This is a genomic window from Pelatocladus sp., from assembly GCF_059505505.1.
This window is the reverse complement of sequence record NZ_JCACKS010000218.1, coordinates 1-45,227: the sequence shown is the minus strand read 5'-3', so window position 1 is coordinate 45,227 and position 45,227 is coordinate 1. Positions and strand designations below refer to the sequence as shown.

Annotated in this window: 34 protein-coding genes and 1 tRNA gene; 25 read left to right on the top strand and 10 right to left on the bottom strand. The window is 41.1% G+C overall.

The features are described 5' to 3' along the window. Nucleotides 1–176: 176 nt before the first annotated feature. Both AC5JMK_RS19690 and AC5JMK_RS19685 read right to left on the bottom strand, forming a co-directional pair. Nucleotides 177–1,130, bottom strand: a complete 954-nt coding sequence (locus AC5JMK_RS19690) for a c-type heme family protein (protein WP_495910855.1) — start codon at nt 1,128–1,130, stop codon at nt 177–179. Nucleotides 1,131–1,278: 148 nt separating this feature from the next. Next, nucleotides 1,279–2,187, bottom strand: a complete 909-nt coding sequence (locus tag AC5JMK_RS19685; protein ID WP_096679085.1) for a c-type heme family protein — start codon at nt 2,185–2,187, stop codon at nt 1,279–1,281. A 356-nt stretch (nt 2,188–2,543) separates the two neighbouring features. On the opposite strand from AC5JMK_RS19685, the gene AC5JMK_RS19680 reads away from it, so the two are divergent. Both AC5JMK_RS19680 and AC5JMK_RS19675 read left to right on the top strand, forming a co-directional pair. Beyond that, nucleotides 2,544–4,346, top strand: a complete 1,803-nt coding sequence (locus AC5JMK_RS19680; protein ID WP_096676846.1) for a serine/threonine-protein kinase — start codon at nt 2,544–2,546, stop codon at nt 4,344–4,346. Between the two features lie 202 nt (nt 4,347–4,548). Continuing rightward, nucleotides 4,549–5,433, top strand: a complete 885-nt coding sequence (locus AC5JMK_RS19675) for an SDH family Clp fold serine proteinase (RefSeq protein ID WP_096676847.1) — start codon at nt 4,549–4,551, stop codon at nt 5,431–5,433. 259 nt (nt 5,434–5,692) lie between these two features. Here the strand turns inward: AC5JMK_RS19675 and AC5JMK_RS19670 are convergent, their stop codons facing one another. Next, nucleotides 5,693–6,529, bottom strand: coding sequence for a peptidoglycan-binding domain-containing protein (locus AC5JMK_RS19670; protein ID WP_096676848.1), 837 nt, complete (start codon nt 6,527–6,529; stop codon nt 5,693–5,695). A gap of 335 nt (nt 6,530–6,864) precedes the next feature. On the opposite strand from AC5JMK_RS19670, the gene AC5JMK_RS19665 reads away from it, so the two are divergent. From AC5JMK_RS19665 to AC5JMK_RS19600, 14 genes are all read left to right on the top strand, one after another. Then, nucleotides 6,865–8,268, top strand: coding sequence for a hypothetical protein (locus tag AC5JMK_RS19665; RefSeq protein ID WP_096676849.1), 1,404 nt, complete (start codon nt 6,865–6,867; stop codon nt 8,266–8,268). Between the two features lie 185 nt (nt 8,269–8,453). Next, nucleotides 8,454–8,912 (top strand): ribosome maturation factor RimP, encoded by a 459-nt coding sequence (rimP, locus tag AC5JMK_RS19660; protein WP_096676850.1) that lies wholly within the window; start codon nt 8,454–8,456, stop codon nt 8,910–8,912. Nucleotides 8,913–9,104: 192 nt separating this feature from the next. After that, nucleotides 9,105–10,457, top strand: coding sequence for a transcription termination factor NusA (gene nusA, locus AC5JMK_RS19655; protein WP_096676851.1), 1,353 nt, complete (start codon nt 9,105–9,107; stop codon nt 10,455–10,457). A 167-nt stretch (nt 10,458–10,624) separates the two neighbouring features. After that, nucleotides 10,625–10,888, top strand: coding sequence for a YlxR family protein (locus AC5JMK_RS19650; RefSeq protein ID WP_096676852.1), 264 nt, complete (start codon nt 10,625–10,627; stop codon nt 10,886–10,888). 432 nt (nt 10,889–11,320) lie between these two features. Further along, nucleotides 11,321–14,464: a translation initiation factor IF-2 gene (gene infB / locus AC5JMK_RS19645; protein WP_096676853.1), complete on the top strand. Its 3,144-nt coding sequence runs from the start codon at nt 11,321–11,323 to the stop codon at nt 14,462–14,464. A gap of 627 nt (nt 14,465–15,091) precedes the next feature. Next, a complete protein-coding gene (locus tag AC5JMK_RS19640; RefSeq protein WP_495910854.1) occupies nt 15,092–15,289 on the top strand; it encodes a hypothetical protein in 198 nt (65 codons plus the stop codon). Between the two features lie 352 nt (nt 15,290–15,641). Then, a complete protein-coding gene (locus tag AC5JMK_RS19635) occupies nt 15,642–16,406 on the top strand; it encodes a foldase protein PrsA (protein ID WP_096676855.1) in 765 nt (254 codons plus the stop codon). A 1,078-nt stretch (nt 16,407–17,484) separates the two neighbouring features. Then, a complete protein-coding gene (locus AC5JMK_RS19630; RefSeq protein WP_096679087.1) occupies nt 17,485–20,577 on the top strand; it encodes a peptidase domain-containing ABC transporter in 3,093 nt (1,030 codons plus the stop codon). Between the two features lie 140 nt (nt 20,578–20,717). Next, nucleotides 20,718–22,250, top strand: coding sequence for a beta-barrel domain-containing protein (locus AC5JMK_RS19625; protein WP_096676856.1), 1,533 nt, complete (start codon nt 20,718–20,720; stop codon nt 22,248–22,250). A 53-nt stretch (nt 22,251–22,303) separates the two neighbouring features. Further along, nucleotides 22,304–23,068 carry a peptidylprolyl isomerase gene (locus tag AC5JMK_RS19620; RefSeq protein ID WP_096676857.1) on the top strand — a complete coding sequence of 255 codons (765 nt, stop codon included), beginning with the start codon at nt 22,304–22,306 and terminating at the stop codon, nt 23,066–23,068. A 414-nt stretch (nt 23,069–23,482) separates the two neighbouring features. Next, the gene (locus tag AC5JMK_RS19615) at nt 23,483–23,644 is read left to right on the top strand and encodes a hypothetical protein (protein ID WP_495910853.1); all 162 of its coding nucleotides are present in this window, start codon (nt 23,483–23,485) and stop codon (nt 23,642–23,644) included. A gap of 165 nt (nt 23,645–23,809) precedes the next feature. After that, nucleotides 23,810–23,986 (top strand): hypothetical protein, encoded by a 177-nt coding sequence (locus AC5JMK_RS19610; RefSeq protein ID WP_495910852.1) that lies wholly within the window; start codon nt 23,810–23,812, stop codon nt 23,984–23,986. 165 nt (nt 23,987–24,151) lie between these two features. Next, nucleotides 24,152–24,328 (top strand): hypothetical protein, encoded by a 177-nt coding sequence (locus tag AC5JMK_RS19605; protein ID WP_495910852.1) that lies wholly within the window; start codon nt 24,152–24,154, stop codon nt 24,326–24,328. Between the two features lie 446 nt (nt 24,329–24,774). Further along, a complete protein-coding gene (locus tag AC5JMK_RS19600; RefSeq protein WP_495910851.1) occupies nt 24,775–25,164 on the top strand; it encodes a hypothetical protein in 390 nt (129 codons plus the stop codon). 350 nt (nt 25,165–25,514) lie between these two features. Here AC5JMK_RS19600 and AC5JMK_RS19595 read toward each other — a convergent pair whose 3' ends face one another. After that, nucleotides 25,515–25,706: a hypothetical protein gene (locus AC5JMK_RS19595; protein ID WP_096676858.1), complete on the bottom strand. Its 192-nt coding sequence runs from the start codon at nt 25,704–25,706 to the stop codon at nt 25,515–25,517. Nucleotides 25,707–25,747: 41 nt separating this feature from the next. Next, entirely contained in the window at nt 25,748–26,296 is a 549-nt protein-coding gene (locus AC5JMK_RS19590; protein ID WP_096679091.1) for a L,D-transpeptidase, read from the bottom strand. A gap of 520 nt (nt 26,297–26,816) precedes the next feature. Here AC5JMK_RS19590 and AC5JMK_RS19585 point away from each other — a divergent pair. Together AC5JMK_RS19585 and AC5JMK_RS19580 are read left to right on the top strand one after the other, a co-directional pair. Next, nucleotides 26,817–27,410 (top strand): DUF1802 family protein, encoded by a 594-nt coding sequence (locus AC5JMK_RS19585; RefSeq protein WP_096679093.1) that lies wholly within the window; start codon nt 26,817–26,819, stop codon nt 27,408–27,410. Nucleotides 27,411–28,048: 638 nt separating this feature from the next. Then, complete coding sequence (locus AC5JMK_RS19580; protein ID WP_096679095.1) at nt 28,049–28,288, top strand: hypothetical protein; 240 nt, start codon at nt 28,049–28,051, stop codon at nt 28,286–28,288. A 246-nt stretch (nt 28,289–28,534) separates the two neighbouring features. Here the strand turns inward: AC5JMK_RS19580 and AC5JMK_RS19575 are convergent, their stop codons facing one another. Continuing rightward, the gene (locus AC5JMK_RS19575; protein ID WP_096676859.1) at nt 28,535–30,592 is read right to left on the bottom strand and encodes a GAF domain-containing sensor histidine kinase; all 2,058 of its coding nucleotides are present in this window, start codon (nt 30,590–30,592) and stop codon (nt 28,535–28,537) included. A 93-nt stretch (nt 30,593–30,685) separates the two neighbouring features. Between AC5JMK_RS19575 and cobN the strand changes: the two genes are divergently transcribed. Next, nucleotides 30,686–34,660, top strand: a complete 3,975-nt coding sequence (gene cobN / locus AC5JMK_RS19570; protein ID WP_495910850.1) for a cobaltochelatase subunit CobN — start codon at nt 30,686–30,688, stop codon at nt 34,658–34,660. 25 nt (nt 34,661–34,685) lie between these two features. Next, the gene (locus tag AC5JMK_RS19565; protein WP_096676861.1) at nt 34,686–35,861 is read left to right on the top strand and encodes a peptidoglycan-binding domain-containing protein; all 1,176 of its coding nucleotides are present in this window, start codon (nt 34,686–34,688) and stop codon (nt 35,859–35,861) included. Between the two features lie 123 nt (nt 35,862–35,984). On the opposite strand, the gene AC5JMK_RS19560 is transcribed toward AC5JMK_RS19565, so the two are convergent. The 4 genes from AC5JMK_RS19560 to lipA form a co-directional block, all read right to left on the bottom strand. Beyond that, nucleotides 35,985–36,440: a Fur family transcriptional regulator gene (locus AC5JMK_RS19560; protein ID WP_096676862.1), complete on the bottom strand. Its 456-nt coding sequence runs from the start codon at nt 36,438–36,440 to the stop codon at nt 35,985–35,987. A gap of 321 nt (nt 36,441–36,761) precedes the next feature. After that, on the bottom strand, nt 36,762–38,012 hold the full coding sequence (gene sigC / locus AC5JMK_RS19555; protein ID WP_495910849.1) for an RNA polymerase sigma factor SigC: 1,251 nt from the start codon (nt 38,010–38,012) through the stop codon (nt 36,762–36,764). A 467-nt stretch (nt 38,013–38,479) separates the two neighbouring features. Next, entirely contained in the window at nt 38,480–39,403 is a 924-nt protein-coding gene (locus AC5JMK_RS19550; protein WP_495910848.1) for an NAD(P)H-dependent glycerol-3-phosphate dehydrogenase, read from the bottom strand. Nucleotides 39,404–39,427: 24 nt separating this feature from the next. Beyond that, nucleotides 39,428–40,381, bottom strand: a complete 954-nt coding sequence (gene lipA / locus AC5JMK_RS19545) for a lipoyl synthase (protein WP_495910847.1) — start codon at nt 40,379–40,381, stop codon at nt 39,428–39,430. A 181-nt stretch (nt 40,382–40,562) separates the two neighbouring features. Between lipA and AC5JMK_RS19540 the strand changes: the two genes are divergently transcribed. The 5 genes from AC5JMK_RS19540 to AC5JMK_RS19520 all read left to right on the top strand — a co-directional run. Then, nucleotides 40,563–40,636: transfer RNA gene (locus AC5JMK_RS19540), tRNA-Pro, on the top strand. 370 nt (nt 40,637–41,006) lie between these two features. Next, nucleotides 41,007–42,050: a type I restriction-modification system subunit M gene (locus tag AC5JMK_RS19535; RefSeq protein ID WP_495910846.1), complete on the top strand. Its 1,044-nt coding sequence runs from the start codon at nt 41,007–41,009 to the stop codon at nt 42,048–42,050. Continuing rightward, nucleotides 42,035–43,033, top strand: a complete 999-nt coding sequence (locus AC5JMK_RS19530; RefSeq protein WP_495910845.1) for an HsdM family class I SAM-dependent methyltransferase — start codon at nt 42,035–42,037, stop codon at nt 43,031–43,033. Before AC5JMK_RS19535 ends, AC5JMK_RS19530 begins: the two co-directional genes overlap by 16 nt. Continuing rightward, complete coding sequence (locus AC5JMK_RS19525) at nt 43,030–44,355, top strand: restriction endonuclease subunit S (protein WP_495910844.1); 1,326 nt, start codon at nt 43,030–43,032, stop codon at nt 44,353–44,355. Before AC5JMK_RS19530 ends, AC5JMK_RS19525 begins: the two co-directional genes overlap by 4 nt. After that, the coding region (locus tag AC5JMK_RS19520) for a type I restriction endonuclease (protein ID WP_495910843.1) at nt 44,356–45,227 on the top strand (872 nt) is incomplete at its 3' end.

The window sequence follows — 45,227 nt, the reverse complement described above, 5'->3', positions numbered from 1 at the left end:
ACATCATTTGAGAATCCCTGCGGCTTTAGTCCAGGGAGTACGTCAATAAAGTATTTTATATAAATAGCCTGCCTACGCAGGCTATGTTTGTGTAGCGTGACTTCTAGTCGCCAGGTATTTCTTGATTGTGGAGTCAATCAAAAATCAAAAATCAAAAATCAAAAATAGAATAACATTCACCTTTGAGGGTAGTCACTACTTCCAGTACTCCCCATACCTCCTGTACCATGTGTATTTCCAGGAGGACGTTTGAGCCGTTTCATCGCCATTTCTAAACTTAACTTCATGCGTTTAAAAGCTTTGGCGAGATTACCAATTTCATCATTAGATAACTGATCAAACTCAACCTCCATATGTCCTGTGCTGACTTCTTCCGCTACACGAGTGATGCGTTTGAGAGGAAGAACTACTTGTCGATTCAAAAAGATGTTAACTAAGACAATTACGATCACAAAAACAAGAGATACAAGCCCAACAATTAATACAGAAGATTGATTTGCTTTTTGAATTACTCTGCTAGCTGGTACAGAAATTATTTGCGCGCCCACAATTTCATCTAATTTCCAGTTAAAACCGTTAGCTGTACCATAGCGGTCTAGCATACTTTTTGGTGCTTGCTCTGGCGTACTGTGGCATTCTAGGCATTTTGGAGCAGAAACAGCAAGTGGACGAGCAATGTAAAAAATATCTCCACCAGGAAGCGATCGAAATCCACTTGCTTCTTTTAAATTTTTGTTACCCCGGAAACTATTGACAATTTGTGTCTCAAAACTATCAGCCTTATCCCGCAAATTAGTAGGGTTTAAGGTTGCTTCCTTGTAAAAGAACTCTCGATAATCTTGTTTTTGTCGCAAATTCTCAAAGACTTCCCGTGCTGAGTAACCAGGTACTGATTGCGGTAGAAACTCAGTTTCCAATTGATCAACAAGTTCTGGATTAACTTGATTGCTAGTGTACTGGCGGACAGCAATCATAGTTTCCATCAACATCAAAGCTGTAGAGGTAATTTCTTGTTTGGCATTTTGCCTTAAAACAGAAGATAAAGCCAAACCGCTCAAACTTAAGCCAAATGTCAGAATTACAAGTAATAAAATCGTAACTTTTTGTTTCAGTCGTAAATTTTTTAACATAGATTTAGGCGTATAATATCATGTTAGCTAACTTTTATATTTATATAGTTCGTAATGTCTGGCAAATAATTGTAGGTAGTTAATTATATTTGCCAATCTTGCCTCAATTGAGATATGTAACATATTTTTTATTCTTTATTTGTAAATATTAATTTTCTGTAGTACCAGTATTTCTTTTCAGTCGTTTCATCGCCATTTCTAAACTTAACTTCATGCGTTTAAAAGCCTTGGCGAGATTACCAATTTCATCATTAGTTATTTGTTTAAATTCAACATCCATGTGTCCTGTGCTAACTTCCTCAGCTACACGAGTTAGACGTTTTAAAGGGCGAATAACTTGACGTTCTAAGAAAATATTGACTAAAAGAACAACACAAATAAAAACAGCAGAGACAATTAGAATAATTACAAAAGAAGATTTATGTGCTTTTTCAATAACTTTGCTAGCTGGCAAAGAAATTATCTGTGCGCCAATGATACTGTTCAACTGCCATCCAAATCCATTTTCTGCGCCATAACGCTCAATCATCGTTTTCGGTGCAACATCAGGAGTACTGTGACACCTCAAGCAGGCTTGTTGAGTCAGTTTAAGTGGACGAGCAATATAGAAAATATCTCCACCAGGTAATGAACGAAAACCACTTAATTCTTTTAAATCTTTTTCATCAATAAAACGCTTGATAATATCCGACTCAAAAGTATCAGCTTTATCCCTTAAATTTGTAGGATTAAGTGCTGCTTCTTTATAGAAAAATTCTTTATATTCTGGTTTTTTTCGCAAAATTTCAAATACTTCTTTGGCGGAATAAGCAGATACCGTTTGTGGCAAAAATTTCGTTTCCAATTTATCAAGTAATTCCGGCGTGACTTGAGAAACTGTATACTCACGTAAAGCACTAATTGTTTCAATCAGTGACAAAGCATTGTTAGCGATTTCTTGTTTAGCATTTTGCTTGAGTAACGAAGATAAACTGAATCCACTCAAACCCAAGCCAAACACAAGAATAAGAATTAGTAGGATCGTAAACTTTTGTCTCAATTTCAGACTTTTTAACATTGTGGTCATATCTCGGTTTTAGCAGGAATGATTAAAACTACATAATCCGATTCCAGTGTTCCAGATATAAAATATATTTTTTATTAACAAAAAGCAATCTAAAAATAAACATTAGGTTCTACACCCCAAAATACAAAAATTACGCAAGATAAATATTAATAATTTTAATAAGTAGCCATCATGAATTGTATACACCAGGGTGAATAAAATATAACTCTTCTTACACCCCTATACCTTTATTCCCCTACACCCCTTTTTCAAGTTAGATTTTAGATTACTTCCCTATGGAATCTGAGAGCTTGTACCATTAAGGAATTATCGGTCAAAATAAATAGCAGATTTAGCAATTATTACTAATGGTTTGGAATCCAGGACAACGGTTGTTTGGGGGACGATATATAATCCAAAGCAAACTAGGTGAGGGTGGAATTGGTATCACTTACCTCGCCACAACTAAACATGGAGAACTACGGGTTATAAAAACCTTAAAGGAAGAAATTTTCAATAACCCCGCCTGGAAACCGCACCGAGACAAGTTAAAGCTTGATTTTAGAGATGAAGCTGTGAGATTGGCTGTGTGTCGCCATCCGCACATAGTCCAAATAGAAAATATCTTTGATGAAGCAAATATGCCTTGTATGGTGATGGAGTACATCGAAGGCGAAGATATGGGTAAGCGCCTACAGCGACTAGGAATATTACCAGAAGCAGAAGCACTGCTTTACATACGCCAAGTGGGCGCTGCTGTAGCCATGATTCACCGCAAAGGCTTGCTACATCGGGACATAAAGCCACGCAATATTATGCTTCGTAACGATAAATTAGAAGCTGTTTTGATTGACTTTGGTATTGCCAGAGAATTTATTCCCAATGTTGTACAAAAACATACAGTCTATCGTACTCCTGGTTTTGCCCCTCCAGAACAATACGAATTGGAAGCACCACGAGGAGAATACATCGATGTTTATGGTTTAGCAGCTACCTTATATAGTTTGGTGACTGGGATCATACCAACCAGTGCGGAGGAGAGACGGCGTAATATTTCTTTAAGACCACCACAGTACTACAATCCCAATCTTAGTCACAAAGTAAATTTGGCAATTCTGCGCGGTATGGAATTGCAATCCAAACAGCGTCCTCAAAGTGTACAAGACTGGTTAAATCTACTAAATAGTGAATTTGAAGAAGATTCTTCTGTACCTCCTACACAAATTATCACTCCAAACACCCACACTCAAACTACCACTTTATTGAATCAAGGGGAATGGGAGTGTGTAAATACTCTCAAAGGTCATGCCAGCATGGTGCAAACTGTAGCAGTTAGTGGTGACGGACAGCTTTTAGCAAGTGGTAGTAGTGACACCACGATCAAACTGTGGCAGCTCGATAGTGGTAAGTTACTGCGTAGCCTTGGTCGTTGGTTTTCTGGCCATTCCAGTATGGTTAGTAGTGTTACCTTTAGCCCAGATGGAGAAATTCTTGCTAGTGCGGGTTGGGATGAGACGATTAAATTGTGGTTGATTAGTTCTGGCAAAGCAATTCGTACTCTGAGGAGTCACAGCAATTGCGTTAATTCTGTTAGCTTTAGTCCGAATGGACAAATGCTCGTTAGTGGCAGTGCTGATTGTAAAATAAAACTATGGCAAGTGAGTACGGGTAGAGAAATTCGGACTTTTGTTGGCCATACTGATACTGTTTGGTCTGTTGCTTGGAGTCCGAATCGAGAAGTGATTGCCAGTGGTAGTGCTGATTACACTGTCAAGCTGTGGTACATCAATACAGGTCAAGAAATTCGCACTTTGAGGGGACATTCATTTTTTGTGAATGCGATCGCCTTCAGTCCAGATGGCGAAATGATCGCCAGTGGCAGCGCAGACTCTACTATCAAGCTATGGCTAGTAAGTACAGGTCAAGAAATTTGCACTCTCGCAGGTCATTCTAACTCAGTATGGTCACTTGCCTTTAGTCCTGATGGACAGTGTTTAGTAAGTGGTAGTTGGGACAAAACTATCAAGATTTGGCATATCAGTACAGGTAAAGAAGTTTACACATTGACTGGTCATTTGAACTATATCCGGTCTGTCACCTATAGTCCAAGTGGGCAAACTTTAGTAAGTGGTAGTGATGACGACACCATAAAAATTTGGCGGTGTAGGTGAAGGAGATCAAAGATCGGGGACAAGGGATCGAGGATTAAGTATAAATCAGTTAACAGTTAACAGTGATCTTTTAACTGACAAGTTCTCCTTGTCCCCAATCCCCGATCCCTAGTAGGCTTTTGTTTCTTCAGATAGAGCTGGCAATTCTCAAAAATTGGGACAATAATGACGGCAAACCGTTATTTTTAAATATTAAAAACCTATGAGTTTAGGTATCGGTGATTTATTCTTGATATTTCTGCTTTTTTCGTCTTTTCAACCGATTTGGCAGAAACGTCAGATGGAATATCGACGTTTCCGCGCACTTCAAGAATTTCAGCAGCAACGTAAAAGCAGAGCAATTTTTCTGATTCACCGCCAAGAGTCAATTAGTTTACTGGGAATTCCCCTATCACGCTACATAACTATTGAAGACTCAGAACAAATTCTGCGGGCAATTCGTCTCACTCCGCCAGATGTGCCAATTGACTTAATTTTACATACTCCTGGTGGTTTGGTTTTGGCTACCGAACAAATTGCTAGGGCATTAATTCGTCATCCCTCTAAAGTTACAGTTTTTGTACCCCACTATGCTATGAGTGGCGGTACTATGCTTGCCCTGGCTGCTGACGAAATTGTTATGGATGCCAATGCTGTTTTAGGGCCTGTTGATCCCCAACTTGGTAATTTCCCGGCGGCAAGTATTTTAAAAATTGTAGAAGATAAACCCATCAGTGAAATTGATGATCAAACACTGATTATGGCTGACTTATCGCGTAAGGCGATGCAACAGGTGCAGCGCTTTGTGCGGACTCTACTAAAAGACTATGTACCTAAACAAAAAGTTAAGCCAGAAGATATTGAAAAAATTGTTGAAGCCTTAACAACAGGGCGCGTTACTCATGACTACCCAATTACGGTTGAAGAAGCAACAGAGATGGGGCTGCCCGTAACAGTCGGACTGCCCCGTATAGTTTACGACCTGATGGAGTTGTATCCGCAACCTCAAGGCGGACGCCCAACAGTACAGTACATCCCCATGCCTTATGATGACCGTCGCCCCATACTACCAGTTCCCAAAGGTAGACCCCTAGAAGAACCGAATTAAATGAGCGCCCTACAAGGGGGAAGTCAAAAGTCAAAAGTCAAAAGTCAAAAATCAAAAGTATTAAACCCCTCTCGCAACAAATGAAACAAACACATTTTTATTGTTTAGCTAAAAGCCTTGCTATATAAGGGTTATAAAATGTGTTAGTTAGGAGTTGGTACTTAGATGGGACATTATTGGGGAAAGACTTGTTAAATAATTCACCCTTGTCCCCCTTGTCCCCAATTCCCAATTCCCAATTCCTGTTACTTTATTTAGTCTAAGGTGTGGGTGACGGGGTTGCTGTAGGTGTTGTCGTAGGTGTTGCTGTTGATGTTGGGGTTGGTGTGGGTGATGGGGTTGTTGTAGGTGTTGATGTTGGTGTGGGTGATGGGGTTGTTGTAGGTGTTGATGTTGGTGTGGGTGACGGGGTTGTCGTAGGTGTTGTCGTAGGTGTTGCTGTTGATGTTGGGGTTGGCGATGGGGTTGTTGTAGGTGTTGTCGTAGGTGTTGCTGTTGATGTTGGTGTGGGTGATGGGGTTGTCGTTGGTGTCGATGTTGGTGTGGGTGATGGGGTTGTCGTTGGTGTCGATGTTGGTGTTGGTGGTGTAGATGATGGTGCTACTGATGGATTTTGAAGTATTTTCTTAGCATCTTTGTCAAGTCTCTGGCGCAATGCTAAATCAGCAATTCCTGTTTGGGGAAGCTGTAGTTTTTTCTGATAAACTTTGACTGCGGATTGGGTTTGAGGCCCGTAAAATGAGTTTTTAGGTAGAGCAGGATTTGGCTTAGTTACCAGATTCAGATTTGCCTGTAAAATCTTGACAATATTTGCTGCATAAGCTTGAGTTTTTGGCCCAGCTATGCCATCGACTGGTTGTAGTCTATAACCCTTTTGAAATTCTTGAACTGCTTTTTTAGTTTCTGCATCTGTTAAGGGTGCATTTGATACCGTAACTTTATAACCTAATCCTTGCAGTACACTACGAAATTGCTGGGGAGTATAGATTTGCTGGCGCACAGTCGTTGGTGTTTGTGCGATCGCTGCACTTGTTGCCACAGTTACTATACAAACGGCAGCTACACTAAAGCTTGATTTTCCAAATTCACACCACATAATTCAAACTCCTTTCAATGAAGCCGGGAAAATATTGATGTTACCAGAACTAACAGATGCATTTTAAGTTTATATAAATACTTTGGCTGAAATATTAATGATTTTTGATTAAAACGAGTTGAATTCAGTTTAAAATCAGAATACTTGTATAAAAAATTTACAAAATAATTTATAAAAAGTATTTCTACTTAGTAAAAAAAGATAGATAAACAAACCTAAAACAACATAAATTATAGTTGTTTGTTGGTGGTTGTTTGTTGATTATTGGTAAGTTTATTGTTTTCTATCACTCACTAACCACTAACTCCTAACCATTTAAAATCTTTACAGCTATAATGTCTTATTCAAAATCTCTAAAGAATTACAAACTCTGGTTTGAACGAGTAATGGCAATCATTGCCACTATTAATTTATGCTTAGTCTTATTTAATTTAAGTTATATTTCTTGGCGTGATAGGTATTTACAGTATGCACCACGAATTGTGATTGCCTATGATCCACTCAAAGGTATTGAACCTCATAGAGAAACGGAAAAATATCTCGACACAATCGATGAACTGAAAAATCAGGTCAGTAAAACTGGTTTACAGTCACTGGAGGTAAAAAATAAGCTAGCTGATTTACGCCGTCTGAGTGTTGAAATGATAGGAAATAATCCTTTTGCTTCAGCTAATAAAAGTGGCACATTGGAAAAAATTAAAAATAAAATGCGTACTCACCTCAAACAAGAATCTGCCAAAATAGCTTTTGAGATTTTTTGGAGTCAGGAGTATTTATTGCAAAATGGCTGGACAAAAGAAATCATGTTTTTTAATCAGCAAGTAAGACCTTTAATTGCTACAAATTACTATCGAAGCATTGGAGAAAATGGTGAATATTTTGATTATTTTTGGCTAATTGATTTACCTTTTGTCTGGATATTTGCTGTCGAATTACTCCTTCGTAGTTATTATATTAAACGCCGCTATCCACGTTTCAGTTGGTTAAATGCGATTTTGTGGCGCTGGTATGACTTATTTTTACTAATACCGTTTTGGCGCTGGTTAAGAGTCATACCTGTGATGATTCGTCTTGATCAAGCAGAAATATTAAATTTGCAACCGATTAGACAGCAGATGCATTTAGGAGTTGTATCAAATTTTGCCGAAGATCTTACTGAAATAGTTGTAGTTAGAGTTATTAACCAGGTACAAGGTTCTATTCATCGGGGCGAATTATTTAGTTGGTTTTTGCAAAAAGAGAATTTGCGTCCTTATATCGACATAAATAATGTCAATGAAGTGGAAGCGATCGCTGCTATTTTGGTACAAACTATCGTCTACCAAGTTTTGCCTACAATTCAACCAGAACTAGTGGCTATCTTACATCACAACCTAGAAAATGCATTAAATAATTCCCCTGTCTACCGCAACCTGCAAAACTTACCTGGAGTGGCAAAAATACAAACACAATTGAGTGAACAATTAGCAACTCAAATCACCACTAATTTATACAATGCTCTAGTTAGTACCGTGGAAGATCCTGTTGCAGCAAAACTCTCTAGTCAATTATTACAACGCTTTCGTGAAGCTTTAGGAGAGCAAATACAACAAAAACATATACTCTCAGAACTACAAGGCTTACTTGTAGACTTTTTAGAGGAAATCAAGCTGAATTATGTTGAACGCCTATCACAAGAGGATTTTAATAAAATTTTGGAGCAAACTACACGGTTAAAAAACGGGCAGGAAAATAAATAACAATTGACAATTGGCAATTGACAATTGACTCTTGACTAAATAAATATTTGTTGCTTCTCGCCCTGAAAAAAATACGCTACACTCAGAAAGAGGCGAATCAACTTTGATTCGTCCAAAGACTTCTTGGAAGATATCCCTATCGCAGGAAGTGGGTAAGTACCCACTTTTTTTGTTGGAATTGTCGCATGACTCATCCTTTAGTCCCACAAATTATTGATTTAGCCATACCAGTAGCACAAGAACTGGAATTAGAGATTGTTGGAGTCGTTTTTCACACAAACCAACGTCCACCAGTTTTGCGGGTGGACATTCGCAATCCACACCAAGATACTGGGTTGGATGATTGCGAACGGATGAGCCGCGCTTTAGAAGCGACTCTAGATGCAACAGAAGTTATTCCAGATACCTATGTTTTGGAAGTATCCAGTCCTGGTATCTCCCGACAATTAACAACAGACAGAGAATTTAATTCCTTCAAAGGATTTCCCGTCATAGTTTCCACTTTCCCGCCCTATGAGGGACAGCAAGAGTGGACTGGCCAATTAATTCGGCGGGATGAAACATCTGTTTACTTAAATCAAAAAGGTCGGGCGATCGCAATTCCCCTCACTCAGATTACTAAAGTACAGTTGGATGAACGTTGATCACACAAGGGGAAAGGGATAAGGGGAAAAGGGGATTGGTAATCGGGTATCGGGAGAAGACAACCAAAAGGGGAGACAAGGAAGAGACTTCTTCAATCATTCTTCCTTCTCCCCTTAGTTCTACTTCCCCAATCCCCAGTCTCTAGTCCCCAGTCCCTAATCCCTCATTATTTAAGGAGATTGCTTATGTCAATGGTTAGTTTACCTGGTTTAAAAGAGTTAATAGAAAGTATAAGTAGAGAGCGTAATTTACCTAGAGTCGCGGTGCAATCAGCCATTAGAGAGGCACTATTAAAAGGTTACGAACGTTATCGTCGTGCTCAAAATTTAGACAAAAAACAATTTGATGAAGATTATTTTGAAAACTTTGATGTCCAACTAGATGCAGAAGAAGAAGGTTTTCGCGTCGTTGCTACCAAAACTATAGTTGAAGAAGTTAGCAATACTGACCATGAAATTGCCTTGCAACAAGTTCAAGACATGGGAGGTGAAGAAGCACAATTGGGTCAAGAAGTAGTATTAGATGTTACCCCAGATCAAGGCGAATTTGGGCGGATGGCAGCAATGCAAACCAAACAAGTCTTGGCGCAAAAATTGCGGGATCAACAACGGCAATTAATCCAAGAAGAGTTTCAAGATTTAGAAAGTACAGTTCTACAAGCCAGAGTTTTACGGTTTGAGCGTCAGTCAGTAATCTTGGCTGTGAGCAGTGGTTTTGGTCAGCCTGAAGTAGAAGCGGAATTACCCAAACGTGAACAACTTCCTAATGACAATTATCGTATTGGTGCGACATTCAAAGTCTATTTAAAAAAAGTTTCTCAAGGTCAACAACGCGGACCACAACTATTAGTATCTAGAGCGGATGCTGGTTTGGTAGTTTACTTATTTGCCAACGAAGTTCCGGAAATAGAAGATGAAGTCGTACGCATTGTAGCCGTGGCCAGGGAAGCTAACCCCCCATCCCGTCATGTCGGGCCTCGGACTAAAATTGCTGTAGATACCCTAGACCGGGATGTAGATCCAGTAGGCGCTTGTATTGGCGCACGGGGATCACGGATTCAAGTAGTAGTCAACGAGTTGCGAGGTGAAAAAATCGATGTCATTCGCTGGTCTCCAGACCCTGCTACCTATATTGCTAATGCTTTGAGTCCAGCACGAGTAGATGAAGTGCGCCTTATGGACCCAGAAACCAGGCAAACTCATGTCCTGGTGGCAGAAGATCAACTCAGTTTAGCAATTGGTAAAGAAGGACAAAACGTCCGCTTGGCAGCTCGTCTGACTGGCTGGAAAATAGATATCAAAGACAAAGCTAAGTATGATCATGGAGCAGAAGATGCTAAATTTGCTGCTGCCAGAGCGAAATATGCCGCAGAATTGAATGAAATAGAAGAGGAGGAATTTGAAGAAGAGGAATTTGAAGACGAAAATCAACCACAGTTAAAAGTAAAAGATGATTTAAACAATAAAATCGAACAGGATATTGAAGAGGACGAGGACATTGACGACGAACTCGAAGACGAACTTTACGATCCCGATGAAGAATAGTTAAAACATTAACTAGCCCTGATATTAAGGTGTGCATCAAAATATCGATGAAACAAAAAATAGATATTTGGGATCGGATAATAGGTAATAAGTAACAGGTAAATAGGTAATGTAAGTATTATTTTGTCTAGACCTTCTACTTCCTGCCTCCTGCCTGATTCAAAATGATGAAACCAAACTATCGACGTTGTATTAGTTGTCGCAAAGTGGGTATAAAAAATGAGTTTTGGCGGATTGTCCGCGTCTTTCCTTCTAGACAGGTACAATTAGATGAGGGCATGGGGCGTTCTGCCTACATTTGCCCTAATATGAGTTGTCTAAGTGCAGCTCAGAAAAAAAACAGGTTAGGGCGATCGCTACATGCATCAGTGCCAGAAACACTGTATAAGACATTGTTGCAGCGTTTAGCCCAAAGCAATCTCCAAAATTAAATCGAGCTTAATCGCTTTGGCGGTAATTACCTGAAAAATTGTGTCGGCAGCCGTACCTAAAGGCTATCGCTACATTTTCAGCTAGGCTTGAATTTAGTGCCAAAATAGTAGTAGGGTGTCTGGCAAATCGCTCTTCAATATCCAAAAGGGGCGAGACAACACTCCAAACAAGACTTACGCTTAATGTGTTGTGGAAGACTCAGAATCAGCAAAACAAAAACAAAAAAAATTGCAATCTGGTAGCGCCCACGCGCAGTCCGGCGTCAACCATCGTTTTAGGTGGGGATGCCAGCCTTAAACCGATACATCTCTCTTTCCTGATTGGAGGCACCGGCAACAAAACGGCAACCTAAAAACAGTAATCAAAGGATGGAGATGTCGCTTTTGTCTGGCATCCATCCGCTAAAACTGTAAATTAAAGGGGAAGAGTGGATGAACAACGGCAAAGTTAGAATCTACGAATTATCAAAGGAATTGAATTTGGATAACAAAGAGCTATTAGCAATTTGCGACCAGCTCAATATTGCGGTCAAAAGTCATAGCAGCACGATCACAGAATCCGAAGCAGAACGCATTCGTTCTCAAGCGGAAAAACTGGCGGCTACGCACCAGATGCCAAAAAAAGAGCATCATGGTGCATTTAGTCATAAGCCCAATACAACACAAATACCATCTCACCATCGACCAGCTGCATCTCAAAAACAAGAATTGTTAGAAATTCGCAAACCACAACCACCCAAAAACAAATCTGGCAACGCCTTTGAGGCGTCAGCTGCTACCAATACTGAAATTGCTTCTTCTGAAGTTAACCCGCTCTCACCCCCCAGACCCTTCGCCACACCAGTCTCATCCATGAAGCCGACGGCACCTATTCGACCTATTTCCCGAAATCAGTCTGAGGCAATGCCAGAAACTGCTGTGACCAACGCAGATAAAACGCCTAAGCCCAACAACCACCAGCCCACAGAAAAAATGGCAGAGGAAAAACCAGAACTAACTTCCCCTGCACCAAGTAAATTAAAACCAGAAAGGCCTCAAAAACCACAACTGGTTTCCCCACCCACAAGACCTGCTGCGGACAAATCAGAATTAACGCCCCAGGCTCATCAAGCAGAAAAACCGATCCTCAAGCGCGATCGCGACCAGACTCGTGAGCCAGTTAAGGGTAAGGGTAAACCACAGCCTGCCACAAACGCAGAAGCGAAAGACACTACCCAACAGCCACCTAGACCTGCACGTCCAGTTGCAGGACGAGCCTCGTCGGAGCAAAAAGGTAATAGAGGTGCCTCTGTCATAGGAGAATCTCCAAGACCCAAGCCTCCAACACGTCCAATACCAGCACCAGCAGCAGTAGGACCACAAAAACCTGGGCTAGCACCAGTAAAATCACAGGTAGGACAAGAGGAAGAAACAACAGACGAGGAAGAAACTCCCGAAATTGTTGAACTTAAGCGTCCCACTCCTCCACGCCAACCAAAAATTGGTAAAAAGTGGCAAGAAGAAGAAATTGACGAAGCCAAAGAAGCTAACAAGGCTAAAACTGGCGTTAAAGGTAAACGTGTCAAGCCTATTGTTGATGAAGAGGACTTTGAAGAAGATTTCCTCGATGATGAAGATGCAGAGCTTGCTGCTGCTGCTGTTGCAATCAGTAATGCGATCGTACGTCCGCCCAAACCGAAGACGGGCAAACCAGCACAGACTAGTGCGGTTGCAGCTGCTCCTAAACCAACCAAAAAACCAGCAACTGCGGCAGTTCGTGACCAACAACGTCGCCCACAGGAGCAAAAGCGCGATCGCCCTGAAACACTAGTTGTCACAGGCACAATGACTGTCCAAGAGTTGGCTGATGCCTTAGTAGTTGCTGACACAGAAATTGTGAAGATTCTGTTCCTCAAAGGCATGGCGGTGAGTATCACTCAAAGTCTGGATATTCCCACAATTACTTTAATCGCCAACGAACTAGGCACAGAAGTCGAAACCCAAGAACCAGAAGCCGAAGCCCGTAAAGTCACAGAAATGATCGACGTGGCAGATTTGGAAAACCTGCACCGACGCCCACCAGTAGTGACAATCATGGGTCACGTAGACCACGGTAAAACCACCTTGCTCGATTCAATTCGCAATACCAAGGTAGCATCTGGAGAAGCGGGTGGTATTACGCAACACATCGGTGCTTACCACGTAGACGTAGAACATGGCGGCAAAGTCCAGCAAGTAGTATTTTTAGATACACCTGGTCACGAAGCCTTTACAGCCATGCGGGCGCGAGGAGCAAGAGTTACAGACATTGCCATTTTAGTTGTGGCAGCTGATGATGGTGTCCGTCCCCAAACGATTGAAGCCATTAGCCACGCCAAAGCCGCAGAAGTGCCTATTGTTGTGGCAATTAATAAAATCGACAAAGAAGGCGCTCAACCAGACCGAGTTAAGCAAGAGTTAACTAATTATGGTCTGACTTCAGAGGAATGGGGCGGCGACACAATTATGGTTCCTGTGAGTGCAATCAAAGGTGAAAATCTCGATACCCTACTTGAGATGATCCTGTTGGTCGCAGAAGTAGAAGAACTGTCTGCTAACCCAGATCGTTCTGCGAAGGGAACCGTAATTGAAGCTCACTTAGACAAAGCCAAAGGTGCTGTTGCAACTCTGCTCGTACAGAATGGTACATTGCGAGTAGGCGATATCCTCGTGGCTGGCTCGGTATTTGGTAAAGTCCGAGCAATGATCGATGATCGAGGTAGAAAGGTTGAAGCCGCTACTCCTTCTTTTGCTGTTGAGGTACTTGGTTTAAGTGATGTGCCAGCAGCAGGAGATGAGTTTGAGGTCTTCCACATTGAAAAAGAAGCACGATCACTAGCGAGCGATCGCGCCGAGAAACAGCGTCAATCCCGTCTCATGCAAGGTCGCGTCACCCTGGCTGCGATTTCTGCTCAGGCTCAAGAAGGCGAGTTGAAAGAACTCAACTTGATCCTCAAGGGAGACGTCCAAGGCTCAGTCGAAGCAATTGTGGGATCGCTCAGGCAAATTCCACAAAACGAAGTCCAAATCCGCTTGCTGTTAGCTTCTGCGGGAGAAATTACCCAGACAGACATTGACCTAGCTGCTGCGAGTGGAGCCGTGATCATTGGCTTCAACACCACCTACGCAAGTGGTGCTAGACAAGCTGCTGATGAAGCTGGCGTAGATGTACGAGAATACAACATCATCTACAAACTCCTAGAAGACATCCAAGGTGCTTTGGAAGGTCTATTAGAGCCAGAGTTAGTGGAAGAACCCCTGGGTCAAGCAGAAGTACGTGCTGTCTTCCCTGTTGGTCGCGGAGCTGTTGCTGGTTGTTATGTTCAATCTGGCAAACTACTTCGCAACTGCAAGCTGCGAGTACGTCGTGGTAGTAAAGTTGTCTACGAAGGCATTCTGGATTCGCTCAAGCGTATGAAAGAAGATACTCGCGAGGTCAACCCAGGGTTTGAGTGCGGTGTCGGCGTTGATAAATATAGTGACTGGGCGGAAGGCGACATTATTGAAGCCTACCAGATGGTGACTAAGCGTCGTACCCTCTCGGCTGCGGCGAGATAAAACTGTGGCTAGCAAGAGAGGAAGTAGACACTTCGTATCTAGGCTAAACACCGGACATGGAAAGTTTTTTACAAACTCTCCATGTCAACCCATATCTAGCAAATCTCTCTCTGGCTTGATGAGCTTTCGGCAAGCCAGAATTATATTAATATTTACTCTCATATTAGTAAATTTTCTAAGTCTGTAGCTTTATATTGTAAAACGTTAAGACTTATGAAAGGCTATTTAAAATGCGTCTGACTTGAAACCCATAGTTTTTTCTTAATTAGGTTTTACTCCCAAATCCTAAACTGTTCCCTGTTAAGAGTTTCCAATCCCCAGTCCCCGTTCCCTTTTGAAAAACTCCAGTTCTCAACTTGGACGAGGTTTAGTTGTTTTAATCAAAATAATTTTCTTCAGCAAATTACCGTAAGCATCGCATCGCTTTTAGTCACAAATGAAACAGAATTTAATGCCATAGAAGTATTAGCTTTAATAATATGTTTGGCAAGGTTTCACAATTGCGGGGTGTAGTCAATTTAGATATAACATTGGTTCTGTTTATCCCTATTTTCAACATAGGTGTACAAAAATCAAGGATGTGTGGATAAGTCTATTAATTAAGCTAAAACTAAGGACAAAAAACCTATGTCACCAATTCAAACTTCTAGCGATCGCCATTTTTCTGATGAAACTCAAATTTGGAATCATTTAAAGAGTGCGATCGCAGCTAGTTCTGGTTTCCAGCGCTGGTTGTTGGAACGCGATATTCAATTCCAAAAACTCAGCCTTGAACAACAGATACAGCGCTATTTACGAGAAACTTTAGAAAATTTAGCTTACTAAAATACACTCGCTGCTTGTGGTTTCCTTTGATAGCAAAATTGTCTAGAGATGTTGCAGCCGCTCAAGTAGTCGCAATACGTGGACTTGCAGCCGTAGGGCATACGGTCAAGATGCTTGCTGTAGGCGGAAGCCTTCCCGAAGGGTGGGTAAATTCATTTTCTACCCCGCGAAGCAAGAATCCCCCGGCTTCTAGCCGTGGGGAGTGTCAAACCCGTTCGAGTGACGCTCACGGCGAAAGCTTTACAATTGTTAGTGTAATCTCAGCATAGATTCTTCAGGGCAACTAAAAGCCCACACTATAACCGTTTCGGGTCAGTGTGGGTGATTTACATTGTGCCTTATATACAATACTATGAAAGACATTTCTCAAAAAGGTATAAATTCTGAGGAAATTATCAACTACCTCAAAAGTGAAATGACTTTGAGGCAAGTATGTCAAAAAATCTTATATCAAAGAATTATAGACAATGCAGCCCAAGAGAGGGGCATAATTGTTACTACAGAAGAAATTGAAATTGAGGCAGATCGTCAACGTCGTGAACAGCGTTTAGAAAAAGCTGTTGATACATTGACCTGGTTAGCAGAGCAATTTGTTAGTCCCTATGATTGGGAGGTTGGAATTCGCAATCAACTGCTAGCACTAAAAGTAGCACAAACACTCTTTGATAAAGAGGTAAAAAAGTTTTTTAACCAAAATCGACAAGAATTTGAGCAAGTCATTCTTTATCAAATGATAGTGACGTCCGAAAAACTTGCTCAAGAACTTTATTATCAAATTGAAGAGGGCGAAATTAGTTTATATGATGCGGCTCACATTTATGACATTGATGATAACCGTAGACATAAATGTGGTTATGAAGGGACAATTTATCGTTGGGCTATCCAAGCAAATATAGGTGAGCTTGTATTTAGTACTCCTCCCAAACAATTAATTGGTCCATTAAAAAGTGAACAAGGCTACCATCTTCTTATGGTCGAACAATTTATTATAGCAGAATTAACACCTCAAAGGCATGAAGAAATTCTCCAGAATATGTTTCAACAATGGCTGAATAGTGAAGTGCAGTATTTGTTAAATTCTGATGGAATTTATATAGATACATTAGAGATGCATTAGAGATACAAACCAGATATAAAATAGATACAAAAATATATTTTTAACACGTTATATTTTTTGAATACAATAATTTTAATTCTTAGCCATATAAACACCGATATTTAATGGGTTTTATCACACAAAAAGACGTCATATCGAAAACTTATGAGGCTTGGAGATAATTAAATGGACAAAAAAAGGGAGAAAATCTTTAAAATTAATAATCAGGTAAGCTTTACTCGCTAAGAGTTTTATTTTTAAGCTCTAATATGTTTTATTGTCTCTTTTTCAATTAATTAAATTGATAGTCATACACAACAATTATTCTTAAAGAGTTGATAAAGGAATCATGAAACAGTAAGCAAATATTGTAAAACTAAGTAAAATATATTGAAAAGCTTTTGAGATATATACAGAATAATTAAAGATAGCAAATACTGTATAGCTTGAAAAACTCATACTCTTGGACAAAATTAAATTTTTATAAACTTTGTGTGTTCGGTTTTACTAAAAAGGATTATTTATGAGCCAATTCAGTCTTTTGATAGATTACTAGGAAAGTATTAAAACACAAAAATAGGGATTGCAATGGTCTTATGATTATTAAAATAATAATCAATTTGTTGACCAAAACATAAGGGGAATTATCTTTCTACCTACTGATAGCGCTTAGATAGCCTTTACTTCTACACAAGAGATAGACTCTTATGATAATTGAGTAAACCTCAATGCAGAAGCATCATTATCAATATTGCTTGTTGCTGTCATAAATCATTTGTCATTCATAGAATATTCATTTCCAAATGGCTAATGATAAATGATCTGAAAACTCCAACTGAAAGACATTATTTCGGCTTGATTCAAATTTAATTCAAGCTTTGCATTACTGTAGAAAATTACCGTAGAAAGTAAGCTGATATCTTGTATCAAGCGACAAGAAGCCACACGCCAGCGCTATTAGTCCACCACACATTGGATGTGGCGGACTACTAAGTGCAAAATCTGAGCTAACTCTTTTGTGTAGCGATGAAGATTTAACAAAAATAATTTTAAAAACAGCTGCGGCGGATTCGTGTATTTGATTCCTGGAGGTGAGCGGGTGTTATCTGTGTTTTCTGAGCAAGAACTAGTGACTCAACAACTCACTGTAACTTTCGGTGAGACGCTCTCAAAAAAGGAGTTAGACGACTATTTGGCGGCAGTGGAAATTATAGAACCACCACCGACACAGCAGTTTTGGCAAGCCACAGAAACTCAAGCAGGAATTTATATTGTCATTGCAGGCAAAGTTAGACTGCTAGATAGTTGTGATAACTTGATTGCTACTCTGACAAAAGGAGGAACATTTGGTGAAATCACTCTATTTCCCACAGCACAATTCCAGCCATATGCAGCTAGAGCTTCCCATCGCTTAAAACTTTGCTATCTCAAAGATGAGGAAATGCAGAGATTGATGCATAACTCTGCTCAAATCCGCGATCGCCTTTATCAAAAAGCAGAAATTTGGGATCTGTTGCTTGGTTATAGCCAAAACTCATCACAGCATCAGATATCTGTGCCAGAAATGTTCAAAGTTTTATCTCTATGTGAACGGCGCAGTCTGGAAATTGGTTCTCTACCTATCGAACTATACCAAGATAAGCAACTATGGCTACTCTATCGAGGAAAACTGCTTCATACTGATGGTCAAAGACTAACTCAGGGAGATATTTGTGTTCCAAAGACGCAAACTCACTGGCAGGTAGCTGCACCTACAATTATCTACAGTCTCAAACGTTCTCAGTGGCAAACAGCATTGCAATACTGGCCACAACTAGGGAATATTGATGGTTTTGATTCAACACAAATTGTCATTGACGAGAAGGAAACACCACCAGTCAACAAACCTGAACGTTACAGAAAAATTATTCCTTTTCCCGTACCAGAAACATCTACAAAACAACCAAAACAGCTAAAACAACTAAAACCAGAGCGAACAAAACTACGCCCTTATTTTCCCAGTCCGAAGGTGCAAATCGGGCATTGGTGGGGACGCCTTACCTGTCGCTATCCCTTTTATGCTCAACAAAGTGCTTCTGACTGTGGTGCTGCTTGCTTGGTAATGATTGGTAGCTATTGGGGTAAGCACTTTAGTGTTAATCGTCTGCGGGATATGACCAACGTCAGCCGTAGTGGGGCATCTTTACGCGCTATTGCTGCAACTGCTGAAAGCCTTGGTTTTGTTACCCGGCCTGTGAAAGCCAGTTTTGATAAATTGGCAGAACAAGCTTTACCTGGAATTATTCATTGGGAAGGTAAGCACTTTATCGTTGTCTATGAAATAACGAAAAAGCATGTGGTTGTGGGTGATCCTGCGATCGGTCAACGCACTCTCACCCCCAAGGAATTTGAAACGGGTTGGACTGGTTATGCATTGTTGCTACAACCCACAGTTCTACTTAAAGATGCCAAAAATAACACTGCTAGCCTTTGGAAGTTTTTTGACTTAGTCAAACCTCACCATAAGGTACTGCTAGAAATATTCTTTGCCTCAGTCTTAATTCAGTTATTTGGATTAGTAACACCAGTTTTCACCCAGTTACTATTAGACCGGGTGTTAGTACAACGCAGTTTTACCACCTTAAATGCTATTGCTTTAGGGATGATCATTTTTGGTTTGTTCCGAGTGATCATGAATGGAGTGCGGCAATATTTGCTGGATCACACTGCCAACCGCGTTAGTGTTGCCTTACTAGTAGGATTTATCAAACATACTTTCAGTTTACCTCTCTCGTATTTTGAGTCTCGTTATGTTGGGGACATAGTCTCCCGCGTCCAAGAAAATGAAAAAATTCAACGCTTCTTGACTGGACAGACATTGTCTATCTTGCTGGATTTGCTGACATTGGTAATTTATCTAGGCATGATGTTCTGGTATAGCTGGCGCATGGCATTGTTTGTATTGTTCACTGTACCGCCATTTTTTATCTTGGCGCTGGCTAGCACTAGTATTTTACGCCGCATTTCCAGAGAGATTTTTAATGCTGGGGCAGAAGAAAATAGCTATCTAATCGAGTCCTTGACAGGGATTCGCACTGTTCGTTCATTGTCTATAGAACAGACAGTGCGCTGGCGTTGGGAAGAGCTACTGAATAAATTGATTAAAAAAGCCTTTAATGCTCAGATCATCAGCAACCGCCTCACTGTCATTACTGGTGTAATTGAAACCTTCGTGAATACCTCCTTACTCTGGTATGGAGCATCGTTAGTTATTAATCAAGAACTAACGATTGGGCAGTTGGTTGCTTTCAACATGCTAGTAGGTTATGTGATCAGTCCTTTTCAAAGGCTGTCACTGCTATGGAATCAATTACAGGAAATTGTTATTTCCACCGAACGTATCAATGATGTTCTAGAGGCAGAACCAGAAGAAGATTTACAACATAAACCCCGTCAATCTTTGGGTAGTCTTCGTGGTCATATTAATTTTCAAAATGTTACCTTTCGCTACCACCCAGAAAGTGATACCAACGTCTTAGAAAATATCAACTTTGAAATTCAACCAGAGCAAATGATCGCTGTGGTTGGACGTAGTGGTTCTGGGAAAACCACACTCAGCAAATTGATTTTGGGTTTATATCCACCGAGTGATGGCAAAGTATTCATTGATGGTCAAGATGTCAATAATATTTCCCTGCGATCGCTCCGTTCTCAAGTTGGTGTAGTAGACCAAGATTCCTTCCTTTTTGGTGGTACTATTCGCGAAAATATTGCCATAGCTCATCCAGATGCTTCTTTGGAACAAATCATCCAAGCAGCACAAATGGCGGGAGCAGATGAATTTATCCAGCAACTACCACTAGGTTATGAAACCCAAATCGGTGAAGGTGGTGGAATGCTCTCCGGTGGACAACGCCAACGTCTAGCGATCGCTCGTGCTTTACTAGGAAATCCCCGCTTGTTGCTTTTGGATGAAGCCACCAGTCATCTAGATGCTGAATCAGAACGCATTATTCAAAATAATCTCAAAACCATTCTCAAAGAACGCACAAGTGTGATCATTGCCCATCGTCTTTCTACTGTCCGTAACGCTGACTTAATTCTGGTTCTAGATCGTGGCTTATTGGTAGAAAGCGGAACCCATGACAAACTCATCGCCAAAAAAGGTCACTACTATTACCTAAATCAACAACAGTTATCTCAAACAGGTTAATTATTGGTTGTTGCTCATTGACAAGTCAATAGTTAGTTTTCTTTTTTCTCCATTGTCTTCCTTGTCCCCCGTGTCCTCCTTGTCTCCCGTGTCCTCCGTGTCTCTCGTGTTCCCCTTACCTTATCCATGAGCAAGGAACTATGCCATATCCACATGCGAACTCTTCATCTGCACTGGTCAACGAACCAGATAATAAACAAAGCTACCCACAGACTCAGGAATTTACTCAGCCAAAGGAACATATCAAAGATTGGCATTATGCCACTGAAGAGTTACTAGATGCCTTACCGAGAGTTTGGACTCGTAGTGTTCTTTATGCACTTATAGGTTTTACAGTTCTTGCCTTACCTTGGTCAGTGCTTACCAAGGTAGATGAGACTGGTAACGCCAGAGGACGTATAGAACCTAAAGGTTCAACCCAGAAACTAGATGCACTGTCAAGCGGGAGTGTGAAGGCTGTCCAAGTTAAGGAAGGTGACACTGTTCAAGCTGGGCAAGTTCTGCTGGAACTTGAATCTGATATCTTGCAAACGGAACTCCAACAAGCTCAAGAAAAACTGACTGGATTGCTCAATCAGCGATCGCAGTTTGATCTACTCAAAAACCAACTCCAGTTGACGCTTGGAGTTCAGGAGCAACAAAACAAATCTCAAGCATTAGAAAAAATATCCCAAGTCAACCAAGCAAAACAGGAACTGGATGCCAAACAGAGTACCTACAACTTACAAAAGTTAGAAAAACAGTCATCACTCAACCAAGCACAGGAACAAATTTCTACGAGTCATAATGACCTGAAATCGGCTGAAGAACGTTTGAAGCTAGATTCCAGAATAGTTCATCGCTTTAGTAAATTGTTACAGGATGGTGCGGTATCCATAACTCAAATTGACCAACTCAAAAAAGAGCAACAGCAAAGCAAGCAAATGTATGAAAAGGCTCAATCTGATGTTAAACAAGCTCAATTGCGCTTGGCGGGGGAACAGAGCCGTTATCAAGCAACAGTCAATCAGTTGGAGTCTGATATAGAGAAAGCAAAACTGCAATTACAAGGGGAGCAAAGCAATTATCAAAGCTTATTACAAGCTGGTAAATTGGCGATTCTCAAAAATCAGCAACAATTCAAAGACTTGCAAACACAAATCACTAGCTTAGAATCTCAAATTGCTCAAATCAAAAGCCAAATGGCATCTTTAAAGCTTCAGTTACAGCAACGAATAGTGCGATCGCCTGTTAATGGTGTAGTTTTTGAGTTGCCAGTCACAAAGCCAGGAGCAGTAGTACAACTTGGTCAAAGAGTAGCCCAAATTGCGCCTAAAAATACGCCTTTCATCCTGAAAGCTCAGATGCCTAGTCAACAAAGTGGCTTCTTGAAAGTAGGAATGCCAGTCAAAATCAAGTTAGATGCCTATCCTTTCCAACAGTATGGTATTGCCCAAGGCAAAGTTACTTGGATATCTCCCGACTCGAAAGTTAGTCAAACACCCCAAGGAAAACTAGAAAGCTTTGATTTAGACATCGCTTTAGATCAGCAATATCTCCAAAATGGCAACCAACGTATTCCGTTGAATCCTGGTCAGACAGCAACCGCAGAAGTTGTTATTCGTCAACGACGGGTGATTGACTTTGTCTTAGATCCATTCCAGCGACTGCAAAAAGATGGCTTGAAGCTTTAGCAATTAGTTGCTGGTCTTTCCAAAAAATCAGATTACTCACAAGGGATTGCATCATGGCTAAAAATCTCACTGTGACTTCTTCAGACATCATTCGCAACATCAAACTTTCTTGCCACATTCCTATAGTTGTGGAGGCGATCGCATCTGAAAAAATCATTGCTGAAGCAGCTAAAGAAGCTGGTATTCAAATCGAGAAAGCAGAACTTCAAGAAGAAGGAGACAAGCTGCGCCTAGAGAAGAAACTCATCAAAGCAAAAGATACTTGGGAATGGCTCAAAAAACATCATCTATCTTTAGATGAGTTTGAAGAATTAATCTACAATCAAGTCCTCTCTAATAAATTGGCAGATTATTTATTTGCAGATCATGTCGAAAAGTTCTTTTACCAAAATCAACTTGAGTATCTAGCTGCTGTTACCTACGAAATCATCCTTGAAGATAGAGATTTAGCTTTGGAATTGTTTTATGAACTAGAAGAAGGTGAAACCAGTTTTTCAGAAATCGCCCGTCAATATATCCAAGTACCAGAATTACGTCGTGCTGGTGGATATCAAGGAATTCGACGCCGCAAAGAATTTCGCCCAGAAATTGCAGCTGCCGTGTTTGCGGCAACTCCACCTCAAATTATCAAACCAATTACAACTCCTAAAGGAGTATATTTAATTTGGGTTGAGGAAATAATTCAACCCAAATTAAATGACCAATTATATAAACAAATAATTTTTGAATTGTTCTCTGATTGGTTAAAACAACAAATCGAAAGCATGGAAATAGTGATTGAATTAGATACAACTATCAATCAACTTAACATCATTTAATCAAATTAGAAAATAACTGATTCTTTTTTCAAAGAAGTAAATTAATTGTTTCACAAACACTCTTGCATGGTGAAGTTGGGTCGTTTTTTTTTGCAAATAAACATGTTTCAAATAAATATATATGAAAAATAAAAATTAACATTTCTTCAAAATAAATCTAAAAGTTTGATAGAGACAATAAAAATACTTTTATTGTCTAAAATTGCATACAACAATGCTTGTTTCTTTGCATAGAAATAATATATTGATATGGCAAGCCTGTAGATCATATATTAGTTTTTTAAATAAAAAAATATTCAAATAACTCTTGTATTTTTATGGCGATGAGATAAATTAAAAATAGTTAGCAATACAAATTAGATTGGTTGCTAAACTAAAAGCAAGAAAGAATTAATCAATTCTCAGGTGAAATCTATGATTATTTCTGATCTGAATCAAATTGAATCTGTTGAATCTAGTCAAGTAATTGGTGGGGGCTGCTGTTGTTACAAGAAGTATGACAAGTGTGACGACGACAGCGCTACTGCTGTTGCTGTTGCTATTGCTGCGGCTAAAAGTGGTGGTTGGGGCTACTAAATTTTGAATAATGTAACCAATAAAAAATAAGTTGGTTACTCGTAGGATATCTGATTATTCAAAGTTTAATTAATCACTATCGGTGATGCTAAATCGTAGATCAGTACTTTTCAGATATCCTTGAAATCACAGCAATTACCATTAATTAATTCCCAGGAGAAACTCATGATTATTTCTGATCTGAATCACATCGAATCTGTTGAATCTAATCAAGTCGTTGGTGGTTGTGGTCATCGCTACTATGGCGGATATGGCAAGAAGTATGACGGATATGGTGGTGACAATGCTACTGCTGTTGCTGTTGCTATTGCTGCGGCCAATAGCGATGGTTGGGGCTACTAAGTTTTGAATAATGTAACCAATAAAAAATAAGTTGGTTACTCAGAGGATGTCTGATTAGTCAAACTTTCATTAATCACCATTGGTGATGATAAATCGCAATCCAGTACTTTTCAGATATCCTTGAAATCACAGCAATTACCATTAATTAATTCCCAGGAGAAACTCATGATTATTTCTGATCTGAATCACATCGAATCTGTTGAATCTAATCAAGTCGTTGGTGGTTGTGGTCATCGCTACTATGGCGGATATGGCAAGAAGTATGACGGATATGGTGGTGACAATGCTACTGCTGTTGCTGTTGCTATTGCTGCGGCCAATAGCGATGGTTGGGGCTATTAAGTCATGAAAAATGTAACCAATAAAAAATAAATTGGTTATTCACAGGATGTCTGATTAGTCAAACTTCCATTAATCACCATTAGTGATGATAAATCGCAACCCAGTACTTTTCAGACATCCTTGAAATCACAGCAATTACCATTAATTAATTCCCAGGAGAAACTCATGATTATTTCTGACCTACAGCACATCGAATCTGTTGAATCTAATCAAATTATTGGTGGTTACCACAAAAAAGGCAAATACAGAGATAAAGGCAAATATAAGTATTACAAACACTATAATAGTTACAAGGACTGATTACTAGCACACTTATGTAGTATTAGGATGCGAAATCTCCAAACCCTTGTTACCAGGTTCAACCTGGTAAAGAGAATAATAGTCTTTGGTTCTTGCTGAGAATAGTGCAAGTTATCAGTAGGTGTGGAGTCAGCAACCCCGCTCTTTTGACATGGGACATCAAGTCCACTGGTTGGGGAACTCGTGATATTTTCAGTGAAGTACATTATCTTGCAAACAAGGATGAAATTATGAGTGGATTAAAAATTGATGACCTAAGTTTTTGTGAAATTGAGGTTTATAATGATCTGAAAGTTCAGGGTGGTTTATTTCCAAATCAGCTTTTTAAAGGCATTTCAAATATTTTTGGAGACGATTTAGCTGAGTTTGATAAGCATCCAGGAGAATATTCTTTGGAAAAGGAGACAACAGATAAATTCGGAATCAAGCATAAAATTTCAGCAAAGAAAACTGAAAATAGCAAAGTTATAACTAGTACATCAAACAATACTAAGGGTGGTGCAGAGTATTTTGGAAGTATATTGTCGGTAATGTAAGTAATTTAATCAGTACCTAAAAGTGACACAATTTTTTTGTAATCGGATAGGCGATTGAGTATAGGCATAGCAAAGCTTTGTTATGCCTATATTTAATTTTGTTGTAATAAATATTCTACTGAAGCTATTAAATATGTAATTGAAAGTAATTAAAAATTAATCCCTTGTTTTTTATAAAACAAGGGATTAGCAAAAAGATTAGATGATTTAAATCCCAATTACTAAAAATCAAATAATTTTCTAATACTTGTTACAGATGATGCCTAAATTAAAAATGTGACTTATAGAATTGGATACACCATCTTTATCAGAAACTATGATAACTCTTATTTCTCCTGCAAAACTAGTTGTTAAATGTTTTCCATGATAGAGTCTTGTAAAGTTTTTATAGAAGGTGATATCTCCAGTAGTTTTTCATCAGCTTTTTCTAATCCAGACGTATCATTTGGATTGAAACTAGTGTAACTATAAAATGATGAACCACCCATTATAGCGTTGGTTAATTCTACTAATTCGTCAAATTTTAAATCAGCAATAATCATGTTTTTGTCTCAAAATATATTTATTTTTCTGCCTGTTCAACCTATGGCACTACAGTTATTGGTGTTCCTATACTTACCTGATCAAATAATTCTTGAACATCCTTGTTATACATACGAATACAACCATGAGAAGCTGCTTTCCCAACTGATTCAGCATCAGGAGTCCCATGAAAACCAATCCAATTTGTACCATTTGTCCAAAATCCAATCCAGTAACGACCAAGAGGATTTTTTGGACTTCCTCCTGGGATAGATTCGCCTGTAAAAGGATGCATCCAAGCTGGATTTTTTGTCATCTTGAGTACTTGAAAATGACCAATTGGAGTTTCCCAACCTGGACGACCAACTGCAATAGGATAAGACTTGATTTGAATTTTACCTCGATAGAGGATTACTTGGCGTCGGCTAATAACAATCTTTAAGTTAATAGGCTGCTCTATAGAATTTGCTGAAGTTTTTGCTTCACTATGAGAGTATGGTGTGCTAAGAGATGGAACTTCTGTGAAAATATTTAGCACAACACTGGTACTAGCAATCACAACAACACTAGCAAGCTTTGAACACAAACTTTTATTGTTGTTTACGCTCATTTTTTTGTTCCAGCTAAAAGATATTAGTTGCAAATAAGTTTGCGGATTTTTGAACAAATCATTACAATATTTGGGGAAATCCAAAAAAATATTCAATTCATGCATCTAATACAATTTCTTTTTTTGTCTCCCTTATATCTTCCCTGCAACGCCAATATTTCTTATTTGGAATTCCCTGATATGGAAGTAATTATGTCAGCCAGAAGTATTTACTAGATGTGGAAGTTTATTATTAATATTTATCTGTATTTATTGGTTTATCGTCTGCCTCAAGGTTAGTGTCAGATTACATTATGCTGTGATCAAAAAAACAGATTTAATGTTGCATATATCTAATAAATAAAAACTTGTATCCTCCGATTCAAGGTAAAGTAGCTGAGTATGGGAAGAATGGGAATGTGCAAGTCGCAGCTATGTCTTTTGTTCATTCATATAAATATTTCTAAAATTCATTTCCACAGAGAGTGAGATAGTGTATTGATCTTGGCGTCAAATAAAATCAGAGTTAAAGTAGATGTTTATGGTGACTACAACTTTTCACGCACTCAAAGAATGGGCAATTACCGTCAATGCTTTAGAAGCAGGGAAAACAATCATGCTGCTTCGCAAAGGCGGTATTCACGAACGTAATGGACGCTTTCAAGTAGTCCATGACGAGATTTTGCTTTACCCAACTTACGAACATCAACAACCTTTTCTACTGAAGCCTGAGTATGCTAACCTTGTTTATCCCGTAACACCTGGTTGGCATCCAGAGACAATACGCATCGGTAGCTGGGCAAAAATTACCGATATTTTTCCAGTTTGCGATGAATCAATAGTCAATGCTTTGCTTCCCTTTCATATTTGGAACGAGCATTTTATTAGCGATCGCCTGAAGTGGAAAGCGCGTCAGCCATTATTTATTTTGCTATTGCGGACATACAATCTATCGCAAGTTCGAGAAATCCCTTATCTACCTGAGTATGGTGGTTGTAAGTCATGGATTGATTTGGATGAAACAATTCATATACAAGATGCAAAACCAGCTTTGTCAGATTCTACTTACTATCAGTTAGTAGCGGAAATTCGTGATATTGTTGGTGACAAGTTTTATGTCTCTGCCTTTGAATAAGTCATTTAGGCTAACGCACAGAACCGTCGCTAATATAAATTCGGTTCTTCAGTACAGTTAATGTTCCCTGTTAATAGTTTCCTTTCCCTACTCAGTACACTTTCTATTCCCCGTACCCCGTACCCCGTACCCCGTTCCTTATTTTCTCTGTTTACTCATAAATTCATAAATCAAACCAGATTCCTATATTTAGTGTTAATTTGAATATTATTGTTGCTTTGAAAAAACTAGAACGCTAACCAGATATTGTGGCGTTAGCAGTTCATGTTAAATCATTTAGACGCAAAAGCACAGATTCCCAATTACTGTAAATAAAATTGGTGAATCTGGTTAAAAAATAATAGTACAGCTACGTGAGTTCACTTAAAAAACTTTGAGAAACAAAAAACCGTATTTGTCGATACACCAGTTTTGTTTTACAGCACTTAACATTAGTGGAACACAAGTGTTGTTTATTGCTATCTGATATTCATGAAGGTGCGTAATTTCTACTCAGACTCAAGAAAGAATTGTATGAGTATACGCATCTGGAAAACTAGCCAAAAAACTACCCCAATGGGTTGATGTTAGGCTTGACAAAAGTCTGTCATTATGCATCTAAAGATAAAAATACAAAGGAGTTTACTATGCAGCAAAGAATGTGCTGGCTATCTACCTCTGGTGAGAATGAGATTAAAATTTTGCATTTGCAAACTGCACCTCATCAACCATGGCGTCCTTACACAGCTTTCCCTCAATATGTAGTACCAGATTATAAAATCCCTGGCGGTTCTAGAGGTTGGGCAACTTATCAGAAACTTTTAAAAGCAGGTTGGACTTTAGTGCCTACTGCATTAGCCAACGAGTTTTCTGTATCCAAGGCTCCCGTTGAGCTTTAATTTGTAGTTTATAGATTTATAATTCTTTCGTATAGGCTTTGACTAAATAATCAATCCCCCTTGTTGATATTCAACAAGGCAAACTTGCTGGATATGAGGGCAAGGGAAAAAAATGGTTAGTCTTAGGAGTGTAACGAAACAGATTCCAAGCATGTCTGCACCAAAAGCAGATTTTAAACATTTGGGATGCTCCCTATCCAAAATCCATAGATACGATCGCGGCTTCAAGAAAGAGTAATCTAAAATCTAAAATCTCATGACCGACTCTGGTTGAACTGGTATCCAAACTGTAAAAATTGAACCAACACCGACGCTAGATTCTACTTCAATTCGACCCCGATGTAGTTCTACAAGTTGTTTGGTTAATGCCAAACCGAGTCCCGTACCTTCGTAACGGCGACGGTAGGGGGTATCTAGTTGATGAAATTTTTCAAACAGCAGTGGTAACTGTTCTTGAGGAATACCGATACCAGTATCTTCCACTTGAAATACAGCCGTGTCATATTCCATCCACAGGCGTAAAGTTACATTTCCACCTTCAGGCGTAAATTTGATCGCATTACTTAAAAGATTCCATAAGATTTGTTCTACTCTTCTGACATCAGCAGTAAAATTATCGCCTTTTTGATCGACAAGTAACTCTAGTCTCAAGCTAACTTGCTGGCTGGTAGCTTTTTCCAATAACGATGCAACTATATTTTCTGATACCTTGACCAAAGAAAATTCTGTAATATTTAAAACAGCTTTACCTGCTTCAATCTGGGATAAATCCAGAATGTCATTAATCATTTCTAATAGATGTTCACCGCTATCGTGGATAGTTTGCAGATATTCCCGTTGGCGTTGATTTAAATCTCCAAAAGACCAACGTAGTAAAGTTGCTGACATACCAATTACGTAGGTCAAAGGAGTCAGTAATTCATGGCTAATGGTAGCAAGAAATTCACTGCGGAGGCGACTAGCAGCCTCCGCAGCAACTAAAGCGTCATGTAGTGCTACAGTACGTTCAACTACTCTTTGTTCTAGAGTTTGTTTTTCTTGAGTAAGCGATCGCATTAACTCAGCTTGATGAATTGCGATCGCTAATTGTTCAGCAACAGAAGTTAAAAGACTTTTTTCATTTTCATTCCAATTGTGTGGTGTATTGCACTGATGAGCAATTAATAGCCCCCAAAGTTGATCTTCAAATACAATTGGAGCGATGAACTTTGAGCGGACTTTGATATTTCTTAAAAAATTTAATAAACACTCTTCTAAAGCATAAGTTTTTTCGATATCATCGACAGCGACAGTAAATCCCTGGCGATACTTTTCCCACCATGGAGAGTTAGGTACAAAGCAGTATTCTTCTCTATAGTTCAATACAGAAGGAATAGTCTCGTCAATCCGGGATTCATAAATGACGCAACTCGCAGATTGCCCTAAATTTAGTGAAGATGAAAAATCTGAAGCGTGATTTTTTTCCTCACTAAAATTTGGAATTCCGAAACCAAAATTTCTACCATTCAATGATGGATAATTTACTTGTGTAGGCTTTGACTGGCGGACATAGGTTAAGGAATTTTCTGGAGAAAATAGCCCAGAAGGCAAATTATTATTATTTACATTCTCAAGATCGTTGTAAAGCTGTGCGACTTGTGGATAAACTAGCTTGCAAATTACTAGACGATCTAATTCTAAAAACTTTCGCACTTGCTCAATTGCTGTCACCATAATTACCGACAAGTCTAGACTTTGGCGAGTCCGAGTAGTAATCTGATTCAACAGGCGCTCTTGAGCAAGTTGTTTGTTAAGAGCATCTTCCACTGGCTGACAAACAGAAGCAACAGGAGTTGTTGAGGCTTGTGATTGTGTTACTTCCTGATTTAGCTGTGGCAGGAAAAAATCTAACAATAATAGCGTAAACTGACTTTGGAGTTTGACATCATTAGGAGCAAGCAGTTGACAAACAGAATCAATTTTTTGATGTTGCGGAGAATTATGTACAAATAAATCTCTGATGCTTGTCAGGAAAGAGGCGATCGCTTCACAACTAAATGTAAACTTGACATCCAACTGTTCCCCAAAATCTCCTTTTTGCTCTGGAAAACCCACCATCAAAGCACTAAAACCCTTAGAAATGACAACTGTAAATCTTTGCGTCTGCCATTCTTCAGGTATAGTAATCCGCTTCAGCACAGCTTCTGTTAGAACCACAAACTCACCTTCTACTGCTTGAGCCATTTGCTCTAACAATTCGCCAAGCTGATTAAATATATCTAAAGGCAAGGTGCGAGAAAAGCTCAAATCAGGGGAAATCAGCATGTTCCAAAATTCGTGAAAATGAAGCTAGATGCAGTTGTTTAATTATTTTTTGATCGCGTTCTAATAAACAGTTTAAGATCCTCAGACAGGAATATGCATCGAATTAATGCCACTCCCGGAGGTTGGAACCCCCAATCAGAAGGTGTAAGCTTCTTAGAACAAACCCCAGCCCCACTTGTATTGCTGACGGCCGCTGACACCGACATTCAAACTTTGGCAGCTGCAATCCCCAAGTTACCTACAAAATTTCCTGAATTTAGAGTTGCTAACCTATTGAACTTGCAGCATCAAATTAGCATTGACACTTATGCCGAGCAAGTTTTGCAACCAGCCCAGGTAATTATTCTGCGCTTACTAGGGGGACGTTCCTATTGGGCTTACGGCTTAGAAGTAGTCCAGGAAATAGCACAAAGCAATGGTATAACCCTAATTGTAATGCCAGGCGATGATGCTCTTGATCCTGATCTTATGTCTCACTCTACCCTGCCTTTGGGGAATGTCAATCAAATCTGGCGCTATTTCAATGAAGGTGGTATAGAAAATATTGCTAACGCCCTAAAATATATTGCTGATCATTGCCTTTCCACTTCCTTTAACCCACCACCACCCCAGATTGTGCCACGTGTTGGGTTGTATGAAGGGGATCGGGAATTGGGGATTGGGGATTCTCCAGAGGAGACGCTTCGCGTAGACGCGCAAGCGGCTTCTCACAGAGTACGGGTATGGGTAAGAGACTTGTTGAATTATTCTCCCTTGTCTTCCCACACTCCCCACACTCCCTTACCCCCAATCCCCAAAATCGGCATCCTCTTCTACCGCGCCCATTATCTGGCTGGAAATACTAAAGTCATTGATGCTTTGTGCGAAGCTTTGGCAAAACGGAATTTAGAACCTATACCAGTTTTTGTTTCTTCGCTGCGTGAACTCGATGTACAAGAAGAGTTAAGCGAAATTTTTCAACCCAAAGATTCACAGCCAATATCTGTACTACTAAATACTACAAGTTTTTCTTTGGCGCGGTTGGAAACAGAAGCACCCCAACTAGAACTGTGGCAAAAATTGGATGTGCCTGTATTACAAGTAATTTTAAGCGGTGGTGGTGTAGAACAGTGGCGATCGCAGTATCAAGGACTTTCCCCCCGTGATGTCGCCATGAATGTAGCATTACCAGAAGTAGATGGCCGCATTATTAGTCGGGCTGTATCTTTTAAAACAGTGCAAACTCGCCATCCTCAGCTAGAAACTGATGTGATGGTATATGAACCAGTGAGCGATCGCATTGATTTTGTCGCTGACTTAGCAGCAAAATGGGTGCGTCTGCGTTCTAAATTGCCCCAACAAAGGCGTATTGCTCTGATTTTGGCTAATTACCCCGCCCGTGATGGTCGCATTGCCAATGGTGTAGGATTAGATACACCTGCTAGTGGTGTGGAAATTCTGCAAGCTTTACAGTTGGCAGGATACGATGTAGAGAATATTCCTGCTACTGGTGATCAATTAATCCAACTTCTGACTGCTGGGGTAACGAATGATCCAGAAGGTAGAGAGTTGCGTCCCGTCCAGCAAAGTGTTTCCGAACAGGAGTATCAAGAGTATTTTGCTACCTTGCCACAAAAAGTGCAGCAGGGTATCGGCGATAGATGGGGAGTGAGGGGACAAGGGGGACAAGGGAGACAAGGGGGACAAGAGAGACAAGAGGGACAAGCGGGACAAGCGGGACAAGGAAGTAATTTTTCTCCCCACACTCCCCACACTCCCCAATTCCCAATCCCCGGTATTCAACTTGGTAATATTTTCATAGGTATTCAGCCAGCGCGGGGCTATGATCTTGACCCTAGTTTGAATTATCACGCGCCAGATTTGGAACCAACTCATGCTTATTTGGCTTTTTATTACTGGGTGAGAGAATGTTTTGGCGCGGATGCTGTGGTGCATGTGGGTAAACATGGAAATTTGGAATGGCTACCGGGTAAGAGTCTGGCTTTATCCAATAGTTGTTACCCAGAGGTGGCTTTGGGGGCGCTTCCTCATTTATATCCGTTTATTGTCAATGATCCTGGTGAAGGTTCCCAGGCGAAACGTCGCGCCCAAGCGGTGATTGTGGATCACTTGACGCCGCCTTTGACTCGTGCAGAATTATATGGTGGTTTGCAGCAACTGGAAAATTTAATTGATGAGTATTATGAGGCGGAGAGTTTAGATCCAGGACGTTTAAGCCTAGTTTGCGATCGCATTCAAGAATTAATTCTCAAAGAAAATCTTCACCTTGATTTGAAATTGGTTAATAACAAAGAACAATTACTAATTGGCAAAATCGATGGTTATCTGTGTGAATTAAAAGAAGCCCAAATTCGCGATGGTTTACACATTTTTGGGCAGTGTCCAACTGGAAGACAACTACGAGATTTAATTATAGCGATCGCTCGTCATCCTAATCGTCATCACAATGGCTTTACTCGCGCCATAGCTGAAGATTTAGGCTTAGATTTCGATCCGTTGACAGCAGATTTCGCTACTCAACTATCACCTCAAAGCCATCAAATTCTCCAAGAAAAATTTCAGCATTCCTGTCGCACTGTTGGCGATGCTGTCGAAGTTCTAGAAACCTACGCCGCTACTCTCGTAGAAAACTTAATCTCTTCCCCCACTCCCCCTACTCCCCCCATTCCCCACTTCAGCGCCCTCACCTGGATACACTCCCGTCTTTTTCCTGCTTTACAAAAAACTCACCAAGAAATTACTCACTTGTTACGGGGACTTGATGGTAGATATGTTCCTAGCGGCCCTGCTGGTGCGCCTACGCGGGGGCGTCCGGAGGTTTTGCCAACAGGAAATAATTTTTACACTTTTGATATTCGGGCTTTACCTACAGAAATAGCCTGGGATATAGGTAGGAAGGCAGCCGAGACTTTAATAGAATGCTATACCCAAGAGCATGGGGAGTATCCTAAAACACTAGGTTTATCTCTGTGGGGAACAGCGACGATGCGGACTGGCGGTGATGATATTGCTGAAGCTTTGGCTTTGTTGGGTGTACAACCTGTTTGGGATGGTGCAGCAAGGCGGGTTGTAGATTTTGAAATTTTGCCGTTGTCAGTGTTAGGGCGTCCACGTGTGGATGTAACATTAAGAATTTCTGGATTTTTCCGGGATGCTTTTCCCAATCTGATCGATTTATTCGACCAAGCAGTATCAGCAATCGCAATGTTGGATGAACCTCCATCATTAAACCCCCTCGCAGCACAAGTTCGCCAAGAAACAGATTGTTGGATGCAAGCAGGCTTGAGTTTAGAAGAAGCGCAGGTGCGATCGCGTTACCGGGTTTTTGGTTCTAAACCAGGTGCTTATGGTGCTGGATTGCAAGGTTTAATAGAATCACAAAATTGGACAAATGATCAAGATTTAGCGCGTGCGTACATTAATTGGAGTTGCTACGCCTATACTAGTTCACCCCAATCTCAAGAAGGATTAGGGAGTTTAGGTGGCATTTCGGCACCCGAAGCTTTTGAGCAACGTCTATCACAAATGCAGATTGTCTTACATAATCAAGACAATCGTGAACACGACATACTTGATTCTGATGATTATTACCAATTTCAAGGAGGTTTAACCACAGCAGTACGTTCTATGCAAGGGACAAATCCCCAAACCTATTTCGGAGATAATTCGATTGCTGCCAAACCACGAATCCGCACTCTCAAAGAAGAGATTGCTAGAGTATATCGTTCTCGTGTAGTTAATCCGAAATGGATCGCAGGAGTCATGCGCCACGGTTATAAAGGTGCATTTGAAATGGCAGCGACTGTAGATTATTTATTTGCCTATGATGCTACAGCCCAATGCGTAGAAGATCATATGTATGAGGGAATTGCCCAGGCGTACCTATTCGATCCTACTGTCAGTGAATTTATCCAGAGTAAAAACCCGTATGCCTTGCGTGATATGGCTGAGAGACTTTTGGAAGCACACAAACGTGGTTTTTGGCAGGATGCAAATTTACAGATACTCGAAAATTTGAGAAACTTAATTCATCAAGCAGAAGCTGTTATAGAACAAAAATTAATTTGAAGTAAAAAGTAGTGTAGGGAAATCTATGGACAATCTTGCGTATTTGCACGTAGCTTTTGCCTACGAGGAATCACCAACTGATGAGCTAATTTCCTTAAGTTCTTGGTTGGAGAACGCAGCACTACCAGATTGGAAACGTCTTTCTGGCAAGGCTTGGAAGCATATGCTACCCCTTGTTCTCACCTTGTCTGTTCTCAGTAGTGTTGGCAGTGCCTTGGCATTGGAAAGAGGTGATCAAGGGCCTTCTGTTCGTTCCTTGCAACAAAAGTTAACAAATATAGGTCTTTATCAAGCGCCCATTACACAAGTATACGACTTTGATACAGAGGCTGCCGTTCGGCGTTTTCAAAAAGCTGCTGGTATTCAAGTTAACGGTGTTGCGGGGCCAACAACCTTACAAACATTACAAAAATGGCCAAAAGCTACTAAAAAAGCTACTACAAATAGTAGCGAAATCTCAAAACTCCGGAGTTTGAATTATCTGACTCCCAAAATCAGTACTGTGAGTTACCAAACTCAACAAGTCAGTACTGTGAATCTCACTACAACCAACAAGCGCCGTAATCCCAATCTATTACAGAAAGGTGACGAAGGAAAAGCAGTCAAAATCTTGCAAGAGCGGTTACGAGTAGCAGGTTATTATTACGGGAAGTCTACGGGTATATTTGGCCCAATTACCGAAGAATCTGTGAAGCGGTTCCAAAAAGCTTATAACTTAAAAGTTGATGGGGTCGTAGGATCAGCAACAACGCGGAAATTGCCGCCAGTTGGTGTTGGTTATGGAGAGGAAACACCCAAAATAGCCAAAAATAGAGATAATCTTACCCAAGGCGATCGCGGTGAAGTTGTCAGAGTTCTACAAGCACAACTAATTAAAGCTGGATATTTACAGGGAGATCCAAATGGCTACTATGGCCCTTACACGGCTGATGCTGTACGGCGCTTCCAGGCTGATAATTACCTCAAAGCAAGCGGAATTGCAGGGCCAACGACTCGAGCCAAGTTGTACAGTGTGCTAAACCCTACTTCTAAATCCAAGAGCGAATTTAACGTTTTGGAAATACAAAGACGACTTCAAGAGCGTGGTTTCTACAAGGGGCCTCTTAATGGTGTGATGGGGGATGAAACAAAACGAGCTATCAAACAAGCTCAAGAATTTTATGGCATTAGTCTCAGTGACGTGAGAAGCGGAACTTACTAGCTCCGCTCAGTTGTCAGTATTAATACTTACAGCCTGCCTATCCCCACTCACAGTCAGTCGAAAACTGTTCAAATAATTTCTCGTTTGTGATGTCAGCACCTTACCCAATAACCTACTCAAGTGTTACAGAGGCATTAATGCTCGTTGACACTTAGGACAAATAGCATGGATTGTTAACTGGCAATCAAGCAGTTGATAACCTTCTCTTTGAGCAGTTTTCGCACCTATTTTTAAAATAGAGTCATTTTTGAACTCTATAGTTGTGTTGCATCTGACACATATAAGGTGATGGTGATGGTGAGGATAGGGTTGATTCAATTCATAATGTTTATGACCCTCCCCTAACTCCAATTCCCGTAAAATCCCCATTCGTGCCATCAACTTGAGCGTCCGGTAAATTGTTGACAGGCTGATTCCTTCGCCATCGGTTTCTAGCCTGTGATACAAATCCTCGGCACTAAGATGTTCACCTTGCGGAAGATCCTGAAAAATGTGTAGAATTGTTTCTCGCTGGGGTGTTAAACGCCAGCCTCGATCATTTAGTTCTGCCTTGAGTGAAGAAGCTGTATAGACCGTCATACTAGTTTTTCTCAACAAACCCTTTCAGCTGAGAATATAGCAAAACTTGAGGGCAATTTGCAACAATGATGTCTTATTGAGAACATTTACTAAATGTGATGTAGCTAACAATGAGAAATTAATAGGTAACACACTCTGTTATAATCCCCGTCTTGAAAATATCTTGACGAAATAAACTTTTTAGCTGCGGTTCTATTACTGCAAATGATTTGCCATAACTTAGTAAGAGTCTATGGGAATGGGGATCGGGGATCGGGGATTGGAGACAAGGGGGAATCTATCTTTCCTGTTCCCTGTTCCCTGTTCCCTGTTCCCCAATAACTAACTAAGAGACTCCATATAGTCGCGAATAAGGTTACGTCGCTTGGGTTGACGCAGCTTTTGTAGTGCTTTGGATTCAATTTGGCGTACTCGTTCCCGTGATAACTCAAGAGCACGTCCAATTTCTGCTAGCGAGTAAGGATGACCGTCTGCTAGCCCAAAACGCATTAAAATTACGTCTCGTTCGCGGGTGGTTAAATCTGCCAAGAGATTGTGCAAGTCTCTTTGTAAAGATTCTCGCATTAACATATCCTCTGGCGTCACGCTGTCGGTTTCTAGTAATTCACCCAATTCTGTGTCTTTATCTTTACCGACTTTCGTTTCTAGAGAGACGGAGCGCGGAACTCTTAACAACACTTCCCGGACTTGGGCTGGTGTCATTTCTAACTCTTGGGCTAAGTCTTCTAGAGTTGGGGTACGACCTTTTTCTTGAGCAATTTTACGTTGAGCTTTTTTGATTTTGTTCAGCTTTTCTGTGATGTGAACTGGGAGGCGAATTGTTCGACTAGAAGTAGCGATCGCCCGTGTGATCCCCTGACGAATCCACCAATAGGCGTAGGTGCTGAAACGATAACCTTTGGTTGGGTCAAATTTTTCAACAGCTCGCTCTAAACCCAAAGTTCCTTCTTGGACTAAATCTAACAATTCCAGACCACGATTTTGATACTTTTTAGCAACAGATACAACTAGGCGGAGGTTGGCCTTGATCATGTGTTCTTTAGATTGGAGTCCATCACTTTGGATTTTCTCTAATTCTTCTACATTCAACTTGGCAATTTCAGCCCAGCGCCGTTTCCCCTGTCCTAAAATTTGTTTGAGATCAAAAACATCTACACCAGCAGCGCGCGCCCACCTTTCTATAGAAGGACGATGTCCTAATTCCGATGCTAAACGCTCTTGAACTTCGATTATCCGAAGATAAGGTACAAGTATTTCATCTCCTTGCTTGGCAGCATTAGACAAAACTATCCGCATCCGCAAGTAGCGCTGCACTTTCTGAGCTTCTGCAACCTCTTCATCCCGCCCTAAAAGTCTCACTCTACCAATTTCTTGAAGATACAGACGTACTAAGTCTGTACTGCGACGGTTAGGACTAACAGCAGAACTGGCGGAATCTTGAGAAGCCATCTCCAACTCTTCGAGGTCGTCTACCTCTAATTCAGTTTCATCAATAGTTAGATCTGGATCAAACATCTGAGGAGGTTGTTGGGTTTCGTAGGTTGCATCTGCGTAAAAGGATGTTGCTGGCATAAGGATCGTCTCAATGGCTCCAGGTAACAATAGATTGCGGTCAGCTAAATCTAATCAACTGTTGCTATTGTTCCCGTGATTTACGAAGAACTAACACGGTTTTGAGTAATATTTGGGTTTTTTTCCAAAAAACCATACTGGTTTTTATTCTTACATCTCCGTAATTCAGCTGTTCGGCTGGCTTTGCCTATGAACCAATAGCTATCCAAAGGCAAAGCCAGACTATAAATCACCAATCTTCTAGTTACAATTTCAACTGTAGTCGAGCTTGACGGTGACTTTTATAACGAGGTATAAACATCTATCAGTGAAAAACTTATTTTTTTACAGGCATAGTCATATCTACATAGCTATGCAGATACTTTCCTGAAGATTTGATATTTTTTCGTCAGGGAATTTTGGTAATTCATATTTGGTGGTTGGTAGTTGGGATTCCAAGCAATCACCAACTACCAACCACCAACAAATCAATCGTGATATTCCGGCTTGATATCGCGTAACATAAGTTCTTCAAGCGCCTGTCGGGGAGTCACGTCGGCTTGGAGTAAGCGATACACTTGTTCGGTAATAGGTATGGAAATATTTTGCTGGTGCGATCGCACCAGCAAAACTTTGGTGGTATTAATCCCTTCAGCAGTCCCTTGTAAGTGGGTAAGAATTTCTGTAAGAGTTTTACCACAAGCTAGTTGATAACCAACTTGGTAATTACGACTCAAAGGACTGTTACCAGTTGCCAGTAAGTCACCTAAACCAGATAATCCATAAAATGTTTCCTGTTTTGCACCCCAGTGAACACCGATGCGAACCATTTCTGTTAAACCACGGGTGAGTAAAGCAGCTTTAGCATTAGTTCCCAATTCCAAACCGTCACATACACCAGCAGCGATCGCCATGACGTTTTTTAGTGTTCCTCCTAGTTCTACTCCCAAAGGATCAGCATTTGTATAAACTCGGAAACGGTTTGAAGAAAATACCAACTGTACAACCTCAGCAGCACCGATAACACTGCTAGCAACTACCGTTGCAGCTGGTAATTCCTGTTGAATTTCCTGAGATAAATTTGGTCCAGAAAGAACAACTACAGGATTGTTGGGGAAAGCTTCTTGCCAAATTTGCGACGGTGTACAAGTAGTTTGCAGGTCTAAACCTTTCGTAGCTGTGACAAAAATTATCTTTGGAGAAAGGGGTAAAGACTGAAGTTGAGAAATCACATCTCTGACACCTTTCATGGAAACAGCAGAAACAATAATATCTACATCCTTTACGAGTTTCTCCAAAGTTTGCAAACTACGACGCGACCAAACGTGTACTTTGTAGTCATTGGCTTTAACCAAAACAGCCAAAGCACTACCCCAAGCACCCGCACCTAGAATTACTACTGATTTTGTCATTGGTCATTTGTCATTTGTCATTGGTCATTGGTTATTCTCCCTTTTCTTCCCACACTCCCCACGTGGATATCTTTCCATCAATTCTCTGACTTGTTCAGCATGATAAGAGCTTCTTGTCAAGGGTGATGAAACTACTTGTAAAAAGCCTATTTCTTCACCGAATGCTTGCCAAGCAGCAAATTGATCTGGATGAATAAATGTATTTACTTGCAAGTGTTTTTGACTGGGTTGGAGGTATTGCCCGATTGTCAAGATATCACAATCAACGCTGCGTAAATCTTGCATGACTTGGCGAATTTCTTCGTCTGTTTCACCGAGTCCGACCATAATTCCGGATTTGGTGTAAATTGCAGGAGCAATTTGACGCGTTAGCGTTCGCGCAAGCGTGTCGCTTTGCGACTCAGCTCTTCTGTAGGAAGCTCGCTTGAGTAATTCTAGGGTGCGATCGTAATTACCTTGGGGACGGACACGGCGATATAAACGCGGAACTGTTTCTGTATTATGGTTGAGGACTTCCGGTTTGCCTTGAAGAATTAACTCTAGTGCTTCCCAATTACCGCACAAATCAGGAATTAATACTTCAATCGTAGTGTGAGGTGAAATCGCGCGAATTGCTTCAATACAACGGACAAAGTGTGATGCGCCTCCATCCGGCAAGTCATCTCGATTCACAGAAGTAATAACCACGTGGTTGAGTTTCATCCGCCGCACTGCTTCTGCTAGTCGTGCGGGTTCTGTGGGGTCTAGAGGTTTGGGTTTTTTCTCAAAATCAATATCACAGTAAGGACAAGCACGTGTACAAGCAGGCCCCATAATTAAAAAAGTCGCCGTTCCAGCATTAAAGCACTCACCAATATTCGGACAGGACGCTTCCTCACAAACCGTATTCAGGGCTAAATCCCGTAAAATCTCTTTAACATTTCCGACGCGCTCCCGCTGAGGCGCTTTCACCCGCAACCAGTCTGGTTTTACAGTCACAATCCACTTTTACCACTTAAATATAGTTATCAAAGTTAATGTTAGCAAGCTTCTGCCGAGAAGGATGTAGACGTGCAAGCGGCTTCTCGTAGAGTAGGGTGAAGAATGTCCTACCTTTTTTCTTTAATTGTCATTTAGGCAAGCTTGTGATAGTCTATTATCTATATTGGCATTATAGTGCCGGGATGTAGCGCAGCTTGGTAGCGCACTTCGTTCGGGACGAAGGGGCCGCTGGTTCGAATCCAGTCATCCCGATTTGATCTTGTTGAATAACTAATTAAATATCGTCGTTAACAGAATTAGTGTCGCTGTTAACAGATGAATGTCCAATACTGTAAGGTATAGGATTTTTCGTCATAATTTTGGGCATGTAGAGACGTTGCACTGCAACGTCTCTACAGGGTTTAAATGTCAATCGATTTGTCTTATCCGAGCAGTATTGCCTTACAACCAGCCTCAAGGGACAAACTCGGTGCGTAAGTCCTAACATTGTCAAGCAATCCATTGCCAAGTAGGGATTATACCCTGCAATATAAGAGATGCTAAAATTCCCAGAGGTAATCACACGGGGGATAAGGTAGCAAAAAACAACAGTGCTGGCAATGTACAATAGGGAATTGCGTGAATGAATAATTTTGGGGAAAAAGTCAGCTTTATCTGGAGTGTGGCGGATTTGATCCGTGACACGTTTAAACGGGGCAAATACCAAGATGTGATCTTACCCTTCACGGTGCTGCGCCGCCTAGATTGTGTGCTGGAACCCACCAAGGAACAGGTGCTAGAAACCCACGCCCAGTATAAGGATAAACTCGATAACCTCGATCCTGTCCTGTGTCGAAAGGCGGGTTTTGCGTTTTACAACAGTTCCCGCTACGATTTTGGCAAGCTACTGGACGACCCAAAAAATCTGGCGGCTAACCTGAAACTCTACATCAACAGCTTCAGCGCCAATATGCGCGAAGTGCTGGAAAAATTCGACTTCCCCAACACCATCAACAAGCTTGACGAAGCAAATCTGTTGTATCTGGTGATGGAGAAATTCAAAAAGATCGACCTGCACCCCGATAAAGTGTCGAACCTGGAAATGGGGTATATTTTTGAAGAATTGATCCGCAAGTTTAACGAAGCCCTCGACGAAAATCCGGGGGAACACTTCACCCCTCGCGAAGTAATTCACCTGATGGTGAGTTTGCTGCTATCTCAGGATAAATCATCCCTCAGCCAGGATTACATCACCCGCACCGTGTACGATCCCTGCTGTGGTTCGGGCGGAATGTTGACCATTGCCAAAGACCGGATTTTAGACCTTAACCCTAATGCTACAGTGTTTCTGTTTGGGCAGGAAGTCAACCCGGAAACCTTTGCCGTCTGCAAATCCGACCTCTACATGAAAAGCATCGACGGTAAGGACGCAGAAAATATCCAGTTTGGCAGTACCCTTTCTAACGATAAACACAGCCATAAAACCTTTGATTATCTGCTTGCTAACCCGCCCTATGGCAAGGACTGGAAGCGGGACGAAATAGCCGTCAAGTCAGAAGCCGCCAAGACGGGTAGTCGTTTTAGTGCGGGTACACCGCGTATCAGTGATGGGCAGTTGCTATTTTTACAGCACATGCTCTGCCGGATGAAGGAACCAAAGGGGGTAGCCGTGTGGCGATCGTTATGAATGGTTCGCCGTTGTTTACGGGTGATGCAGGGAGCGGCGAAAGTGAGATTCGGCGGTGGATTCTGGAAAATGACTGGCTAGAAGCGATTATCGCTCTGCCGGAACAGCTTTTTTATAACACGGGCATTGCTACGTATATTTGGGTACTCACCAACCATAAAGCACCAGAGCGTCAGGGGAAGGTACAACTGATTAACGCTTCTGGCTTCTGGATAGCGATGCGGAAAAGCCTGGGTGATAAGCGTCGCGAAATCAGCACCGAACAAATTGACCAGATTACCGAGTTATTCCAGACATTCACAGCCAACGAGGTAAGCCGGATTTTTGATAGCACCGATTTTGGCGATCGCAAAATCACCATTGAGCGCCCGTTACGGCTAAACTTTCAGGCATCCCCAGAACGCATCGAACGCCTGAAGGAACAGAAAGCCTTTATTAACCTTGCCGTCAGCAAGAAGAAAGACCAAAGCATCAAGGATATTGAGGAACAGGCAGGGCAAGCCCAGCAACAGCTGATCCTGACGATGCTGCAAACGTTGCCGGATACGGTGTTTAAAGACCGTGCCGATTTTGAGAAAGTGCTGAAAAAAGCCATTAAAGCGAAGGAGCTAAAAATCGCGGCTCCTGTCTATACCGCCATCCTTACCGCGTTATCAGAGCGGGATGAAACGGCGGAAATTTGCCGCGATAAAAACGGTGATCCTGAGCCAGACAGTGAGTTACGCGATACTGAAAATGTTCCGCTTCAGGAAGATATCCAAGCATATTTTGAGCGGGAAGTCAAACCCCATGTGTCCGATGCATGGATTAACATTAGCATCCGCGACGAGAAAGATGGGGGAATAGGTAAGGTAGGGTATGAAATCAACTTTAACCGCTATTTTTACCAGTATCAGCCACCAAGAACGCTGGAAGCGATCGAAGCCGATATGAAACAGGTGGAAGCCGAGATTCTGGAGATGTTGCGGGAGGTGGCAGGATGAACCAAGCTACTTTGGAAATGCAGGATGTTACCCAAACCGTGCGGACGTGGAAGCGGTATCCGAAGTATAAAGATTCAGGGGTTGAGTGGTTGGGGGAGGTTCCTGAGAATTGGGAATTAAAACGAATAAAATATATAGCCCCTATATCATCAAAGAAAGTAACTAAGAAACCTGATGATTTAACCTATATTGGGCTAGAACATATTGAATCTAAAACAGGAAGGCTTCTCTTAGACGCTCCAGTAGAAAGTGTAGAAAGTACAGTTGCAACTTTTGAAAAAGGTAACGTTCTTTTTGGAAAACTCCGCCCTTACTTAGCCAAAGTTATTTTGGCTGATTTTTGTGGGGTTTGCACAACTGAGCTATTAGCATTTGAACCAGCAAAAAATATAGATGGTAAATTTCTTTGTTATCAGTTTTTAGCTGATGGATTTATTGACCTGGTTAATTCATTTACCTACGGTACAAAAATGCCTCGTGCAAACGGTGAACAAATAATTAATCTTTCTGTTGCTGTACCTACTTTTATAGAACAAAAAACTATAGCCTTATTTCTCGATCGCGAAACTGCCAAAATTGATGCGCTGATAGCCAAGAAAGAGCGGTTTATTGAATTATTGCAGGAAAAACGCACGGCGTTAATTAGTCATGCTGTCACCAAAGGGCTTAACCCTGATGTACCGATGAAAGATTCCGGTATTGAGTGGTTGGGCGAGATTCCAGCGCATTGGGATATGGTTCCAAGCAATCGGCTTTTCCTGGAAAGCAAAGAGCGGGCGCATGATGACGACGAGCATCTTTCGGCAACTCAAAAATATGGTGTGATTCCGCTAGCTGAGTTTGAACGCTTGGAAGGTCGCCAAGTAACACATGCAGTGAAAAACCTTGATCAACGAAAACATGTCGAGGTTGGCAACTTCGTTATCAGTATGCGGAGTTTTGAAGGCGGTATTGAGCGGGTGAAAGCGCGCGGATGCATCCGATCATCATACGTCGCCCTGGTTGCTGAGAAAAAAGCACATATTGGCTTTTACTCTTACCTGTTCAAGTCAAGAGCCTACATTCAGGGGCTTCAGGCAACGGCAACATTCATCCGAGACGGGCAAGACCTTAACTACAACAATTTCCGGCAAGTAAAACTGCCATGTCCGGGCATTAATGAGCAGAAAGCAATTGCCGATTTCGTTGAGCGGTCAATTATCCGTATCGACCTTCTCTCCGATAAAATCCAACTCAGCATTGACCACCTAAAAGAATACCGCACCGCCCTGATTTCCGCCGCCGTAACCGGAAAAATCGACATACGGGAGGAGGTAGCATAAATGGTTGACACCTCCGAAAAAAACTTTGAAACCACAATCGAACAAAGCCTCCTACAAAGCGGCTATACCTCCCGCAACCCCAGCGACTATGACCGCGCCCTGTGCCTGATTCCCCAGGATGTGTTCAATTTTATCCAGGCAACCCAACCCCAGGAGTGGCAGAAATTCGTCACCCAGTATGGAGAAGACGCAAAACCCAAACTTTTGAAACGCCTTGCCGAGGTGATCAAAAAACGCGGCACACTGGAGGTGTTCCGCAAAGGGCTGAAAGTCAACGGCTGCCGCTTCCAGCTTGCCTATTTCCGCCCTGTCACAGGGTTGAACGCCGAAACCCAGCAACTCTATCAGGCAAATTTTTTCAGCATTATCCGCCAGCTTCGTTACAGTGAAAGAACCCCCGATAAAAGTCTTGACTTGGCGCTGTTCCTCAATGGCGTACCCTTGTTTACCGCCGAACTGAAAAACCCCTTTAAGGGACAATCGGTAGAACACGCCATCAAGCAATACCGCACCACCCGCGATGCGCGGGAACCCCTGTTTACCTTTGGCGTTTGCCTGTCTCATTTTGCGGTTGACCCCGATTTGGTCTACATGACCACCCATCTGCAAAACGGTAAAACCCGCTTTCTGCCGTTCAATCAGGGGCGTAGTGGTGGCGCAGGGAACCCGCCTTCAGCATTGAGTTTCAGCACCGCCTATCTCTGGGAACAAGTGTGGCAGAAAGATAGCGTGTTGGACTTGATCCAGAATTTCATCACCTCGGTGGAAGAAGAGGACGACCAAGGCAGAAAGACGGGCAAGAAAAGTCTGATTTTCCGGGAGCATCCCAATTTTGCAAAAATAAAGAAAGGAAAGTTATTCGCGAGCTTGAA

Coding starts and splice junctions, on each gene's coding strand:
- AC5JMK_RS19690 (WP_495910855.1), bottom strand. CDS start 1,130: ATGTTAAAAAATTTACGACTGAAACAAAAAGTTACGATTTTATTACTT.
- AC5JMK_RS19685 (WP_096679085.1), bottom strand. CDS start 2,187: ATGTTAAAAAGTCTGAAATTGAGACAAAAGTTTACGATCCTACTAATT.
- AC5JMK_RS19680 (WP_096676846.1), top strand. CDS start 2,544: ATGGTTTGGAATCCAGGACAACGGTTGTTTGGGGGACGATATATAATC.
- AC5JMK_RS19675 (WP_096676847.1), top strand. CDS start 4,549: ATGAGTTTAGGTATCGGTGATTTATTCTTGATATTTCTGCTTTTTTCG.
- AC5JMK_RS19670 (WP_096676848.1), bottom strand. CDS start 6,529: ATGTGGTGTGAATTTGGAAAATCAAGCTTTAGTGTAGCTGCCGTTTGT.
- AC5JMK_RS19665 (WP_096676849.1), top strand. CDS start 6,865: ATGTCTTATTCAAAATCTCTAAAGAATTACAAACTCTGGTTTGAACGA.
- rimP (WP_096676850.1), top strand. CDS start 8,454: ATGACTCATCCTTTAGTCCCACAAATTATTGATTTAGCCATACCAGTA.
- nusA (WP_096676851.1), top strand. CDS start 9,105: ATGGTTAGTTTACCTGGTTTAAAAGAGTTAATAGAAAGTATAAGTAGA.
- AC5JMK_RS19650 (WP_096676852.1), top strand. CDS start 10,625: ATGAAACCAAACTATCGACGTTGTATTAGTTGTCGCAAAGTGGGTATA.
- infB (WP_096676853.1), top strand. CDS start 11,321: ATGAACAACGGCAAAGTTAGAATCTACGAATTATCAAAGGAATTGAAT.
- AC5JMK_RS19640 (WP_495910854.1), top strand. CDS start 15,092: ATGTCACCAATTCAAACTTCTAGCGATCGCCATTTTTCTGATGAAACT.
- AC5JMK_RS19635 (WP_096676855.1), top strand. CDS start 15,642: ATGAAAGACATTTCTCAAAAAGGTATAAATTCTGAGGAAATTATCAAC.
- AC5JMK_RS19625 (WP_096676856.1), top strand. CDS start 20,718: ATGCCATATCCACATGCGAACTCTTCATCTGCACTGGTCAACGAACCA.
- AC5JMK_RS19620 (WP_096676857.1), top strand. CDS start 22,304: ATGGCTAAAAATCTCACTGTGACTTCTTCAGACATCATTCGCAACATC.
- AC5JMK_RS19615 (WP_495910853.1), top strand. CDS start 23,483: ATGATTATTTCTGATCTGAATCAAATTGAATCTGTTGAATCTAGTCAA.
- AC5JMK_RS19610 (WP_495910852.1), top strand. CDS start 23,810: ATGATTATTTCTGATCTGAATCACATCGAATCTGTTGAATCTAATCAA.
- AC5JMK_RS19605 (WP_495910852.1), top strand. CDS start 24,152: ATGATTATTTCTGATCTGAATCACATCGAATCTGTTGAATCTAATCAA.
- AC5JMK_RS19595 (WP_096676858.1), bottom strand. CDS start 25,706: ATGATTATTGCTGATTTAAAATTTGACGAATTAGTAGAATTAACCAAC.
- AC5JMK_RS19590 (WP_096679091.1), bottom strand. CDS start 26,296: ATGAGCGTAAACAACAATAAAAGTTTGTGTTCAAAGCTTGCTAGTGTT.
- AC5JMK_RS19585 (WP_096679093.1), top strand. CDS start 26,817: ATGGTGACTACAACTTTTCACGCACTCAAAGAATGGGCAATTACCGTC.
- AC5JMK_RS19580 (WP_096679095.1), top strand. CDS start 28,049: ATGTGCTGGCTATCTACCTCTGGTGAGAATGAGATTAAAATTTTGCAT.
- AC5JMK_RS19575 (WP_096676859.1), bottom strand. CDS start 30,592: ATGCTGATTTCCCCTGATTTGAGCTTTTCTCGCACCTTGCCTTTAGAT.
- cobN (WP_495910850.1), top strand. CDS start 30,686: ATGCATCGAATTAATGCCACTCCCGGAGGTTGGAACCCCCAATCAGAA.
- AC5JMK_RS19565 (WP_096676861.1), top strand. CDS start 34,686: ATGGACAATCTTGCGTATTTGCACGTAGCTTTTGCCTACGAGGAATCA.
- AC5JMK_RS19560 (WP_096676862.1), bottom strand. CDS start 36,440: ATGACGGTCTATACAGCTTCTTCACTCAAGGCAGAACTAAATGATCGA.
- sigC (WP_495910849.1), bottom strand. CDS start 38,012: ATGCCAGCAACATCCTTTTACGCAGATGCAACCTACGAAACCCAACAA.
- AC5JMK_RS19550 (WP_495910848.1), bottom strand. CDS start 39,403: ATGACAAAATCAGTAGTAATTCTAGGTGCGGGTGCTTGGGGTAGTGCT.
- AC5JMK_RS19535 (WP_495910846.1), top strand. CDS start 41,007: ATGAATAATTTTGGGGAAAAAGTCAGCTTTATCTGGAGTGTGGCGGAT.
- AC5JMK_RS19525 (WP_495910844.1), top strand. CDS start 43,030: ATGAACCAAGCTACTTTGGAAATGCAGGATGTTACCCAAACCGTGCGG.